This window comes from Planococcus ruber (genome assembly GCF_022819085.1).
In the GTDB taxonomy this organism is placed as follows: Bacteria; Bacillota; Bacilli; order Bacillales_A; family Planococcaceae; genus Planococcus; species Planococcus ruber.
Map to the genome: position 1 here is coordinate 115344 of NZ_JALHAG010000012.1, position 57671 is coordinate 173014.

The window sequence follows — 57671 nt, forward strand, 5'->3', positions numbered from 1 at the left end:
CCAATTTGGGATCGAGCTATTCCCCCGACTACGGCGTCATCATGTCTGCCATCGTCATCGCGACTTTGCCGACAGCCCTTGTTTTCTTCCTCATGCAGAAGCATTTTGTAGCAGGCATGATGGGATCGGTGAAAGGCTGACAAATTTGCCTTCTGATGCCGAAATGCGCTCCATCCTAATTTTTTGACCAACGAGCAGGAGGTATAATGTGCCGATTTTATATAACGATGCAACGAAAGAGTTTCACCTGCAAACCGAAAAGACCAGCTATATTCTGTCCATTTTGCAAAACGGGCAGTTAGGGCAGCTTTACTACGGCAAAAAGCTGCGCCACCGGGAGTCGTTTGAGCGTTTGTTCCATATCGAAGAAATGCCGAATACCGCCTGCACCACAGAAGGCGATCCCGTATTTTCCTTGGATTTGATCAAACAGGAATACCCGGCTTTTGGAACGACCGATTTCCGGGAACCCGCTTATCAGGTGCTGCAGGAAAACGGCAGCCGCATCACGGATTTTATCTATAAAGGGCACGCCATCTTTAAAGGCAAAAAGAAACTCGACGGATTGCCTGCAACGTACGCAGAAGAAGAGGCGGAAGCAACAACGTTGGAAATTACGTTATTCGATGAGGAGATCGATGTAGAAATCTGCCTTTCGTACACCGTTTTTGAACAGCTGAATGCGATTGCGCGTTCTGTGAAATTCACGAACCACGGGTCAGCCGAAGTGAATTTAACAAGAGCATTAAGCGCGAGCCTGGATTTGCCAGATTCCGATTTTGAACTGGTGCAGCTATCCGGTGCATGGGTGAGAGAGCGGCATATGAAGACACGCAAGCTCGTGCCCGGCCTTCAAAGCATCGCAAGCACAAGAGGCACAAGCAGTGCCCAGCAAAATCCCTTTTTAGCGTTAAAGCGTCCGGAAACGACCGAGCATCACGGAGATGTCTACGGCGTAAGCCTCGTCTACAGCGGAAACTTCCTTGCCCAGGTGGAAGTGGACCACTACGATGTGAGCCGCCTGATGATCGGCATCAACCCGTTCGATTTCAACTGGCTGCTGGAAAGCGGCGAAACCTTCCAGACTCCGGAAGCGGTTTTCGTTTATTCGGCGGAAGGGTTGAACGGCATGAGCCAGACCTACCACCGGCTTTACCGGACCCGGTTGGCGCGCGGGAAATGGCGTGACCGGGAACGTCCGGTGCTGATCAACAATTGGGAAGCGACTTATTGGGATTTTGAAGAGAAGAAAATTTTTGAACTTGCCCAGTCATCCAAGGAATTGGGTGTGGAATTGTTTGTGTTGGACGACGGCTGGTTCGGCAAGCGCGATGACGACACCACGTCGCTCGGCGATTGGATGGAAGACAAGCGGAAATTGCCGAGCGGCATCACACAGCTCGCCCAAAACATTACGGATTTAGGAATGGAATTCGGCTTGTGGTTCGAACCGGAAATGGTTTCAAAAGCAAGCGACTTGTACCAAGCCCATCCCGATTGGGTGCTGCATGTTCCGAATCGCCGGATGTCGCATGGGCGCAATCAGCTTGTCCTTGATTTTTCGCGGCCTGAAGTGGTGGACCATCTCTACGGCCTGATGGCAAAGGTGCTGAACGATGCGCCGATTTCCTATGTGAAATGGGACATGAACCGCTACATGACCGAAGTCGGCTCGTTGGAATGGCCGGCAGACCGCCAGCGTGAAGTGGCGCACCGCTACATTCTCGGCGTTTATTCGCTGTACGAACGGTTAACGGCGGAATTTCCGCATGTGCTGTTCGAATCGTGCGCAGGCGGCGGGAGCCGGTTCGACCCCGGCATGCTTTACTATGCGCCGCAAGGCTGGACGAGCGATGACACCGACGCGGTGGAACGCTTGAAAATCCAGTACGGAACGTCCATGGTCTATCCGCTTTCGTCAATGGGCGCGCACGTTTCCGCAGTGCCGAACCATCAAGTGGGCCGGGTGACGAGCCTGGAGACGCGGGCCAATACCGCGTATTTCGGCGCGTTCGGCTACGAACTCGATGTCACGAAAATGACGGATGAAGAAAAAGAACAAGTGAAACAGCAAATCCTTTTCTATAAAGAAAACCGGAAGCTGATCCAGCAAGGGCAGTTTTACCGGATCAAAAGCCCATTTGCAAAAGACGGCAATGAAACAAGCTGGATGGTCGTGTCAGACGACCTAGAGGAAGCGCTGCTCGGCTATTACCAAGTATTGGCGCGTCCGAATCCGGGCTATAACCGGATTTTCTTTAAAGGCTTGAACGCTGAATTTGAATATGCGATTGAAGGCGTAGACGATACATTTTACGGCGATGAATTGATGGAAGCCGGTGTGCAGCTGAACCGCTGCCGGAAACAAGCCCATCCGGCTGATTTTTCTTCCGCCCTTTTCAAGCTGAAGCGAGTTTAACGAAAACGTACATAGGAGGCGTCGAATTGCTGACTGTCAAAAACGATTCTTTTTATTTGAATGAACAGCCGTTCCAGGTTTTATCCGGCGGCGTCCATTATTTCCGGACCGTGCCGGAGCAGTGGGAAGACCGGCTCCTGAAACTGAAGGCGCTTGGATTGAATACGGTCGAGACGTATATTCCGTGGAATTTCCATGAACCGAAAAAAGGGGAGTTCCATTTCGAAGGCATGGCGGATATCGAACGCTTTATCGGGCTTGCCCACAAACTTGGCCTGTATGTCATCCTGCGGCCGGCTCCGTATATTTGCGCCGAATGGGAAATGGGCGGTTTGCCGTCCTGGCTCCTAAAAGAAAAAGGGCTGGTCATGAGAAGCAGCCATTTCGCATTTCTCAAGCATGTGGAAGAGTACTTCAACGAGCTGTTGCCGAAATTTAAAAAGCACCTGCTCCAAAACGGCGGGCCGGTCATCGCGCTGCAAATCGAAAATGAATACGGCGCCTACGGCAACGATCTGGACTATTTGGCATTTTACCGGGACCAATACGAGAAACATGAACTCGATACATTTTTATTCACTTCGGACGGGCCGGATTTCATCACGCAAGGTTCGCTGCCGGACGTAGCAACGACGCTGAACTTCGGTTCGCGCGTGGACGAATCGTTCAACGCGTTGGAAGCATTCAAACCGGGCTCACCAAAAATGGTGGCGGAGTTCTGGATCGGCTGGTTCGACTATTGGAGCGGCGAACATACGGTGCGAAGCGGCGATGATGTGGCGGCCGTGTTCAAAGAAATCATGGACAAGAAAATTTCCGTGAACTTTTACATGTTCCACGGCGGCACGAATTTCGGCTTCATGAACGGCGCCAACCACTACGACATCTATTACCCGACGATTACGAGCTACGACTACGACAGCTTGCTGACGGAAGGCGGAGCGATTACCGAAAAATACAAAGCCGTCAAAAAGGTATTGAGCGAATACACGGACGTACCTGCGGATATCGAAGAGACCGTTTCTGCCAAAGAATACGGGACTGTTCTGGTGAATGAAAGCGTAAGCCTGTTTGATGTGCTGGAATCCATCAGCGAAAAAGTGGAGCACATTGTGCCGCTTCCGATGGAGGACATCGGGCAAGCGTATGGCTATACCCTTTACCGCACGACGGTCAATCGCCAAGGGGAGCTGAAATTCAATTCGGGCAATATCCGCGACCGCAGCTCGATTTACGTAAATGGGCGCTGGGCTGCAACGACTTACATTAACGATGAGAATAAAACCGTTGTCTTGGATTTCCCCGGAAAAGTGAACACGCTCGAAATCTTCGTGGAGAATATGGGGCGTGCCAACTACGGCGAACACCTGACCGATCCGAAAGGCTTGATTCAAAACATCTGGCTCGGCGAACAGTATTTCTTCCACTGGGAAATGTTCAAAGTGGAAATGGACCGCTTGCCGTTGGATTATGGGCTGAGTGGAGACGAACGCTATCCGAAATTCTTCCGAGGGTCGTTCGATGCGGCAGAAGGGCTGGATACGTACGTCGATACAAAAGGCTTCACAAAAGGCAACGTCTTTATCAACGGCTTCAACCTCGGCCGCTACTGGAACGAAGCAGGCCCGCAGCAGCGCTTGTATTTGCCGGGGCCGCTATTGAAAAAAGAAGGGAACGAAATCGTCGTATTGGAACTGGAAAACACGGCGACCGGCAAAATCCAATTGCTCGCTCAGCCGAAGCTTAGCTGATGGGGCCGATCATAGAAGGGACGGAATCGAATGATTAACAGGAAATTACCGAAAATCTGGCACGGCGGGGACTACAACCCTGAACAATGGGACGGGAAAGAAATCTGGGATGAAGATGTACGCATGTTCAAACTGGCGGGAATCGACGTTGCAACCTTGAACGTCTTTTCATGGGCGCTCAATCAACCCGATGAAGAGACCTACAATTTCGACTGGCTCGATGACAAAATCAACCGTTTGTACGAAAATGGCATCTATACATGTTTAGCGACGAGCACAGCGGCGCATCCTGCCTGGATGGCGAAGAAATATCCGGACGTGCTGCGCGTGGATTTCTACGGGCGCAAGCGGAAATTCGGCAGCCGCCACAATTCATGCCCGAACAGCCCGACGTACCGCGAATACTCAGAGAAGATTGCCGAGAAATTAGCCGAACGCTATAAGGACCATCCAGCGGTATTGATCTGGCACGTTTCAAACGAATACGGCGGCTATTGCTATTGCGACAATTGCCAGGATGCTTTCCGCGGCTGGCTGAGCGATAAATACGGTACGCTTGAGAAGTTGAACAAAGCCTGGAACACCGGCTTCTGGGGACATACATTCTACGATTGGGACGAAATCGTTCCGCCAAATATCCTAAGCGAAGAACGCGAAAACAACGAATCCGATTTCCAGGGCATCTCGCTCGATTACCGCCGTTTCCAGTCGGACAGCTTATTGGATTGCTATAAACTGGAATACAACGCCATCCGTAAACACGTGGCGGATACGCCGATCACGACGAATTTGATGGGCACGTATCCGATGCTCGATTATTTCAAATGGGCAAAAGAAATGGATGTTGTGTCGTGGGACAACTACCCGGCGATCGATACGCCGTTCAGCTATACCGCGATGACGCATGATTTGATGCGCGGATTGAAAAGCGGGCAGCCGTTCATGCTGATGGAGCAGACGCCGAGCCAGCAAAACTGGCAGCCGTACAACTCCTTGAAGCGTCCGGGCGTCATGCGCTTATGGAGCTATCAGGCAATCGGCCGCGGCGCGGATACGATCCTGTATTTCCAATTGCGCCGTTCGGTCGGGGCTTGCGAGAAATACCACGGAGCGGTCATCGAGCACGTCGGCCATGAAAACACCCGTGTGTTCAATGAAGTCGCGCAGCTTGGCCAGGAATTGAACCAATTGGGCGATACGCTGCTTGATGCACGCGTCAACGCCAAAGTGGCAATCGTCTTTGACTGGGAAAACCGCTGGGCGACAGAACTGTCAAGCGGACCGTCCGTGTCGCTCGACTACGTCAACGAAGTCCATAAATACTACGATGCGCTCTATAAACTCAATGTCCAAGTCGACATGATCGGCGTCGAGGAAGATTTGAGCAAATACGATGTCGTCATTGCGCCGGTGCTTTATATGGTAAAAGAAGGCTACGCTCAGAAAGTGGAGCAATTCGTCCAAAACGGCGGCACGTTCCTGACGACGTTCTTCAGCGGCATCGTCAACGAAACCGATATCGTGACGCTTGGCGGCTACCCGGGGGAACTTCGCAACGTGCTCGGCATTTGGGCAGAGGAAATCGATGCGCTGCATCCGGACATGACGAACCAGATCGTGCTGAAAGGGACCCGCGGCAACATGAGCGGCAGCTATTCGTGCAACTTGCTGTTTGATTTGATCCATACAGAAGGCGCAGAAGTGGTCGCAGAATACGGCTCCGATTTCTATAAAGGCATGCCGGTCCTTACCGTCAACGAGTTTGGAAAAGGGAAAGCGTGGTACGTGGCGTCAAGCCCGGACGCCGACTTCCTGGTCGACTTCCTGCAGACGGTCTGCGAAGAAGCAGGTGTCGAGCCGCTGCTTGCTGTACCGGCCGGCGTGGAAACGACAGAACGCGTGAAAGATGGCCAGACCTATCTGTTCGTGTTGAACCACAACAACGAAGAAGCTACGATCGAATTGAAAGATGCCCGGTACAAAGAAGTGCTGACCAATGAAGAAGTGAGCGGCAACCTTGTCCTGAAAGAAAAAGGTGTGCTCATTTTAGCGAAAGTGTAAAAAGATTCGTCCCAAAAATAATTTAGGACGACACAGACTGCAGACAAATTCAAATCGAGTTTGTCTGCAGTTTTTTTAATGGCTTGAAGCCGTTAAACCGCTCCGGTCGCTTAGGGGACGGCTCCCGCAAGAAGCCAGGAAGAGCGCCTGTCTTCTTGCTTCGCCCACCCCATGGACGCGCCTTCGCTTAGTTTCTTGTTACACGAAGAAAGTAAGGAACATATTCGATTCATTTATCTACTGTCTCCTATCAAAATCTCTCCATACAAAAAACCGGACGAGGGGGGTCGGCCGGTTTTTGCGTACACCATCTATGAAATTGAATCGCTGCCTGTTCTGGTTGCGGTTATTTGATGCGCAGCTCGGATTCGCTGTCGAAGAAATGCGCTTTGTTCATATCGAAGGCCATGTCGATCGTTTGGCCAGCTTGTACGTTAAAGCGGGCATCCACACGCGCCACAAAATCCTGGTCGTTCACTTTTGAATAAAGGACGATTTCCGACCCCATCAATTCGGCCACTTCGACGTACGCTTTGATTTTCGTATGCGGTGAGTGTTCAAGGAAAAGCGGCTCATCATGAATGTCTTCCGGACGGATGCCGAGGACGATTTCTTTGCCGACGTAGCCTTGGTCGCGCAGGACTGACAGTTTGCCTTCGGGCACCAGCACTTTGATGCCTTCCATTTCAAACGAATCCCCGACAATCTTGCCGCGCAGGAAGTTCATGGAAGGCGATCCGATAAAGCCGCCGACGAACATATTGTCCGGCAAATCGTATACTTCCTTCGGCGTGCCGACTTGCTGGATATAGCCGTCTTTCATGACGACCAGGCGCGTGGCCATCGTCATCGCTTCCGTCTGGTCATGCGTTACGTAGATCGTTGTCGTCTGCAGGCGGCGGTGAAGCTTCTGGATTTCCGTCCGCATCTGCACACGCAGTTTCGCATCCAAGTTGGACAATGGCTCATCCATCAGGAACACTTCCGCGTCGCGCACAATGGCACGGCCAAGAGCGACACGCTGGCGCTGACCACCGGACAGGGCTTTCGGTTTGCGGTTCAAGTATTCGTCAAGGCCGAGAATTTTCGAAGCGTTCGCTACGCGTGATTTAATTTCGTCTTTTTTCATTTTGCGGAGCTTCAGGCTGAATGCCATGTTGTCGTAGACGCTCATATGCGGGTAAAGCGCGTAGTTCTGGAACACCATCGCGATGTCGCGGTCTTTCGGCGATACGTCGTTGACGCGCCGGTCGCCGATATACAAGTCGCCGTCTGTAATGTCTTCAAGGCCAGCGATCATGCGAAGCGTTGTCGATTTCCCGCAGCCGGAAGGGCCGACAAGGACAAGAAACTCTTTATCGCGGATTTCCAGGTTGAAATCTTTTACAGAAACGACGCCTTTTTCATATTCTTTTCGGACATTCACTAAATTTAAACCTGCCATGTAAATTCCTCCAATTTGTGTAAGTGCTTTCATTTGTTAAATAAAGCATACCGCAGGAGGGGAGAAATGGTGAATGGCAAGTGTGCACAAAATTCAGCGCAGCCTTCGTGCACATTTGCCAACCGGCCAAAAACCTGCGGCAGCGATTCAGTTATTCACAGCATCGATAAAGCGGTCGAACGCTTCCTTGTCTTTTAACACGCCTGCATCTTCAAGGACCCGGACGAACTTTTTGCCGAGCTCTTCCTGTAAAATCGCATCGGCATCTTCCGAAGTCTGAAGCGTGCCGTACTGCGCTTTTAGCTGTTCTGCCCATTCCAGGTGCGGAAAGGCGATCGTGTGCGGCTTGCCAAGCAGGAACGCCTGGATTTCTGCGAGCTCTTCTTTCAGACGCGGCGGCAGAACCGCAAGCCCCATCACTTCAATCAATCCGATATTCTCTTTCTTGATGTGGTGGACATCCTCGTGCGGATGGAAAATGCCGGATGGATGAGCTTCTGACGTCCGGTTATTGCGCAGCACCAGATCGATTTCAAACAGCTCGCCGCGTTTTCTCGCAATCGGGGTGATCGTATTATGCGGCACGTCTCCTGTGAACGCTAACACGTCTGCTTGTTCATCGGAATAAGTTCGCCATTTCTGCAAAATCGCATCCGCCGCGTCCACAAGCGGCTCGATCGCGGCCGCTTTCAAGCGGATCACGGACAACGGCCATTTCACAACGGAAGCAGTGATTTCCGGATGGGCTTTCAACTGGAAGCCGAAAGCATCTTCCGCCCGGGTCATGGCAAATTCATAGCGCCCTGCCTGATAGTGGTCGTGGCTTAGGATCGAGCCGCCGACAATCGGCAGATCCGCGTTCGATCCGACAAAATAGTGGGGGAAGCATTCGGTAAAAGCAAGCAGCCGTTCAAAGCCTGAGCGGTCGATTTTCATGTCGCGGTGTTCTTCCGACAGCAGGATGCTGTGCTCGTTATAGTAGACATAAGGCGAATATTGCAAATACCAATTCTCACCCCGAAGCGGAATTTTCACAATTCGGTGGTTGGCGCGGGCTGGGTAGCCGATCCGGCCGGTATAGCCTTCGTTTTCTTTGCACAACAGGCATTTCGGATAGCTTAAATTCTGTTTCATTTCCCGTTCCCGTTTGATCTGCATCGGATCTTTTTCGGGCTTGGATAAATTGATCGTAATATCCATCTTGCCATATGGCGTATTTGTCTGATACGAAATATTTTTCCGGATCCGGTTCATCTGGATGTAATTGCTGTTCTGGCTTAATCGGTAAAAATAATCGGTCGCAGCGACCGGCGATTCTGCGTATTTTTCATTGAATACGGCATTGATCACGGAAGGCCGTGCCACAAAGCAATTGATGATATTGGCCGACAGCATTTCCTTGTCGTCCAGCATATGGGAGATTACGCCTTTTTCGACCGCATAATCGACCAACTCTTCCAGAAGGTTCGGGATCGTATCTTCTGCCGGCTGAACCAGCTCTTCCGGAAACGATTCAAGGCCGAGCAGGTGCATGGCCTGGTTGCGCGCATAGTCCTGGTCCGCGGGTTCGATCAACCCGGCTTCCAGCGTTTTTTGGAGGAGTCCTGCAAGCGTTTTGTAGACCATGTTTACACGTCCTTTTCGTAGCCGGCGGGATGCGCCGAATGCCAGCGCCACGCATCGCCAATGATTTTTTCAACGGACGTGTGGACCGGGTTCCAGCCAAGCACTTCACGCGCTTTGTCTGAGCTGGCGATCAAGGTTCCCGGGTCGCCGGCTCTGCGAGGGCCGATTTTCACCGGGATGTCTTTGCCGGTCACCTTACGCGCAGCGTCGATCATTTCGTTCACGGAAAAGCCTTGGCTGCTTCCGAGATTGAAGACGTCGCTTTCGGCGCCGTTTCGAAGATAGTTAAGCGCCAACACATGCGCTTGGGTCAAATCCTCCACATGGACGTAATCGCGGATGCATGTTCCGTCGGGCGTATCGTAATCGTCGCCGAATACCGTAATGTCGCTCCGCTGGCCAAGCGCCGTCTGCAAAATGAGCGGCACAAGATGCGATTCGGGACGGTGGTCTTCGCCGATTTCCGCTGTTTCACGCGCACCTGCCACATTGAAGTAGCGCAGCGAGACAAATTTCAAGCCGTGGGCGAGTGCGGTCCATTTCATCATTTTTTCCATCGTGAGCTTCGTTTCGCCGTACGTATTGCCGGGGTTGGTCGGCATCGTTTCGGTAATCGGCACCATTTCCGGCTCGCCGTAAGTGGCTGCGGTAGAAGAAAAGACGATTTTCTTCACGCCGTGGTTGACCATCGCCTTCAATAAAACCTGCGTGCCGTACACATTGTTATCGAAATACTTGAGCGGATTCTCCATCGATTCTCCGACAAGCGAATTCGCCGCAAAATGCAGCACTTCGTCAATCGCTTCTTTTTCAAATACCGAATCCAAAAACACGGCATCCCGGATGTCGCCTTTATAGAAGACCGCTTTCGGATGCACCGCTTCCCGGTGTCCGGTTTCCAAATTGTCGACAACGACAACTTCCATTCCTTGATCAATCAATTGGTAGACTGCATGGGAACCGATATAGCCGGCTCCGCCTAGTACTAATATCCGCATCATCAAAACTCCTCTGTCAGTTCTTTTGCACCGTCGGAAATTTTCGCTTCATAAAACGAAGGGGCATAGCCGAAGGCTTCGGTGTACTTCTGCGCAATCTGTTCCTTGAAGTTCGCGACTTCCGCGCTGTGGACAATCGCAATGGCGCATCCGCCAAAACCGGCGCCGGTCATGCGCGCACCGATCACGCCGGGCAGCTGCCAAGCCGTTTCGGCAATGGTGTCGAGTTCCGCACCCGTCACTTCGTAGTCATCACGAAGCGAAATATGGGATTCATTCATCAGCTTGCCAAACTCTTGGAGCCGGCCTTGCTCGAGTTCCTGCAATGCCAGCAGCGTCCGCTCATTTTCATAGACGGCGTGCTTTGCGCGTTTCAAGTTCGTGCCGTCTTGGATCAAGTGCTTCACTTCTTCAAATTGCTCCGAAGTCAATTCGCCGAGGCTGGTCACCGAAACTTCCGTCCGGAGATCCGTCAGCGCTTGTTCGCACTCTGCCCGCCGTTCGTTGTATTTGGATTCGGCCAATGTCCGCTGCTTGTTGGAATTGATGATGACGATTTCGTGTTCACCTAAATCCACCGGGGCGTAGCGATAGTCGAGCGTTTGGCAGTCGAGCAGCATTGCCGCATCTTTTTTCCCTTTGCCGATCGCAAACTGGTCCATGATGCCGCTGTTGACGCCGATGTAATCATTTTCAACCTTTTGCCCCAACTGGATCATTTTCAGCCGGTCGATCGCTAAATCGAATAAGCCTTCGAGCACGACGCCGGTTGCCATTTCAATGGAAGCGGAAGAAGAAAGGCCGGCGCCGTTTGGAATGTTTCCGAAAAACAAGATATCCATTCCGTGGGGAATAGGGAAGCCGTTTTCATTGAACAATTGAATCATGCCTTTCGGAAAGTTTGCCCAGCTGTGGTCCGGGTTGTGGGACAAATCGGCAAGATCGCATTCAATGACGCCTTCGTCCGAAAAGTTCAGCGAGTAGAAGCGCAGCTTCTGGTCGCTGCGCTTTTGGGCAGCTGCATAGGTGCCGAAAGAAATCGCTGCCGGAAACACATGGCCGCCGTTGTAGTCCGTATGTTCGCCGATCAAATTGATGCGCCCGGGGGCAAAAAAGAAACGAGGCGAATCCGTCGTTTTAAAGACTTTCTGGAACGCCTGGGACAATTGCTGCTGATTCATCTTCTTCCACTCCAATACTTTATAAATTAATTTAATTAACTAGAGTATAAAGGAATTTGGTAAACTATTCAATAAGAAGATTGAAAATTTCAAACTACAGGAAATGAACGATACGGAGGGACCTTTATGCGCCATGGCAGCTTTCAATGGATGAAGTCGATGAACAAATCGATCATCCTCAATAAAATACGAAAAGACGGACCGATCTCGAGAGCACAGATTGCGCGGGAAACGAATTTGACGCCGCCGACTGTCAGCAGCAACGTCAAAGAGCTGATCGAGCAGCAAATCGTCGAAGAGCGCGACATCGGCGAATCGCAAGGCGGCCGGAAACCGACGATGCTTGTCATCAATGACCAGGCGTTCTGCATCATCGGTGTGGACGCAGGGCCGGAAAATATCGAATGCATCGTCTCGGACTTAGCGGGCCGGATTTTGAAGCGAACCAATATCAAGCTGGAGCTGCCGGTCGACAGCACCGAATTTCTTGATGCCTTGAAACAAGGAATCGCCGCGTGCCTAAATGAACTGCCGGAGACCGCGAACGAAGTGATCGGCATCGGGATCGCGATGCACGGCGTAGTGGATGTGGAAAGGGGCGTTTCGTTAGTGGCTCCGAACCTCGGCCTGTCGAATATTCCGATCAAAGAAGAATTGGAGAAAGCGTTCGGGCTGGAAGTGAAAGTGGAAAACGATGCGCGGGCGATGGCGCTCGGCGAGTACTGGTTCGGCCAGCACGGCGACGTGAGGAGCATGCTCGCGGTGAATATCGGCAGAGGCGTCGGCGCAGGGCTGATCATCGACGGCAAACTGTATCACGGCGCCTCCGATATTGCGGGAGAAATCGGCCATATGACGATCGATTTGCACGGGGAAATCTGCGAATGCGGAAACCGGGGCTGCCTGCAGACTTTTGTCACCGGACCGGCTATTGCACGAAAAGCACAAGGCGCGGCAAATCCGCTGACAGCGGAAACGATCTATGAACTGGCTGTTGGAGGAAACGAAGACTATGCGAGCCTCTTGACCGAATCTGGGCGAGCAATGGGAATCGGCCTGACAAATCTCATCCATATCATTAATCCGGAAAAAATTGTTTTAGGCGGCGGCGTATCAAAAGCGGAGAAGTTTCTGCTTCCGGCGATCCGCGAAACGATTGCGCAATCGGCACTGACAGAATCGGCGAGCCAGACCCGGGTGGAAATCACGAAGCTCGGCGACGATGCGACGCTGTTCGGCGCCATTACCTTATTGCTTGTGGATGTTTTTGAACTGGCATGAATCAGGCTGCAACGAAATTTCTTTAGAGAAAGAAGTGTTTCCATGACTGACCAATTGAAAAAAATCTATCCTTCTTTGATTCAGTATGAAGAAAGAGGCAGTGGAGCGGACGACGGCTATCACTGGTTCATGACCGCGGACAATGACATCATTGGCATTCACGAAAGCGAAGTGGACGACAAAAACCTGGCCGTGCTCACCGCTTTCCTGAAGCCTTATCACAATGAATTTCCGGAGATGACGGCGGAAGAACTGAAATGGCGTCAGGCGATTGAATCTGGGTTAGCTGCAGAGGATGCAGAAACCGCCAATCCTTACCGCTTTGTTTATTTTTCCATTAAGGAAAACCAGATCAGCCCGGAAATTTTCAAAGAAGCGGTCCATGAATTATTTCCGGGAAGCGTACCGATTTTATGGGACAACGGCCACGAAGGCATTTTGATCGAACATACAGAAATCGGCAGCGACAGCATCGTCTACGAGGAGATCATCGATATTTTGATGAGCGATTTGTACATCAAGATCAACTTCCTGGTCGGCCCGTTTAAAGAAGGGATGGAAAAAGCGGCCAGCTACCACGCCTTCATGAAAAAGGCGGCCGCTGCCATTTTTGCTTCTTCCGATAAAGCGGTAGCGAACCTCAGCGACGCAGTGCCGTATATGCTGATCGGCCAAGCGGACGGCGCCGGACATCAGCACATCCGCGAGATGATTTTGCAGGATTATGCAAAAGACGAAGAGACCTTGAAAATGATCGACGTGTTCACGCGCTACAATTTGAATGTCTCAGAAACCGCGAAAGCCTTGCATCTACACCGCAACAGCCTCCAATACCGGCTCGACCGTTTTGCGGAAAACACCGGCATCGACATCCGGAAATTCCATCACGCGATGGCCGTTTATTTGGCGATGCTGGTGGAACCTTCGAATTGAATAAAAGAGGCAGGAAATCGCGCGTTGGCTGTGGAATAACTAGCTAATTGCGCAAGGAACTAAACAACGGGGAGGGAGATGGAGTGAAGAAAATCCTTTATTTGAGTGCAGCTATTCTGTTGCTGTCAGGGTGCGGCGATGAAGAAGACGGGCCGTTTATGAACGCAAATAATCAAGAGACGGCCGTAGAAGAAACACAGCCAAATGAAGAAGAGACTTCAGCAAACGAGGAGGAAACGGAAATGGACAAAGAGCCGGAAACGACGCCGGAAGCTGCCGATGAAACCGCCTTATCCGAATATTCCGCAGAACAAATCGAATATGCCCGCGTCTGGCTGCAGCTCGGCGCCAACCAGGAAATCGACGGCTTGTATGTGAATAAAATTCCGGAAGGCACTCCCTTGAATCCAGACGATGAAACAAGCGCCGCTTATCCGGAAGATGTCATCCAACTGGCAGGATCCCGCCTTGTGGACGGCTCGGTCACTTATAGCGGAAACGGCGACGGCACGATCAACCTGTACAACGTGCCGCTCCGCTGGGACGGCGAGTACCCGGCAGGCGAGGAGTTTTACACGGAGATCCTTGAAAACACGGAACTTGTCGCCATCGATCCGGGCGATGACGGAGAAGTGGTCCGGTTGATTGAATTGCTGCAGGACCAGCCGTAAATGGAAGTTAAACGGCATAACCTCCTTGCAGCCGGATCCCGCCATAGCGCTGCGCTGAAACCGGACGGCACAGTGCTTGCCGTTGGGGACAATCAATACGGCCAATGCGAAGTCGAGGATTGGCAAGAGATCATCGCTATTGCAGCTGGCAGCGCACATATTGGAAATTCCCATACCGTCGGTTTGAGGGGGAAAGGCACGGTGCGGGCGGTCGGATGGAATCAGTACGGCCAATGCGAGACAGAAGAGTGGCGGGACATTGTTTCTATTGCAGCGGGTTGGCGGCGGACGCTTGGCGTGAAGTCGGACGGCACGGTGCTTGCAATAGGCAGAAACAATGAAAAGCAATGCGAAGTCGGCGATTGGCGAGAGATTACTGCCGTTTCGGCAGGCGACTGGCATACCATCGGCCTTAGGAGAGACGGAACCGCCATCGCTGTCGGAAATAACCGCTACGGGCAAAGCAAGGTGTCCGACTGGCACGACTTGGTTGCGGTCTCTGCCGGCTACCTTCATACTGCCGGGTTAAAGTCAGACGGAACGGTGCTTGCAACCGGATTGAACGGAGACGGCCAATGCGATGTGAGTGATTGGCGCGATATCGTCGCGATTTCTTCAGGGAGCCACCATACGCTTGGCTTGAAATCGGATGGCACAGTTGTAGCCACTGGCCGAAATAGAGATGGCCAATGCGACATTCGTCAGTGGCAGAATATCTGTGAAATTGCAGCCGGCAATGCCCATACGCTCGGATTGAAATCGGACGGGACCGTAATCGCTGCAGGCCGGAATGATGAAGGACAATGCAATGTCAGCGGATGGGGCATTCTGGCAGATGAAAGAGACAACTGAAAATGGGCTCCATAAAAAAGGAGGACACTCAATGAAGATGTTTTTCCACTATAACTGGATGGTCAGAGAAGATTGGTACCGCTGGTGCGAAGGGCTGACGGACGAAGAGCTCCTGCAAAGACGGACGGGCGGCCAAGGCAGCATCCTGAAAACATTGTTTCACATAGCAGACGTCGAATGGAGCTGGATCCGTTTGCTTGAAGGGAAAGACGATTTTCAGGAAGACTTCGAGGCATACAACAGCTTACGGAAAGTTCGAGAACTCGATGCGAAATTCCGGCCGGAAGTCGAGAGTTTTGTCGAGAACTGGGATGACAGCATGGAACACCGTATATTAAAGTCGGAAGCGAGGGACGGATCCCTCGATATCGATCAATGGGGAGAAGTGATGCGGCATGTCATCGCGCACGAAATCCACCACATCGGGCAGTTGTCCATCTGGGCACGGGAGATGGGGAAAGAACCGGTGAGCGCGAATCTGGTGGGGCGTGGGCTTGCGGAAACTAAATAAGAAGAGAAAAAGCCCGTTCGGATGAGTTGATCCGGACGGGCTTTCCTTATTAACTGAATAGATTAATCGAAGTAAGAATGATCGGCATCGCAAAGACGTCAATCAGGAACGCACCAACGATCGGCACGACGAGATAGGCTTTTTGCGAATGGCCGTATTTCGAGACGATGGCGTCCATATTGGCCATGGCGTTAGGTGTCGCACCGAGTCCATGTCCCGTGAATCCGCCGACCATAACCGCTGCGTCGTAGTTTTTGCCGAGCAGACGGAACAGCACGAAAATGCCGAATAGGGCAATGAACACCACTTGCGCCATAATGATGATGAAGAGTGGCAACGCTAAGTTTGCGACTTCCCAAAGCTTGATGCTCATCAATGCCATCGATAGGAAAATGCTCAAGGTAATATCGCCGATGATGCCGATGGTCCGCATCTCGATCAAGTCGCCACTCACCTGGTCCAGGATATTCCGGACGATGACTGCAACGAACATCGCACTGACGTAGTTCGGCAAGGCGAAGTCGGTCAAGTTCGTGAATGCCGTCCCGACGTAAGATCCGGCAGCCATACAGAAACCGATGATGAACAACTGGATCATGAACGTTCTTGACGTGATCGGAGCCAACACAGAAGAGACCGCCGATTTTTTCGGAGCCGCTGCTTCCAGTTCCGCATCTTCCGTCGACTTCAAATTGTATTTATTGATCAAGTATTTGACGACCGGTCCGCCGACCAAACCGCCGGCAACGAGGCCGACTGTCGCTGCGGCAAGACCGATTGACAAGGCACCGTCAACGCCGAGCTCTTCAATCGTCGTACCAAAGGCAGTCGCAGCCCCGTGGCCGCCTTCCATCGAAACCGCACCGACCATGACGCCGATCAACGGATCCAAGTTTAGGAGGGAAGCGAGCGAGATGCCGATAACGCTTTGCACCAACGCAAGGAATCCACAAGCGAGCCAGTAGATGACGAGCAGTTTGCCGCCAAGTTTAATGAGGGCGAAGCTTGCACCGAGGCCGACTGTCGTGAAGAACGTCAGCATGAACAAACCTTGAAGCGATGTATCGAGTACGATTTCGATAAGTCCCGTACCGCGCAGCACCGTCAAAATGATAGCCAGCAGCAAACCGCCGACTACAGGCGCCGGGATGCAGTATTTATCAAGAATCTTGATTTTTGAGTTTAAATACGAGCCGACCATGAAGACGGCCAAAGCAAGAAAGATCGTGGTGACTTGGTCAAGTTCGAGAATCATCGTTCCACTCCTTTATGTCCGATTCGTGATGGAAGCTGTCCATGACTTCTGCAACGAAATAAGCGGCCAGTTTCACCGTCTTTTCCTGGATATCGAGATCCGGATTCACTTCCGAAATATCAAAGCTCAAAAGCTTTTGTTTGGAGGCCACATGCCGCAGCAATTGGCGCACGACGAGCGGATCCAAACCGAACGGCGAAGGGGCGCTGACGCCAGGGGCAGCAGATGCCGCAAGCGAATCGGTGCACAAAGTCAGAAGTAAATAATCATACTGGCTGCTGAAAGCATCGATGACCGCAGTCATTTCCGGCAAGTTATGGAGTGTTAGGATCTCCGCAAGTATGTAGGCACAATTCAGTTCATCCGCTTTCTTGAACAAAGCTTTCGTATTGCCGAACGGCTGGATGCCGAGTACGAGGTAGCCGGCATTGGCGTCGCTTTCAAGAATCTGCCGGAACATCGTGCCGGACGACGGCTGTTCCGATTCCCGCATATCAAAATGCGCATCGATATTGATGAGACCGAGTTTTGCATCCGGTCCGATAAATTCCCGCACGCCGAGGTAATGGCCGTAAAGCGTTTCGTGGCCGCCTCCTAAAATGATCGGGGTCAAGGATTTAGTCAATAAAACATTCACGTGGCTGCCGAGTTCCGCTTGCGCTTGTTCCAAGTTTTCCCCTTCACAGACTACGTTTCCGACATCGACGGTTGGAACCGAGCATTGGATGTTGTAGGGAATCGGCGCCAGGGCTTTGCGAATGGCATCCGGCGCTTTTTTTGCACCGAGCCGGCCTTTGTTTCTGCGCACGCCTTCTTCCGATTCAAAGCCGATCAGCGAAAACCCGTTTTCTTTATCGGCCAATTCATCGACGCTTGAATGCTTGACGACTTGGTGGAAACGGAAAAAATCGGAATCCGTTTCGCTGTCCACGCGGCCCGTCCATAAAGCTTTATTTGGTAGTGTATACATGCGAGCACCTCAAATTCCTTTATTAGTTTTTTCAGAACTATATGTATTTTTATTGTAAAAGAGTTATTCTATTATTACTAATACCAATAATTGATGATTCCATAGTTTAAAACTATAAAGGAGAGCGCTTACATGAATATGACTCATTTGAAATACTATATTACGCTTGTTGAACAAGCATCATTCACAAAAGCGGCGAACGAACTGCTTATCGCACAGCCGTCCCTCAGCATGGCGATCAAAAAGCTCGAAACCGAATTGGAATTAAAGCTGCTCGACCGCAGCAAACGCGATCTCTCATTAACGAAAGAAGGGGAGATTCTCTACGAAGAAGCAAAGAAATTGATGAATCACGTGAATTACGTCGAAGGTGAAATGAAGCGGCTGAAAGATCAAGGACCGATGGAACTCGCCATCGGCATCATCGAATCCGCCAAGTTCTGGATCCCGAAAATCCTAAAAGCCATCAAAGACGAATACCCGGGTGTCCGCATCGAAATCGTCGAAGTGCTCGGGCTCGACGATGTTCATAAAGCCTTGAACAATTACGACATCCATTTCGCCATTACGAACCAGCTCGTGTCGAAGCAAGAAGTCAATGTCCTTCCTATATATAAGGAAAACTTTGTCGCCCTTCTGCCGACGGGCCATCCGCTTACAAAAAAAGCGAAGCTCAACGTCACCGATTTGATCAGCGAATCGTTCATCATCTTCAAAGAAGGCTTTCAAACCCGCCAAGACATTTTGAACGCATTCCGCCAAGCCGGCAGCAAGCCGAACATCCAGTTCGAAGTCGAACGCTTCGAGACCGCCATCAGCTTTGTCGAGGAAGGGTTAGGTGTCACACTCGTGCCGGTGAATTACATCAAGTCATTTCAGAACAACCGCTATGAAGTGCGTGAGCTGAACGATCACAATGTCACGCGCACCGTTTTCCTCGCGCACGATACAAGAAGGTATTTGCCGCCGCTCGTGAACCGGTCGATTGAGTTGATTCGGGGGTTTTTTGAGGAGAGGGAAGATGGGCAGCCATAAAAAATTTTGGTACGATTCGTTTTCAGCACTGCAGCAAGGAGCTCTCAATTTTTATAATGAGGGTTCTTTTTTTATGAAAAAATAAAATATTTTTTTAAAAATTAATTTCGTTTTCTAATACGTAATTCCTATATTTTAAATAGCTATTTTGAGAGCTTTTGTTTCAACTCCAATTGTAAAGGCCGAGGAAGGCGTTAAATCGTTGTTCAAAAAAGGCGTGCATTGTAGCGGAACAGCCTTTTTCACCGAATCGTTTATTGCAGCTAAAAAGGGAGTGGATGGACCTGGAAATATGTTTTTCTGCTATAAAAATTCTACTGAAATGGCTAAATGAATAGTTGTCAGAAAATTATTGCAATTATTCAAAAGCTGACTTATAGTATGAAAAAAGACAGAGGAGGGGACTAGTTGAACCAAAGTGTTAACAGTTTACATTTAACTTTTGACAATAAAGTAGCGATTGTAACCGGCACTGCAAATGGAATTGGCAATGCGATTTGCAGGGAACTGGCTATGCGAGGCGCCTCTGTTGCCGCCATCGATGTTTTAGAGCAGCCATCCATTGCTTGGGAACAGGACGGCGGCAATTTTACAAATAAAGTGAATACATATAAATGCGATCTCACCGACTCTGCGCAAGTGAAAGAAGTCGTCGAAACCATTCAAAAAGATTTTGGCCAGATTGATATTTTAATCAACGTAGCCGGTGGAGTGGCTGGGCAGACGCATCAACCGATCGAAAACGTGACAGACCAGGAATGGGATAAAGTCATCGACATCAATTTAAAATCCGCTTTTTATATGGTCCGAGCCGTCGTTCCTTTCATGAAAGAAAAGAAGTACGGAAGAATTGTCAACATTTCAAGCGGGGCAGGGCGAAGCAGCAGCTTAACCGGAATTCAAGCCTATACAAGCGCAAAAGCGGGCCAAATCGGCTTTACCCGGCAAATGGCGCGGGAGCTGGGAAAATTCGGAATCACCGTCAATAACGTGGCTCCCGGATTCGTCTTGTCAAATCCTTCTACGGAGAAGCAATGGCATGCCATGTCAAAAGAACAGCAGCAAAATTTAGTGGAGTCCATTTCAGTAAAGAGATTAGGGACTCCAGAAGACATTGCCTATCCCGTCTTGTTTTTCGCATCTGACTTTGCCCGCTATGTGAGCGGCCAAGTCATCTCAGCTGATGGAGGCCTACAACTTTTCTAAGGGGGAGACAGGATGACCATTACGATTATTGGATCTGGCGCTATAGGAGGGGTCTTGGGAGCTTACTTGGCAAGAAACGGCGAGCAAGTCATTTTCTGCGATATTGTCAAAGACCATGTAAACAAAATCAATCAGGAGGGCTTGACCATCGAAGGGCCGGAAGAAACATTTACGGTTAAAGGGCAAGCTTTTACGCCCGGCGAATTGCTGGACAGAAACGAAACGCTCGAAACAGTTTTTCTTTGCGTGAAAGCCCATCACACAGAAGAAGCGTTGGCGCCATTTTTATCTTTGCTAGCACCGGATTCACAAATCATTTCCCTGCAAAACGGCCTCTGCGAACATCAAATTGCTGAACTAGTCGGCAAGGATCGGACCATCGGATGTTTTGTTAATTTTTCAGCGGATTATTTGGAACCCGGCAGAATCTTGTACGGCGGAGTGGCCTCTTTATACCTTGGCGAATTGGATGGAAGCATCTCCAGCCGCATCATCGAGTTGAAAGAAAAGCTGCAATGCTGGGGCCCAGCAGAAGTGACGGACAACATCTGGGGTTACCTGTGGGGGAAAATGTCCTACGCCGGCCTGTTATATGCAACAGCTTTAGTGGATGAAACGATGGCTACTGTGGTGCGGAAAATTGATTTGCGGGAAATGCTGATGGAATTATGTTCGGAAATTTTGGAGACGGCGGATCAGCAAGGGATCACGCCGCTCGGGTTTGATGACTGGGAGCCGAGGTTGGTTTACCCCAGAGAAAGCCGAAATGATGAGAAGTTAAATCGCCAATTAGAAAAGCTGGCAGGAAGAATGGCTTCGAACAAGAAAACAAAAAGCGGCATTTGGCGGGATTTAGCGGTCCGGAAGCGGAAAACCGAAGTGGATGCCCAATTGGTGCCGATCCTGGAAATCGCTAAAAAGTACGAAGTCGAAACGCCTTTGCTCTCAGCGCTTGTAGCCATGATCAAAGAAATTGAAAACGGTGCAAGGAAAATGAGCTGGGACAATTTGCATGAGTTAAATGAAATCTATCAATTTACGCGTGAAAAGGTGAATTGAACAGAGAAGTGGAGTGTAGACAATGATTCTCGACCAACGATCTTTATCGGATGATGTGGCACAAATTATCAGGAAAATGATCCTGAACGGAGAACTGCAAGCAGGCGAACGGATCAACCAGGCCCATTTGGCAGAAAATCTGAGCATTTCAAGAGGCCCGATTCGGGAAGCGTTAAAACTTCTCCAAAATGAAGGATTGATCAAGCATGAAACAAACAAAGGCACTTTTGTAGCAACCTTGTCAAAAGAAGATGCTTTTGAGATCTATACGCTGCGTGCGCTGTTGGAAGGGGAAGCGGCTCAATTGGCGCTGCCGAATTTAACAGACCAGGATTTTGCGAAACTGGAGAATTTGCTGGATGAATTTTACGAAGCAATGGTCGAAAAGAATCTGGAAAAACAAGCACAATGCGATATTTTATTTCACAGCACCATTGTTCACGCCTCCCGGCATAACCGGCTGATCAATATCCACAAACATTTGGATACCCAGGTAGGTGCCATGTTTCTGACGGTCGCAAACCAAGTGCCGCTGCGAGTGGAACAAGTTGTCGAGAACCACCGGGTTTTGCTGAACGCGCTTCGCACAAAAAACTGCAAGGAAATTCAAGAGAAATTTTCTGCACATTACACGGATGCGTTAAAAGACTTGTCCGGCATGGTGCTAAATCAAGAGTAAAGGACGGTGTGACGATGCTATTAAACGTTAATGAGTTGTCTCTGTCGTTAAAAAGAGCAGGAAAATACTCGAAAATTTTAGACCAAATATCTTTTCAAGTAGAAGAAGGAGAGACGGTCGGAATTGTGGGAGAGTCAGGCTGCGGAAAAAGCATGACCGCTTTATCCTTGATGCGCTTATTGCCGGAGAAGGCGCTGTTAGAAGGGGAAGTGAATTTCCAAGGCGAAAAGATTTCCGGTTATTCAAAAAGGAAGTTGGAAAAGATCAGGGGCAATCAAGTCTCGATGATTTTCCAGGATCCCCTCACTTCACTCAACCCGCTTCATACCGTAGGGACCCAGATCGAAGAGTCCTTGCTGCTGCATACGAAGATGACCAAAAAAGAGCGCAGAAAAAGAGTTTTGCAATTGCTGAATGATGTGGGGCTGCCGCGAGCGGAAGATTTGATTGACGAGTATCCGCATCAGCTCTCGGGCGGAATGCGGCAGCGGATCATGATTGCCATTGCAATGGCGTGCGAACCGCAATTATTGATTTGCGATGAACCGACAACCGCTTTGGATGTGACGGTCCAAGCCCAAATTTTAGAGCTGATGAACAAAATTAAAAAAGAAACCCAGATGGGCATTATCATGATTACGCACGATATGGGCGTGGTGGCAGAAGTTTGCGACCGGGTCATCGTCATGTATGCCGGAAAAATTGTCGAAGAAGGCCCGGTTCTCGAAATCTTCCAGAATCCTAAACACCCCTATACGCAAGGGCTGCTGGATTCCATTCCAAAACTCGGCCAGCGAAAAGAAAAGCTGGGTTCAATTCCGGGGACGGTGCCGGCGCCGGAAAACATGGTGGTGGGCTGCCGATTCGCCGATCGCTGCAGCCATGCAATGGACATTTGCAGAACGGTCCATCCGCCGATGATCGGCATTAAAGAAAATCATCAAACTGCCTGCTGGCTCTATGAAGAGGGAGATGAGAAAGATGGCTCTATTGGAAGTCACAAACTTGAAGCAGCACTTCACTAGCAAAAAAGGCGTTTTAGCTGAAAAAACCATCATCAAAGCTGTCGATGGCGTCTCCATCACGATTGAAGAAGGGCAGACCTTAGGAGTTGTCGGTGAATCCGGATGCGGGAAATCGAGCCTCGGCCGTTCAATTTTAGGCTTGGTTCAGCCAACAGAAGGCAGCATAAAATTCAAAGGTGAAGAAGTAACCGAAATGTCGTCGAAGCAAATGAAAGAATTGAGAAAAGACATGCAAGTGGTCTTTCAAGATCCTTACGCTTCGCTGAATCCAAGAAATACGATTCGCCAAATTTTAGAAGCACCGCTGATCATCCACAAAATCGGAAACAAAAAAGAACGGAAAGAACGGATCGAAAGTTTGGTCGCAAAAATCGGGATCCGAAAAGAGCAGCTCAATAATTATCCCCATGAATTCTCTGGCGGGCAACGGCAAAGAATTGGGATTGCCCGGGCTTTGACCTTAAACCCGAAACTCATCATTGCCGATGAACCCGTCTCAGCTCTGGATGTTTCGGTGCAGTCGCAAGTGCTGAATTTAATGGTGGATCTGCAGCAGGAAATGAACTTGAGCTATATGTTCATCTCCCACGATTTATCAGTCGTCCAACACATTTCCGATAAAGTGGCCGTGATGTACTTAGGAAGAGTCGTGGAAATTGCGAATGTAGACGAACTCTATAGCCGCCCGCTGCATCCGTACACTCAAGCGTTATTGTCTGCAGTTCCGATCGCCGATCCGCTGCAAAAAAGAAATCGGATCGTGTTGCAGGGCGATTTGCCAAGCCCGGCAAATCCGCCTTCTGGCTGCCCGTTTCATACCCGCTGTCCAATGGCGGTAAAGGAGTGCGCCAGCATCGTGCCAAATTTAGAAGAGAAATCACCGGAACATTTCGCAGCTTGTATCCGCGTATAAACCGGATAAAGAGTTGCTAACGAAAGGGGTTTATGAGAATGGATGCGTTAAAGTTTGTCGGGAAACGTTTATTGCTGATGATTCCAATCTTAATCGGAATCAGTATTTTGACATTTGCAATTTCAAATACAATTCCTGGAGATCCAGCCCGCCTGATTTTGGGGCCGAAAGCGACGCCGGAAGGGCTGGAAGCGCTGCGTGAAGATATGGGACTGAATGATCCGCTTTATGTTCAATACGGCCGCTACATGGGGGGGATTTTCCAAGGGGATTTGGGGCAAAGCACTTATTCCCAAAAACCGGTATCCGCCGACTTGATCCGATATTCTCCGGCAACGTTTGAGCTGACGCTCTTTGCGATGGTGATCACGGTTCTGATTGGCATTCCGCTCGGCATCATCAGCGCCAGCAAAAAAGATAAAATCGCCGATCAAATTACCAGGATATTCGCCTTGATTGGCGTCGCCATGCCGGCTTTTTGGCTGGGATTATTGCTGCTCCTTCTCTTCTATTTGAAACTTGGCGTGTTTCCAGGTTCCGGAAGGCTGGACAGCGGCATGTCGCCGCCGACTTATATCACCGGAATGTATACAGTGGACGCGCTGCTCACCGGAAACTGGCCGGTCTTTAAAGCAGCGGTCATGCACCTCGTGCTGCCGGGCATCACCTTAGCCGCGATTACGATCGGCATGATTACCCGAATGACCCGCTCCAGCATGCTCGAAGTGTTAAAAAGCGATTATATCCGGACGGCCCACGCCAAAGGGGCGCCTGAAAATCGCGTGCTGTATGGGCATGCGCTGCGAAACGGCGTCATGCCGGTCATCACGCTGCTCGGAATGGCATTTGGCCACGCTTTAGGCGGCAGTGTGCTGGTGGAATCTGTGTTCTCCTGGCCAGGGCTTGGCCGATATGCGGTAAACGCCATCACGTATTTGGATTTTCCGGCCGTCATGGGCGTCACGCTGTTAATCGCCATATTGTTCATTTTAGTCAATTTAATCGTAGATACGTTGTATTTCTTCATTGATCCGCGCTTAAAACACAATTAAGGAGGGAGTGGTTAGATTGGTCCGCAGAATCTTACGCAGTCCATTGTCAGTTGTAGGGATTGTACTCGTTTTAATCATTTTGCTAACTGCTTTGTTTGCTCCTTTGATCGCAACCCATAGCCCGACCGAAGTGGATTTGTTGAGCAAATTAGAAGCGCCGAGCGCCGAGCATTATTTCGGGACGGATGAAGTCGGAAGAGACATTTTCAGCCGAATTGTCTACGGCACTCGAATTTCCTTGCGCATCGGATTATTAGTAGTATTGATTTCGTTTCCGATCGGAACGATTCTCGGCGCCGTTGCCGGCTATATCGGCGGGCGTGTCGATCAAGTAATCATGCGCATCACAGACGTTTTCCTTTCGTTTCCGGGAATCATTTTGGCGATGTCCATTGCTGCAGCGCTGGGGCCGTCGATTGAAAACGTGATGCTAGCGCTAGCTGCGACCTGGTGGCCATGGTACACGCGAATCGTCCGGTCGTCCGTTTTATCCATTAAGAACTCGGAATTTATCGAGGCTTCCAGAGCGCTCGGCGCGAATCCATTCCGCATTCTTTTTAAGGAAGTCATCCCGAATGCGATCGCTCCGGCGACCATTCAAGCTTCGCTCGATTTGGGATTTGTCATTTTATCCGCCGCTGGACTTAGTTTTATCGGCCTTGGCGCACAGCCGCCTTCTCCGGAATGGGGAGCGATGTTATCCAATAGCCGTGAAATATTGCGTGACGCATGGTGGGCCGCAACTTTCCCGGGAGTAGCCATCCTTCTGACGGTTCTTGGCTTCAATTTACTGGGAGATGGGTTGAACGATTTACTGGATCCAAAACAGCGTTAACGAATCAAGATGTATTGAAAGGAGGGGCGGGGTTGCTGGTTCAAATCATCTGATGTGAAAAGCAATAAATAATAAGGGGGAAGTTTAATGGGATTAAAAAATCAGTGGTTTAAGTTGTTGATGCTTTTGGTCATTGCGGCGTTAATACTCGCCGGATGCCAAAATTATAGTGAAGAAGCTGAAGAATCCGACTCACCTGACTCGCCAGATGCAGCAGCAGCTGAAGACAATGAAAATTTCGATCCGGACGTGTTCAATTTTGCGACCAACCAGGATATTCCGCATTTGGATCCGCACGGCTCGGCGGCGAATACGTCATTCCGTGTCACGTACATGCTGTATGACCGCTTAGTTACGTATGAAGGAGCTTCAACAGAGCCTCAGCCAATGCTTGCAAAAAGCTGGGATATCTCAGATGACGGCTTGGAGTATACGTTCCATTTAGTCGACAATGCCACTTTCCATGACGGTACGCCGGTGACAGCAGAAGCCGTGCAATATTCGTTCACTCGCGCAATCGAGCTTGGAAAATCAGCGGCAGGTATTTTCAATAAAGTCATTGATAAAGACAGCTTTGAAATTATCGACGACCATACGATCAAAATTACATTGAAAACGCCGTTTGCTCCATTTATCAGTACCCTGGGCACCGTTTTTGCAAGCATCCTCAATCCGAGCTTGGAAGAAAACCACGGCGATGATTTAGGTGAAAGTTTCATTGCAGAAACAGAACTTGGTTCAGGCCCGTACACGCTTGAAAGCTGGGACCGCGGCGAATCGCTTGTGCTAAAAGCGAACCCGGATTACTGGGGAGAAGCGCCGACAATGGAAACGGTGAATATCCAATTTGTAACGGAAGCTTCTACAGCCCGTTTGATGCTTGAAAAAGGCGAAATCGATTTATTGGATAACACCATCATTTCTCCGGAAGTATTAGGCCAGATGGAAGGAACTGAAGGCATCACGATCGAAGAGGCAACCGGCTATCAGATCGATTACATGCCGATGAATATTGAAAGCGGAGCACTCGCTGACGTAAAAGTCCGCCAGGCAATTGCCCACAGCATCAACTACGATGCGTTGCTTGAAAGTGTCTACCTGGGATCTGCTGAAAGAATCGGCGGAGCCGTTCCGGCTGGAATGTTCGGCTACAACCCGGATGCGAAAATGTACGATTACGATTTGGATAAAGCGAAGGCTTTGTTGAAAGAAGCGGGGCACGAAGAAGGCTTGTCTCTTGAAATCGCCATTTCTGAAGACAATGAAGTCCGCAGCAATACGGCATTGCTTCTGCAATCGGATCTTGCCAAAGTCGGCGTAGATCTGCAGATCAAAACGTATGCGTGGCCAACCTTCCTGGATCTTGTCACAAGCGGGAAACACGATTTCGGCTTGGTTTCCTGGACGCCGGACTATCCGGATCCAGACTATAACCTTTGGTATTTCGGGCATTCGTCCAGCAAAGGGCCTGGATTCAACCTTGCTTTCTATGAAAACAAAGACGTAGACGCTTTGCTGGAAGAAGCGAGAAGCAATACGGATGAAGCGCTTCGTGAAGAAAATTACAAAGAAATTCAATCCATTATGGCAGAAGAAGTGCCTTACATTTTTGTGGCACAGCCAAATCTTCAGACGCCGCTAAGAAGCTGGGTCAAAGGCTATCAGCTGAATCCGATGAATACGTGGTACGTTCCATTCAACAAAATGACAAAAGAACAATAAAGACGAATGGGAGCGGTTGTTGACTAACAACCGCCTTCCATTTTTCTTCATTAAAAGAGAAGGAGGATGGAAATGGAGAATAGATGGGAAATCGGCAATTTAACGGCGATGAAAGGCGAGAAAACAAAAGCTTACCTGGAATTGCCGACGATTGAAGAAAAGCTGCCCGCTGTTTTGATTCATGGCACAGGAGAAGGGCCGAAAGTGCTGGTGATGGCCGGCATCCATGGGTGCGAATATACGTCGATTGATGCCGCACAGAAAATCGGTTCGGGATTGGATCCTTCGCAGGTGAACGGAAAAGTGATCGTTCTGCCGATTGCCAACCCTGCATCTTTTTATACGCGGAGCATTTATGTCCATCCAAGCGATCAAAAGAACTTGAACCGGGTGTTTCCAGGGAGTATAAACGGCACAGAAGCAGAGCGGTTAGCGTATTGGCTGAACGAATCCGTTTTTAAAGAAGTCGATTACGTGATTGACCTTCACGGCGGAGACATGATCGAAGCGCTCGTCCCATTTACGATTTACCATGTGACAGAAGAAAAAAGCATATGCGAAACGTCGAAAGAACTGGCTTCGCTGTTTGATATCGACTACGTCATCGGAAGCAGCGGGCAAGTGCCGGGTTCCACTTATGGCTGTGCGGCGGAACAAGGAATTCCCGCAATTATTGCGGAAGCGGGACAGCAAGGGATTTTGAGCCCGGAGCATTCGATTCTGCTGCAAGAAGGCGTAAAGAACATTCTGGTTTCGCTCGGCATAATGGAAGGCCAATTGAAAAAAAGCGATTCCACTTACATTTCGGTTTTCGACTGGTACCGTTCGGATCTTCAAGGGCTTTGGTATCCGGCGGTTCAAACAGGCGCTGCCGTCGTAAAAGGCCAGAACTTGGGCAGAATCACAGACGAGTTTGGCGAAACGATGAAGGAAATTGTCTCTTCTACCGAAGGCGTCGTTTTATTTTTAGTCACTTCTCTGGCAATCAACCCCAACGATCCGTTGCTGGCTGTAGGAGCGTGAGTAAATGACGAATCTTTTGGATCTTTCCTTAGTGGAATTGGCAGCGTTATACCGGAAGAAGGAGGCCTCACCAGCCGAAGCGGTGAAAGGGACGTTTGAACGGCTGCACCAACTTGAACCCGATTTGAATGCATTCATCACCGTGGCGAAAAAAGAGGCGATGGCGCAAGCGGAAACCGTTGAGAAACAGTTTTTAGCGGGGAGCGCGTTGCCGCTTCTTGCCGGCGTGCCGTATTCGGCTAAAGATCTCTTCTATAAAAAAGGGATGCCGATGACTTGTGGGTCGAATGTCTTCAGAGATTTTCAGCCTGATTACACAGCGACCGTTTTGAAGAAGCTCGATGCGGCCGGTGCGATATTGATCGGGAAAAACAACATGCTGGAATTTGCTTACGGCATTGTCCACCCGCATTTTGGGCAGACGAACAATCCGTGGGACGTGACGAAAACTTCCGGCGGCTCGTCAAGCGGTTCGGCAGCGGCTGTCGCAAGCGGCATCGGATATTTTTCGCTCGGCACCGATACGGGCGGATCGATTCGGATTCCCGCTTCTTATTGCGGCGTTGTCGGGTTGAAGCCGACGCGGGGGCTGGTCAGTACATATGGCGTTTTTCCGTTGTCCTGGACGCTGGACCACGCGGGGCCGATTGCGAGATCCGCAAAAGATGCAGCGGCGGTGCTCGCGGAAATCGCGGGGCACGATGCGAAAGACCCGCACTCGCTAAACGGAAAAATCGGTGCTTTTGACCTCGCACGTTTCAAAGAAGGAGAAAGCGCAAAGAAAGTGGGCGTGCTGCCTAGCCGGAAACTGAAGGGCCTCCACCCGGAAGTTGACGGAGCGTATCAAAGTATATTGAAGCAAATTCACTCCCTGGGCTGGGAAGTGGTGGAAATCGACATCGCGTTATGGGAGCGCACCGAAGAGATTATTTTAAATATCCTTTGGCCGCAAGCGGCCCAAATCCATCAACCGTGGATGGACCGGAAAGAAGACTATGCGGAAATGACGTACCGCCAGCTGCAAATGGGCATCGAGCAGAAAACGCTTGCGTACTTGGAAGGGCTGAAAGCGCTTGAACGCTATACTGCCCAAGTGTCCCAATTGTTTGATCAAGTCGACATCGTTCTGACCCCGACCGTCGCTTTTCCGGCTCCCGCAGAAGACCCGGTCATCGGCAGCGAAGAACTCGATGAAATGCTCTTTACCGGGCCATTCAATATTTCGGGGCATCCGGCTGTGACGCTGAACGCAGGGTTCACGGCGGACGGACTTCCGGTTGGGATCCAATTAGTGGCGCCGCATTTTCAGGATCTGGAATTGCTGCAGGCAGCTGCGCAATTGGAAGAGGCGGCAAACAAGCGCGTACCGCCGTTGATCAATCGTGACTAGGAAAGGAGTTAGTATGCCAGACATCATCACGTATTTAAAGAACCACCAAAAAGATATGGAAGAAACGCTGCTAAAACTGGTAGAGGCCGAGTCCCCATCGAAAAATAAAGCGTTGACGGATCGCTGCGGCGAAGTGCTTCACGGCATCTTCGATGAACTGGTCGGCGGCTCAGGGGAAATGATTGAAAAAGAAAGCGTCGGCAATCAATACCGCTTTACTTACGGAAATGGCGACGAAACCGAGCAATTATTGATCATCGGCCATTACGATACCGTATGGGACCAAGGCGCTTTATCGATTCGACGAGAAGGCGACGTGTTGTACGGCCCCGGCACGTTTGACATGAAAGGCGGATTGACGATTACGCTGTGGGCGCTGCACACGCTAAAAGCGTTGAATGTTTTCGGCAACAGGAAAGTGGTGTTTTTGGTGACGTCCGACGAAGAAATCGGAAGCAGCCATTCCCGGGCACTGATCGAAGAAGAAGCGAAAAGAAGTTCGTTGGTGTTCGTCCCGGAATCCAGCATTTCGCCGAACGGTGCCGTGAAAACGTCGCGGAAAGGCATCGGGATTTTCAAGCTGAAAGTGTACGGCAAATCCGTCCATGCCGGGATCAACCCGTGGGATGGCGCGAGTGCGATCGACGAATTGGCGCTCCAAATCGCCGACATTAAAAAGCTCGATGATCGGGAAAAAGGCATCTCCATCAATATCGGAACGATTTCCGGCGGCAGCCGCACCAATGTCGTCGCGGCTTACGCAGAAGCGGATATCGACTTGCGCTTCCTGAAAAGAGAGCATGCGGAGGCAACGACCGAAGCGGTGTTGAACCGCCCGGCGTTCATCGAAGGAACGACCGTGGAAATCGAAGGCGGCATTAACCGCTATCCAATGGAAGAAACGGAAGCGGTGCTGAACCTTTACAGCCAGTTAACCGAAATTGCGGCTGGACTGGACTACCCGCTCGCCAAGGGCAGTTCCGGCGGTGCGAGCGACGGCAACTTGACCGCAGGCGTCGGCATTCCGACCATCGACGGGCTCGGCCCGATCGGGGACGGGGCGCATGCGGATAATGAACACGTCGTGCTGACCGATTTGCCGTACCGCGCGGCGCTGCTTGCGGAATTGATCAAGCGGAATCTGGAGTGAGGAGGCAAACCTATGGATATGATGACCATGAATTTAACGGAATTCAAAAAAGCGCAGCAAGCCATCAACACGGTATTGATTCCCATCGGCATGATCGAAGCCCACGGCCCGCATTGTGCACTGGGCACCGATGTCCTCATCCCGCGGGAATTTGTCCGGAGATTGGAAGGAAAAGTCGGCGACAAAGTGTTAATGGCGCCCGAAATCACTTACGGCCATTCGTGGGGGCTCGCTTCTTTCGAAGGGACGATCGACGTTTCGGCGGATGCTTTTTTGAATTATGTGCTGGAGATTTGCAAAGGCTTCGCAGTGAACGGATTTGCCAACATTATTTTATTGAACGGCCACGGCGGCAATAACGCGAGCCTCGACATCGTCACGGAGAAATTGGCGGACTTGTCGGTGCGTACGCTCACGGTCAATTGGTTCATCGACTACCGGGATGATATCCAAACGATTGCGCCGGATCCCGGCCATGCCGGAGAAGACGAAACCTCATTGGTGCTGGCGATCAATGAAAATTACGCCTATACAGAAGGCGTCGGCAGCCACGAAATTCCGCTGCCGAAACGTTTCCGCTTCAAAGACGGCGGCCGCACGCTTTACCCGGAAGCCTTTTCCGGCAACGCGGGCGCTGCGACAAGCAAAAAAGGCGAGCAATTGTATGAGATGCTGACGGAGTTGATCGTAGGAGACATTGAACGACTGTGGGAAATCGAGCAATCACAAGGAGGAAGAGAAAATGGTATTGCGATGGACAGCTGAATCAACCGGGGAATCGATTGTTGACATTGTACTCAGTTTAAACGAACAAGCCCAGAAGTTGCACGGGCAGGAAGTGGCGACCGCGAGCTATAGCCATGTGAAGCCTTCTTTAACGAGCTTTGACCAGATCGGACGGAAAATCGAGGAAGTCGAAAAGGAAATCAGGGAGTTAGAAGGGCATCCGGGAAGGTATTTGCGTTCGATGGTCAATGCCTATCGCTATTTCGGGCGGAGCTTGCAAGGCGACGATTTGCCGTATGCGGAGCTGATTGCGAACATCCAGGAACTGCCGTCGACACTGATTTCAGAAGAAACGATTTCACAACAAAAGCAATTGGTGGAAGAAGGCTTAACGAACCTCGGCTATAAAGGGACATTGAAGGAAAAAGCGGCGAAATGGCACGAAGACACGCTGATTCCGCCGGAAGAAGTGACAACTGTCGCCGAATCGATGAAAGAAAAAAGCAAGGTGGGAACGCTCAGCCGGGTGATTGCGCTGCCGGAAGAAGACGGCATCGATTACATCAAATCGATCCGCGGCGTTTTTTGGAGCGGCTATTCAAAATACACAGGCGACTACCGCGGCAACCTGACGTTCAATATCGACCGCCCTTGGACAGAACCTGTCCTCGCGCAAATCATGACGCATGAAGCTTACCCAGGACATCAGGCGTTTTACTGCCGCTGGGATTATTTGTACCAGCAAGGCAAGCTGCCGATCGAAGCGTCTTATTATTTGATCAACAGCCCAACCAACGCGTTGTTTGAAGGCGGGCCGGAAAGTGCCCTGCATTTCCTCGGCTGGGACCGCGACGAACAGGAAACGGAAGGCATCACCAGCGAGCAAAAGCAGCAATACAAACTCGCACGCGATTACATCGACATGCAGCGGATGTTCATGACAAATGCCTGCTATTTGTTTAATACCGGCGAGATGACAAAAGAGGAAGCGATCCACTATATGGTTAATGACGGCTACATGACTGAAATCGAAGCGGCGAATTGCTTCCGATTCTTCTCGGATCCGATCCAAAAAACGTATTATCCTTCCTATTATTATGGCCGCTGGATGGTCGGCAAAGCATACGACGCCGTGGCAAAAGATAAACGCACTGAATTTTTTGCGGATCTGTACGACGTACCGCACACAACGAACACTTTTATCGATGCAGTCAGCCGGATAACGGGAGAACAGTTCCAGCCGTTCGAGCAAGTGAAAACCGGTAAAGAAAATATCATCCTGTAAAAGACGTAGCGCCCTTACTCCGAAGGGCGCCATTTTTGAAGGAAGGGGTTTGAACATGAAGGCAGCATGGACCGAAACGCATCAGCACGTCATTGATGCGGTTTCCGAAAATCAACTGATGGCGTATACGCGCGAATTGACCAAAGAAGTCCGGTCATCGGGCTCCCCGGAAGAGCTCCGGGCTTTCCTGTATGCGAAAGAAGTACTGGAAGGCTTTGGCCTGCAGACCAGTTTGAGCTTTCACGACGCCTACATCAGCTTGCCGGTGAACGCGCGGCTGAAAATCGACAACGAAGCATTTTCCTGCATCACGCATTCCATGTCGGCTGCGACTGGCCGGGCGGGCGTCTCGGGCGAACTGGTTTACATAGCCGAACTTACAGAAGAACTGCACCTCCCAGGCAAGCTCGTCTTGACGGACGGCATCGCGACGCCGGGAGCGGTCGAGCTGTTAGAAAATGCAGGAGCGGCTGGTGCCATTTTCATCAACGGGCCAATCATCCACGAAATGATCGTGTCGCGCGTCTGGGGAAACCCGACGCCCGAAACAAAAAAGCAGCTGCCGAAAATTCCTGTGGTGTCAGTGGCAGATCCGGAGGGCACACGTTTAAAAGAAAAGCTCGCACAAAATAAAACCGGGGTGGCCGTCTGGATGGAAACGGTGGTGGACACCGGCTGGCGCAAGATCCCGACTCTAACCGCGGAAATCAAAGGCGAAGTGGAGCCGGACAAATTCGTGCTCTTTAGCGGCCATATCGATTCGTGGCATTACGGCGCGATGGACAACGGCGGCGCCAATGCGACAATGCTCGAAGTAGCCCGTGTGATTTCGGAACAAAACTTAATTTTGCGCAGAAGCTTGCGTTTTGCGTTTTGGTCCGGCCATTCGCACGGCCGCTACACGGGTTCCGCCCATTACTGCGATCAGCACTGGGAAGACCTGTACGACAATTGCCTGCTCCACGTCTACATCGATTCCGTTGGCGGAAAAGGCGCGAACATTCTCGGTGAAAGCAATTGCATGGTGGAAACAAAAGAATACGGCGGCGCCTTCGTCACGGAATTGACCGGGGAAGAATTCATCGGCAAACGATTCGGCCGGGGCGGCGATCAATCGTTTTGGGGAACCGGCACGCCTGCATTGTTTATGGGGCTCTCCGAACAGCCCCTCAGCGACGACCTGGCGTCCCAAACCTTGGTGAAACTATTCGGCGGCATCAAGTCCGGCGGCTTCGGCTGGTGGTGGCACACGACTGAAGACACGCTCGATAAAATCGATCCGCAAAATTTGCGGCGGGATTGCCAAGTATACGCAGCGGTTCTTTACGACGCCTGCACCCGAAACGTGCTGCCGTTCAACCATGCAGCAGGTGCAAAGGAACTGAAAGAAGCGCTCCAAAGCTACGCGAAACTGGCCGGCAACAAACTCGATTTCACGAAAGCGCTGAAACGGGTTGAAACAATTGAAGCACTTTCAGCGGAATTTTATGACCGCCTGTTAACGGAAACGTGGACAGACGAAGAAGCGAGAAAGATCAACGACCAGTCACTCGCGATTTCCCATCACTTAATTTCCTTGAACTACGTGAGCGGAGATATCCACGACCAGGACTTGGCGATGAACCAGCCGCCGCTACCGCTGCTAAAAGACGTCGCGATTTTAGCAGAATTGGAAGAAGGCAGCGACGAACTGTATGAATGGCTGACCTACCTAAAGCGGCGGCTAAATAAAGTCGAATACGTGCTGAAGCAAGCGGAACAGGCAGTGAATAGATGGAGAAGCATGAAGGAGGAAAAGGAATGTCTACATTAGAAGGAAAAGTCATCATCATTACAGGCGCGTCAAGCGGCATCGGGGAAGCAACCGCCCTGAAACTGGCTAGCGAAGGCGGAAAAGTGGTCTTGGCAGCACGCCGGGAAGACCGGCTGCTTGAATTGAAGAAGAAAATTGAAGCGCAAGGCGGGCAGGCCGCAATTAAAGCGACAGATGTCACATCGCGGCAGGAAGTGCAGGATCTCGCCGATTTCGCGATTGATACGTACGGCCAAATCGATGTCATGTTCAATAACGCGGGCCTTATGCCGCTGTCGTTCATGGACAAACTGAAAGTCGATGAATGGGACCGCATGATCGATGTGAACGTAAAAGGCGTCCTTTACGGCATTGCGGCAGTCTTGCCGCATATGCAGGAGCGGAACAGCGGCCACATCATCACGACGTCATCCGTTGCAGGGCACGGCGTCTTCCCATCCGGCACGGTCTATTGCGGCACGAAATTCGCCGCCCGCATTTTCATGGAAGGCTTAAGCAAAGAACTTGCCGAAACCAACCTGAAAACGACCAGCATTTCACCCGGAGTGGTTGAAACCGAACTGACCGATTTCATCACCGACGATGACATCAAACCAAGGTTCGAAAGCCCGGATCTGCCTTCGCTTCAAAGCGAAGACATCGCGAACGCCGTCTACTACGCAATCTCGCAGCCGGGAGGCGTCGCCATCAACGAAATCATTGTGCGCCCGACGAACCAAGGATAGTAAATGAAAAAAGCAGTAAGCGGCTAGATGGTGCACCGCTTACTGCTTTTTATTTTGGCCATAAATTCAGGGTCAAAGAATCGCTTCCGCAATCACTTTATCAAGCTTCCGGATATCCACTTTCTTCGCCAAATTCAATTTGAACTTGCCAAGCGTCGTCCAAATCTCAAGTTCCGTGTTGAAGTCGAACGTTCCGGCATTCTCCGACGAATACATGATGATCGACTTGAACGGAATCGTGTACACTTCCACTTTCTTGCCCGTCAATCCTTGCTTATCGGAAATGATGAACCGCTTGTTCGTCACAACCGCTGTATCGCGTACGGTCTTATAAGCGATTTGCGCCACTTCGCCTGGAACCAGCAAATCCTTCACCGACTCCGGCACATCAATTTCTTGCGTGAACGTCCACGCTAACATTGCGTTTAGAGCTGACATAAATAAGATCCTCCTTTTTTCTTTCTCCATTTAAGTATGGCATAAGGGGATATTGGAGGGAAGGCGGCAACTTAAGAATCACCAAAGTATCAACGCTGATGTGAATAAAAGCCTTTATTAAACAAATTTACGTTAAATTTTCCAAAAGCAGTAAATCTATAGCTAAATGATGCTAATATTAAGTTAATATGAACCGAAATGCATTTCAATTTTATGTTCTTTTAATAAGTATCAATTTACCATTCACTAACTGGAAAGGCACGATGAAGATGGGATCAGTAGAACTAAAAACATGGAAGTTCAATAGAGACGCCTTGGACCAGATCAGCAACGAGCGGTATTTCGATTATCCGGTGGTCTATTTTCTAAATAACCATACAACGGTTTATATCGGAGAAACGATCGCGTTTAAAAATCGGATGAAATCCCATTTGAACAATAAAGAACGAAAGAACTTAGAGAAAATGACGCTTATCATTCACGAAGAGTTCCATCGTTCAGCTACGTATAACCTGGAAACCAAATTAATCAATTATTTCTTAGGCGACGATCGCTACAAGCTGCAAAACAAAAGCCAAACGGCACAAAGTGTAACGCACAATTACCACAACAAAGAGTTCTATGACAAAGAAATATTCAATGAGATCTGGAAAGAATTATTGAGACGGAGAATGGTGGACAACCCTGCGCATGTAATCGAGAACAGGGACATCTTCAAACTTTCTCCTTTTAAAGAGCTGACAATAACACAGCTCGAGTTGAAGAATAAAATCCTTGAGGTTTGCGAAAATCACATCGATGACGATGAAACCTTTGTCTTTATGATTAAAGGCGAAGCCGGGGTCGGAAAAAGTGTCGTCCTGAGTTCTGTCTTCAACAGCATTCAAGAACGCGCTGCGAATAAAAACTCCAATCTGTATAAAACGAAAAACCATCTACTCGTCAATCATTCGGAAATGCTGAAAACGTATAAGAACATCGCGGCCAATGTGAAGTTCCTAAAAAAGAACAATTTCGACAAGCCGACAAGCTTTATCAATAAACAAAAGAATGCAGCAGAAAAAGCCGATATTGTGCTGGTCGACGAAGCGCATTTATTGCTGAGCCGGGCAGATGCCTTTAATGGATTCAACGAAAACAATCAATTGGAAGAAATCATCAAGCACAGTAAAGTCGTCATCGTTGTTTACGATGACAAACAAGTCTTAAAACTGAAAAGCTATTGGGATGAAGAGCGGCTTAAGAAAATCGTCTCCGGCTATCAAAGAGAAGAGCCTTATGTTTTAAGAGACCAGTTCCGCATGAACGCCGGAGACGATGTGATCGACTGGATTGACAATTTCGTGGAGAAGCGAATTCTGGAGCTGCCAAAAGATGAAAAATATGATTTTCGCATATTCGACTCGGCAAAGGAAATGCATGAAGCGATAATAGAGAAAAACGAAGAACATGGACTTTCCAGAGTGGTTTCTACCTTCGACTATGAACATAAGAAAGACGGCGAGCAGTACTATATCAAAGAAGACAGTCTAGAAATCCCCTGGAACTCAACCGATTCCAAAAACACCTGGGCAGAAAAGCCAGAGACAATCAAAGAAGCCGGATCTATCTATACGATTCAAGGTTTTGATCTGAATTATGTAGGTGTGATATTGGGACCGTCAGTAACTTATGATGAACAAAACGACTGCTTGAAGATTGTGACGGAAAAGTATAGCGATACCGAGGCTTTCAGAGGAAAAGATGGGATTGAGGATGTTGAGAGAGCGAAAGAACAAATTATCTTGAATTCGATTAATGTGTTGATGAAGAGGGGCATAAAGGGGCTTTATGTTTTTGCTAGTGATGAGGGATTGAGGGGGCGGCTTTTAATTATAAAAAAAAATCAAAGTTTTAATGAAATTTTTGGCACTCAACTTTTAAATGTTTCAAAATGATATACTAATTTTAAAAAAGGAGAAATGGTATGAATAGTAAAATGGAATGGAATAAATTATTGAATAATAAAAGAGTTAGAGATCTCAAGCAAAATAGTATGTCTAGGGTCGCCATAAAAAAATTTGGACCGTCAGATGATCATAGAAATGAATTTGAGAAAGATTATGATAGAATTGTCTCTTCTTCATCGGTGAGAAGATTACAAGATAAAGCGCAAGTATTTCCTCTTCAAGAAAACGATTTTACTAGAACTAGATTAACTCATTCTTTAGAAGTTTCAGCTATTGCTAGATCGTTAGGACTTTGGTTAGAAAATGTTTTAATTGAAAAAAAAGAAATTAATGCATCAAGGATTGGTGAAATACCTGCATTGTTAGCAACTTCAGGATTAGTTCATGACTTAGGAAACCCTCCATTTGGTCATTATGGAGAAGATGTAATAAAAAATTGGTTTAAAGAGTGGTTTGAAAATAATATAGATAAAGAAAATATGATATATAAAATGGCAGGAGAGGAAGGGTTTATTGGAAAAGATAAAGGGAAAATAAAAATAGAAGAGTTAAGTGATTTCATGACCTTTGATGGGAATGCACAGTCTCTGCGAATAGTATCGAAATTACAATTTTTAAATGATCAATATGGTATTAACTTCACATTAGGGACATTATCTTCTATTATAAAATATCCATGGTCATCAGGAGAATCTGAAGGAAAAGAAAAATTCGGATACTTTTATAAAGATAAAGAATTAGCTTTAGATATAATAAATAATACCACTGAGAAAGAAAAAAGAAAAAACCCGTTAGCTTATTTTTTAGAAGCAGCTGATGATATTGCGTATTTAGGTGCTGATATTGAAGATGGAGTAAAGAAAAAGGCAATTGATTGGGAAACTGCATATAAATTATTAAAAGAAGAGTTGCCAAAAATAGATGTAGAGTTTACAGAGTTTTTTATCGAATTAGATAGAAAAATTGAAAATGCTGAAAAAAGAAAACATCCCGATAAAAACTTGACTAGTGTACAAAACTTTAGAGTAGCTATTCAAGGAAAATTAATTAAATATATTAAATTAAACTTTTTAAATAACTACGAGAATATTATAAAAGGTCATCTTCCTGGTGAAGATCTTCTAAAGTGTTCTAGTAAATCAAAAAAAGTAAGAAAAGTATTATCAAGTATTCAGGCAAGTTGCTTTAGCGATAAAGAAGTTTTAACTTTGGAATTAGTGGGAGACAAAGTAATAAACGATTTATTGGATATTTTTGTAAATGCAATCCTAAAAGATGTTGAGGTTGTTGAAAATGATCAAAGAAAAATGTTAGCAAAAAAGAAGCATGAGAAGTTAATTCATATGATTTCTGATAACTTTTTGTATATAATGGTACTAGATTATCATGAAAATAACTCTACTAAAAATTTTAATGATTTAAATTTGTATGAAAGATTACTACTAGTAACAGACTTTATAAGTGGAATGACAGACTCATATGCTGTAGATTTACATCAAAAATTAAGTGGAGTAAAACTTCCTTAAAGGGGATGAATTTATGGTAGTCATATCAAAAGAACCGCAAATAAGAGAGAAATTTGAAGGGTTTTTATCTAATTATAAAAAAATTTATTATTTTATAGACGATTTAGAAAAGAAGGGAATAGATATTATACTTTTTGGGGGTATTGTTAGAAATTATTATGAAAATAACTTTTCAGAAAAGCCGAGAGATATAGATATCGTTCTTCATTCATGTATAGACTTTGATTTTGAAAAATATTTAGAACTCAATAATTATTCTTATTATATAAATAAATTCGGAGGATATAAACTTGAATTAGATGAGTTAAATATAGATATTTGGTCAATTGAGAAGACCTGGGCGTTCAAAGAAAATATAATAACCTTTAGAAATCTTAAGGATCTGAATAAAACTGTTTTTTTAAGTACAGATGCTATATTTTATAATTTCACTTCTAAACAATTGTTTGATAATGGATTCCTGGAATCTATACAAAAAAAAGAGATTGATATTGTGCTAGAAAAGACTCCTTTTCCTGAAATTAACTTAGTAAAGGCGTTTTATTTAAAAAATAAGTTCAATTTAAATTTTTCTTCCGATTTATCTAATTATTATTCTCAGTGGTTATCAAAAAAAGAAAATAAAAGACTAGCTATAGAAGAGCTAAACCTCTTATCAAATAAAAGATATGGATGTAAGATTCTGTAATTAGTTTTAATGAAGTTTTATAATTCTCTATTTAACAGAGTGACTGATTGAAAAAGAGTATATTTAGTGATGTGTCAACGCCGGTTTAATTTTCCCCATTATAGCCGGAATAAAATTCCCCCCTTGAGCTACTTTGCAGGTGGGGCAGCCGGATAAATTCCGGCTTTTTTCTTTTCCTTCAGGCGATAGGAATCGCCTTTGATGTTAAAGGTCACCGAATGGTGAAGCAGGCGGTCGAGAATGGCTGTAGCCAAGACATCATCCCCGAAGACCTTTCCCCATTCGATAAACGATTTGTTCGAGGTCAGGATCATCGCGCCGTGTTCATATCTCTTCGAGATCACTTGGAAAAAGATATTTGCTGAGAACTCGTCAAACGGAAAGTAGCCGACCTCGTCCAAGACGATTAAATCCGGCCGTGTCCATTTCTTGATCAGACGGGAGACTGTACCTTTGGCCTCTGCCTTGTGACATTCCGCGACCAGATCGGCTGCGGTGAGGAACAGGACACTATAGCCTTGGGTGAGCGCTTCTAATGCAAAAGCGATCGCCAGATGCGTCTTGCCGACACCTGGCGGTCCCAGGAGAAGCCGGTTTTCGCCATTGGCAATGTACCGACAGGTCAGTGTTTCATTGATGCGTTGCTCGTTAAGGCTCGGTTGGAATGCCATATCAAAATCATGGATGGTTTTGGTGTACGGGAGTTTCGCCCGGTGAATTCTTCGGTTCAACTCAGTAGATTCCCGGTGTTCCCATTCACCAGAAACGATTGTGTGTAAAAAGTCGAAATATGATACATTATGGGTAGAAGCGTTCTCGACCAAATCATCGAGCTGGCTGGCCGTATGTGACCAGTTCAGCTGATGCAGCCGTTCTTCCAGAAGGGAGTTCATTCGAAATCACCTCCTTCAAAGGCGGCGTAAGCTGCGAGGGGACGTGCTTCAACGTAAGGAGTGGAAACGGTGAAATCCTGGGTCGCCAAACCGATGGGATTCTGTGGTTTTCGCTCTTTTTCTTTTGCCTCCTGCATTCCCTCGTAATGTTCAAAGCGGACGTGGACACGTGTTTCACCGGAAAGAATCGGGTGTTGCGCGATGCATTCTACTTCATCAAAAATCTCCAATTGCTTCTCCAGCGTCACCTTAATTTTCACTTGATGACCGGCATACCGAAACGGAACGGAATACTTATTCCCCAAGTACGAGATGAAACAATCGCGACTGACTTCGCGCATTTCCCAATGCGTGGTCGGGAACAACTCCTTCGTTCCCCAAGCCTGCAGAAAAGACTGTTCCTTTTGCCAGCGCTGAACCGGCGGTTCCTGAGTTGTTTCATTCTTTTTCTTATTGGCCGTCTGATCCAGCCAATTACGCATGTCCTGGTTCAAAGCTTCAAGTGTGGGTTCGTGTCGGCGCTGAAAGAAGTTTCTCTTCATGTAAGCGACTGTTCGTTCCACTTTCCCTTTTGTTTGAGGGCGGTAGGGCTTGCACGCTTTGGGTGTGACACCGTAGTAAGCAAGAAAGTCTTCAAACTTCTGATTGAACCGAATCTCTGCCGGAGTATGCCGAATAACAACCGTTTTCATATTATCGTAGAGAACTTGATTTGGAATGCCGTTGAAATAGGCAAAGGCATTCATGTGGCATTTCATTAAGGTCTCCAATTTCATGTCCGTTGTAAATTCGATGTACTTCATTCGTGAATACCCCAGCACCATTAAAAATGCATAGATTTTTTGAAGACGTCCATCGACTTCGTATAAACCGACTTCTGCCCAATCCATCTGCGCCTGTTGGCCAGGTGGCGTTTCAAAGCGCCGGGTCGCCTGTTTCTTTGGCTGATCCCGATGGGGCTGCACAAAATCTTTCAGGATCGTACTCTTTCCATCGAACCCTTGCGCCCGGATCTCCTCAAGCAACACGACACAATTCGTGGTGCCTTCCTGGATTCGTTGAAGCAAGTAGGGTTTATACGGATCTAATTTACTTGCCCGTTTTGTTCGCTTGGAGCTCCGAGGGAGCTTTTCGGCGTTTATGTATTTGCGGATGGTTTTCCGGTCAAAGCCGGTCTCTTGGGCAATGGCCGTTAACGACCATCCCTTTTGGTGCAGTTCCCGAATCATAAAAAATTCCTCCATTTTCAACATCGACACATACTCCTCTGCAACTTGGTATATGTCGATTATCCTTGATAAATGGGGAATTCTAAAACGGCGTTGTTGGGTATTTTATCACCGGCGGTGACATGATGCACTAAATTCCGAATAATAGACACTTTAAATTAAGTAATAACATTTAATTTTTTCATAACTCCATAGCATTAAGTTTATTTAACTTAGCCTAAAGAATGTACTGTGATTATAATCACTTTCTATTAATTTCACTATCATATTCCTGAAGAAAGTCCAGATTTTGCCTCTATGATTAGATCGAGCACCATAATTTAGGAGCCAAGTTATGGATTAGAATTTTACGAGACAAAACCGGGTCTTCAGGTAAAATGAATTTGAACTAGCCGTTGTTTATTTCAAAGTGATCTCTCACTTTAATTGCTCACGAACGATGTTCAGTGAGTTTAAGTAATCAACTAATTGAAATAATTAGAAAAGATTTTTATAGTGCATTATTGTACAATTTGCTAGCAAAAGAATTTAAAAGATGACTTCGGCGAAATAGCGAAGTCATCTTTTTTCAGTTGAATTACCATGATAATTTTATTAAGTTGTCCTTTAAATGAAGATTATTTCATTTATTTACGTAAGGGTTTTTCCATTGAGGGTTTAAGATCGGTAAACCTATATTGAGCGCCTTGTAAATAATCTTCTTGTATTTCTGAAGTTATCCACCTTCGATTCATTCTCTCAGCGACTTCAGCTGTTACACAACTGCCCCCAAATGGATCAAAGACAATATCATTCTCATTTGTTAAAAATTTTATAAAAAATTCGGGTAAATCTGATGGGAACCTTGCTGGATGAGTAGTTAAACCTAAAGCTTTACAAGCTTTTAGATATTTATCACTCGAAGAAGTATTAGCGATTTCTAAAACATTATCTGAAAAGTCATCTGATATTTTTTTTGCGAGATAGTCTTCAAAGCCAGCTAAATAGTCTTGGTACACTTCATCGATATATTTTGAAAGATCCAATTCTGTATTATAATTTATGAAATTCGGTGGTATAGCACCACCGTTATCTTTTTGCCATGAAGTTTGTGAAACTACATGTTGAGAAGGTCTAAGTCCACTGTTGTAACCATTTTTTAGAAGTTTTTTCATGCTAGCTTTATATGGAACTAAGACATTCTGATTATTTGCTTTAGGATTATCTGTCTTTGATAACCACCAAACCGGATTAATAGAATCTTTCACACGTACTTTGTCTATATTTACCCATTGTATAGGACTTGGCAACTTAGATGGGTTGTACCAATAAAATTCTTGGGCGAGTTTAAATTCAGGACCATTATTTTCTACTTCATTACATAATTTAGTAAGTAATTCAAAATGATAAAGTGATCTTACAGGACGTTTAGGCTTATAAGCACCCCCTATATCAATTACTAAACTTCCATCTGCTTTTAATATTCTTTTAAATTCATATGAAAAGTTATCAATAAACCACTTAATATAAGTTGCCTCATCTTCATTTCCATAACTTTTTTTTCTAACTAGAGCAAATGGGGGGGAAGTCATAATTAAATTTATACTTTCATCTGGTATTTCTTTTAACAATTTAATAGTATCAGTAAGATATGCTTGACCTTTATTTGTCTGAAAATAAGGTTCAATGCTTATTTCATTAAATATAACCATAGTTAGCCTACTTTCTTTTATTGCAGTCATACAATTATATATAAAAGTAAGCCATTCAGCAAAATGCCTTTTATCTCAATTTTTGAAGATAATCAAGTTTAATCCAGGAATCCACTAGCTTTGCTAGTGATTTTGATTCGGAAACACTTAACTTTATACCAACTTCGAATTGTTGACGTAATGCTCGTTCGCTAAAATTTGCAGAGCCCAAATAACCTTTCTTATTGTCTGCCAATAAGAATTTTGAATGTAACATTAGCCCTTCATCAATCTTATCGACTGGAATATAAATTTCATAAGAATTTTTTTCTAATCTTTTTTCTATTTCATTTAAAAAAATTTTATTTGATTCATTTGCTTCCGATTCTATAATAAAAATTATTGTTAAATCAGGGTTTTTATTTAAGGATACTTTTATAGAAGGTAATAGTATTTCTAAACCTGCTATTGAAAAATAAGGTGCGCAAAATATTATTTTTTTTTGAGCAGTAGAGATAATATTTTTTAAATGCGTTGTTAGATCAGAAAAGTCATTCCTTAGGTCCAGAGATAAATGATTTTTAAACTGAAAATTTAGATTCCATAGCAAATTATTTGAAGTTGTATTTTGATTAATTAGGTCTGCTTCAAAGTATACTTTCAAGAATTTATAAAGTGCGTCTAGTCTAACAGAATTTAGAGTGTATTTGTCATTGAAAGAGAGAACTTGGAGTTCTGTAAATAAATTTAGAATAGTATAGTTTAATTCTTTTTGTAAATTTACATTTAATCCAATTACATAGTCAAAGTTGGGAAGTGAAAAACTTTTATGCAAAGCAGATGTAAAGCGTAAAGATTCAAAAATGTATTGAAGATGGTCCTTTAATTTATATCTTTCAACAAATTCAATGAAATTTAGTAGAGACTCTTTATTAAACATTAATGCCTCTATTCAAAAAGCCAACAACTTTTTTATTTTTTATATGCCCACCGATTAATAACGATCTATTTAAGCCGCGATTAAATTGTTGACATGAAAATTTAAGGTATGAACATGCATGGCAAGCTGCTTTATGGTCTTTGCAAACAGGATCATATAAACATAATTGAGATTGTTCGTAGGCTGAATGAAGCCATTTTTCCATGTCATTTTCAAAAGCGGCTATTAAGTTCCCCATGCCACCTCCTTGTAATTTAGAAACGTAAATAGCAAAAGCATTAGACGAAGTGAATATATATTCAGATATACTATCAATATCCAATCCAATTACAGTTTTTCCGGAGTTAAGCATCATATGGCTAATTGTATGAATTAATTGAAATACGATAGCACATACATTTTTTTGATCTTTACTCTCAAAGTCTATTACAGTTTCCGCAAGCTCTGAATTTTTAAATTGACTAATTTTTAAAGTATTGTATAAATAAAATTCTGCTTCAATATCAGATAAATGAGTAGGCATTAAATCAAGCAATCCGTTTATTGAAAGCCATTCTAAAATTTTCTTTGGATTAACCTTAAAAATTATTGCTTCATTTTCATTTAACATAGTTGGAATTACAGTTTGAACAGAGTTCCGAATGTTTAATCGATAAGGGTTTAAAAGAGCTTCCTCTCTATTAAAATTCTTCCTAGTATATCCAGGAGAAATAGTAATTACAGGGAATTTATCCAGTAAAGTAGCATCAGAGAAGCCCATCAAATGCAGATTGCTTTTTGCATTTTCCAGGACTTGCTTTTGTAAAATATTGTTATTTTCAGATGCTTCGCTAATTTTTTCGTTAATAGAACTACAATCATTTTCATAAAGACTATAAGTATATTCATGTAATAAAAAATCTTCACTAACTATTTCTGAGTCTACTTCTAATTTTAGTTTTGAAGAAATACTGGAAATTTCTTTTGAAACATTATTTTCTTCAGCTAAATAAGATTGACCACTAGAACTTAACAATTTTAATAATAAAGCTCTTTCAGTTTCGTTTTGCGCTGCTTCTAACATTTTATGAAATGAACTGGTTGATTCTTGCTGGCTAAAGTTTAAATCATAATTATCTTTATTAATAGTTTTCATGTTAAATAAAGCAGCTAATTGAATGTACGCAAAATCTGGATTTTCTTTTCTTGAAATTAAATCTTCATTATTTAAATTTACAAGATTAATTACAGCAGGTTTAAATACATCACCATCCGATGCATGTTTACCACTCATAAATTTCCGCATATCCGAAGTAACAGGCAAATCCGTATAGTTAGATCCTAAAGGCCCTAAACTTGTATTAGTGTTCTTATTGTACCAGGTTGCAGTAACAAAACTTCGAGTATCATTCATTCTAATTCCTCTATATTTATCTTTAAAAGATGTCGAACTTTTATTACGTGCTACTTTTAATGATTTAATGTCCCCGTTTTCATGAACCATGACATAAGGATATTGTTTTAAGTTTGCTGATGTGCTTACACTACAAAATACACATTTAAGAGATTTGTTATCTCTAACCAGTGTTTCTATATCCCAATATTCATGAACATTCTTGCATTTCTCACAATAAAAAACCAATGGAAACAATTCATATTCAACAGATTGAATCTCAGAAAAGTAATAATTAGTAGGATCTTTAGGAAATAAGTGGACATTTAAATCTCTATTCCTAGTCCATTGAAAGACATACCGATATACCTCTTCGCGGAGTCTTGATATATCATAGGTAATTTTCTCAGGAACAATATTAGTTACTTTGAAGTATCGACCATCTTTATAAAATACGGCACCAGGAAGATATTTAAACATAACTTGGCTTCTTCCTCGGACAAAATCGTCAACCATTATATATCGCCTCCATACTTAGAAGAATAGTTATTTAGATGTAAAACAAGGCTTGTATTCCTTCCTGAACGAATGGGGAGTCCTTCTTCGATTTCTCTAAAGCTGTTCATAGGATTTAAAATTTCTTTACTTTTTAATTTGGCGTTTCTAGGTTGAGAGCGAAGGAAATCTAGCTTTTCTTCTAATAACTTTGAAACAATTTTTTTCGTTTTTTCTTTAGTAGCTATGGGGAAGAAATCTGAGTTGCATCCGTATATGTTAAGTATCTGTTCTAATAATTGTTCGTAAACATCTATACCTTCTGAAGCTCTTTTCAATACATAATCATCGACTTTTCCACACGTATCTAGTGGTTTTTTATTCATATATGAATGAATACCTAATAATAAACTAGATAAGATACTCGAAAGTGATTTTTCTATAGCCTTGATAGCCATACGGTTAATAGGTACTGGATCAACTAATTGATCCAAAAATTTATGGTTTTCTTTGAAAAATTGATATTGTGAACGTTCTTTGAGATTGGTCGATTTGAAGCATACAAACACTAAACCAATATTTGAACGCGCTGATCGGCTAGATGCTTGAATATATTCAGCTTGTTTAGAGGGCATTCCAGCCATGAAAAAGTTATTAATTCTATCTAAATCTACTCCATGACTAATTAAACTTGTAGCACTTAGAACATTAAGTTTGTTCACTGAGTCGCCTTTTTTTTCTGTTTCAATTCGATCAAGAACCTTAACAATTTTATCCATGTTATCTTCTCCAGTTAAGAATTCGAGTGATAATGGAATATCATAGTTTTCCCCTAATCGCCTATTTATATCCGACCCCATAGTTTTAGTATTTACATAAATTGTAGATAGATCGTATAGACCAATAAATTCATGGAAATCAGATATATTTATTAGGCCTATTTCTGAGATATATTTGTGAGGATCATTATACATATTTATAATTTCATTTTGATAAATATAAACAGCTCTTGAAATTACCTCATCTATATTTTTAGAATGCGGTAATATGCCAATGTAAAGTCTTCTAGGTTTTTCGGGTTTAGAGGTGGCATAGAATGACTCTCCCGGTTTGTACCCCATGGAAGGATACTTTCTGGGTTTTCTTAAATACAAGTGTTTAATGTGTTTTTCGTAGGATTCAATTGTAGCTGTAGCTGCTATTATCTTCGGAAGAAAATATTTTTGCTTACCATATGTAATAGCCAGCTCATTTAAATATCCTTCGTTATGAGAAGATAAGGAACCTAATTCATCTTTTAAAAGATGAAGTTCGTCTTGTATAAATAGGGAAGGTATTGGATCATAAAAATCAGCTTTTACTTTGGCGATTTCGCTTTCCCTATAAACGGCTTTATTAGTACACGATTGCCACTCGTCATATGCACCAACTATACAGGTATCAGAAAAGTAACCGTGATTTTGACAACGTCCTTGAACTTGACCAAATAATTGTGAAAACTCTCTATTTCTTCCTGAAATAGCAGTTTTATCAACAGTTCCACATATTACGCTTGGTATAAAACGATAGACTTCTGAATCAGTAATATATAACGGTATCTGGCCATCAAGTTCGGTGACTACAAAACACTTTTCGTTAATACATTTGTGAACATATCTCCAACTATTCTCATTAAATGAAAATTCGATATCGGAATTACAATTAGGACACTTGTGGATAAGCATTTTATTCATCTTTGATGTATTATTTTTCATTGCTTCATTTTTAGTTTTCTTACTTACTGCATTGTCAGTGTTTCCGCTGCCAGCGAAGAAGCCAAGAGAAAAAGGAACCCCAAGATTATTTAATTCGGAACTACTTCTACGGTACCTTTCAGCAATAATTAAAATCTTAGCTAAACGATCCAACTGATTCTTAGACAACATTCTTAGAGGGAAACGGAGCCATGAAGTCACACCACGTAGTTTTCCTCTTAATCTGTCATAGAATAACGCCGTCAAAATCGCTCCTAAATATGCCTCTGTTTTACCACCTCCGGTAGGAAACCATAATACATCTGCAAATTGGGTTGAGGCAATTATTTCATTTTTTCTAGTTTCAGAATCTGACATTTCACGACAATAAAATGAAGGGAACATTCGAACGATGAAGATAATTTGAAATAGCCGCCAACCTTCGTATTTGCCTTTACTCGAGTCAATAAACACCTTATTCATAAAATTAAATGCTTTCAATAATTTAGAATCTTTACTCAAAGAATAGATTCCCAGCTCAAAACTATGAATTTCCGCTTCAAATTCCTTAAGAAGTACACCGCATTGTTTAATATCTTCTTCTGTTTCAAGGGTGAAATCTAAATCTCCTTTATTTTGAATAAATAATTGCCATTCGAAGGCATATCTTTGCATTTTATTTAAAGTCTCATTCAATTTCTTTAGAGTTTCGATGGGAGTTAGTAAATCTTCAAACTTAACAGTCAAATCTTCTCTAGTCCTATAAAGTTTTTGAAAAAAGTCAGGGATGAACTCACTAGAAATAATAATTGAATTAGATTCTATATTTGTAGTTGCTGTACAGTTCTGTCCTTTAGCCATATAAGCATTATCTAATAGATAGTTTTTTCTTACACCGTCAAATTCAAATGGAACATGCAAAGACTGTGGAACTTGAACTTTTAATGAGCAATCATATAACTCCAAAGGATGAAAAGTTTTGTTTTCTATCGTACTAGAAGTAGTATTAGTTAACGTAATCAACAATTTGGTGCAATAAGGAAACTTTATATATTCAAGGCTATTAGTATTTAACTCAAAATTAAAATTTGGTACTATTAATTCTTCAGAAGTAATCTGATTAATAAAATCTTTATACTCCTGGGCATTCGAAAAAATTTTCGGTAAATCAATCCCTCCTACTTTATTAAAATACTCATTTTTAGGGTTAAGTAGTTCTTTATCTTGCTTCAGACCATTTAGAAATAAATTAAAGTCTTCTTGTATTTTTTGTAACGACGCATTATCAAATGTTAGTGAATTCTCGGTTTTTATAATTTTTAAATTCGTAAAATTAAAAGTAAATTTTTTATACTTTTCAACAAGTGTTAAACCTTTTGAATTAGTATTACTTTTTTCGTCGAGAGTATCTGAATTTAGATACTCCAAAGATTCTTGAACATCTTCAAATGAAGGGATTATTCTAACAAAAACTGAAAATGAACCGTCCAAACTAATTGCTTTAAACTCTTGATTAGTATTCACTAAAAACTCTAAACCGAAATTTATATTCTTAGAAATACTAGTGAATTTTATATCAGGATCCATGTCATTTTCATCGAGTTTATCATCAATATCTCTAAAAATACTATTAGGAAAAACTACACCACCATATATTTGGGTGAGTGGCTTTACCCCAGTTAAATATTCTATAGAGGAACCTAATAGATTGTCTTTTAATTTACTGTGCATATAATTAACAAATTTAAGCTGATTCTGTTCCTTTATATCCATATAAGTTAATCCTCCTCATGACTGTAAAGTTCATAAACTCTCTTAATAACTTCTAAATTTAAATTACGATATAAAAGTTCATTTGGAATTGAAATAACATTGTTATTAGCTATACTAGTAATTCTTGAAATCTTAATTATGGAAGCTATATCTTCAGTAGGGATGACTATGTCTGCTCTAATTGTTACCCACTCAGATATTTCTTTATAATTAAGCATGTCACTTGAATAGGTAGTTATCATTGAAGAAATTGCACGTCCTAATTGTATTCTAATGCTTTTAAGTTCAGAAAAAGAGCTCATAACTATGCGTAGACTTTCTAATAATTCAGGTTGATTGGATATTTTTATTAAAGCTATTAAATTTTTTTCGTCTCGGACAATATTAATTCCATTAAACCAGTTAGAAATAGTTTGATATCCTTTAATAGAGCCTCCATTTTCGTTTATTGCATTTTTAATTTTTTTATAAACATGAGTTTTATAACGCTGGCCAGAATAATATGATTTCCACACAGAATCAAGAATTTCATTCCATATTCTAATTCCTTGTTCTATCCATTTCATAATATTCGTTTTGGCAGCCAAACTTAGAATCGTATTAAATAAATCTTTCCGTCGATCTTGATTAACTTGTATCCATAAATCATTTTCACTAATTTTCTGTAAAGGCAATATATCTATTTTATTTGAAGCGACGCGATGAACTTTCAAATAATCTTCGCAAGGAACAAATATCTTTTCAAGATTACCGTCGATATCTTCTAACTCAATCAAGAGAGCATTTATCATAGTTTCTAATGTATTACTAGTTTTTATTTTTTCAACATCTCTGACGTCAAGTTCAAAATTCGTGTTAGATTTAAGTAATTCTAAGAGTTTTATATCATCAAACATATTAAAACTTAGTTCAGATATATTTTGGACGTTATTATTGTCAAAGTCATGAAAAATATAATCTTTTTCTATATGAATTTTGGGGGTTTTTAAATAGTCTTTAGAAATTGAATTGGAATTAGATATTATGTCTTTTATAGTGTTTGAAAAATGATTGAATTCTTTCTTATTACTGTATACATTTTCAATTTGCTTATAAAATCTTGTTGTATCACTAAATAAACTAATACAGATTACCATGGCATTAGAAAAGTTAAATCCAGATAGGTATCTATATGGAAATGGGGTAGTTACAACGTAAAAAGCGTAATCAAAAGTATCACCATTAATTTGCATTTGGTTAAATTCTTTAAAAGTTACAACATCGATATTTTTAGATAATTGTTGTTTAAGAAGACCCTTCTCAAACAAGTCAAAAACAATATAAAGTGTTCTGGCTTCACTGAATTTTGGCTTCTGGAGATTAATAAGCATTCCTCTAAGAGATTGATTTTGATCATATAGGTAACTGTATAGTTCTTCAAAGGAAGAATATAAATGGTGTCCTAAGTTAATTTCAATACTTGATTCTTCAGGACCATTTGAATATATTAACTTACTTTTATTAAAAAGATCTTTAATATTAAATTCACGACACTCTCTTTTGAAAGTTTCGTATTCTTTTAATGGAAGTATTGTATTAAGCATAAGCATTACTAAGGTGTCTATTCTTTGATATTTTAAAGGTAATTCACCATTTGATTTTTTACAAAGTTCTAAATCTTTTTTAAAACGATCTATTAGGTTAATTAGAGAAGTATCTATTTTTTTGTACTCGATTATATTGAATGAAAGATTTATAAAGTCGAAAGCTTTTAATGAGCTTGTTAATCCCCAAGATTTATTATTAATTTTTTCGTAGTTTAAGGGTATAATCTTTTTTAAAAATTGAAGTGAAGATTGGTTAATAGAGATTTTATTATTTTTATTTATAGTTAAATAGTTTAAATTTAAGTCATTAGCAGGCAATAAAATAATAACTACATCTGAAATTTCATTAGCCCATTTTATTAATTGACTTGCTCTTTTCCGATGGTAAAGGGGAATTAAATCTATAACTATAAATTTTGGCCGCTTCTCTTTAAAATCTTCTAAATCTTTTAATTCTTTTCTATGTGCACGATAAAAACATAGCCAAGGTAAAGTGCCATCATCTTGATTCTTATTTTTATTGTTGTTATTAAAATTAAAAAATTTAAATTCTTTTGCTTTTATAATATAAGTAGGGAAATAATCGCGTAGATAAACGTCGCGCAAAGTTGTATTCCACACATGTTGTAAGAGATCTATGTTATGTGAGACTAATAAAATCCCTTCGTTTTTTTTGAAATTAATAGGAGTGGAAGTTTCGCTAGACAAACGATTAGCTAAATCATTAAACAAAATCTGATAGGTAATTAATATTGAGAAAGCATTTGAGGATTGAGGAACTGTTATATATAATTCTTTATCATCCTCAGATTTAAGAATATTTTTAGTGGCTATAAGTACATAATTTAATATAAATGAATCCAAGTTATTAACTTGTAACTTATTTGAAAGCTGTATGCTATTTTCATATGATGAAAATTCTTTAAAGTTGAATTGGGGACTTTCTATAATTCCTCTTCCAAAGTCTGTAATAGTTTGGAGCTCATAAGGCGGAATTATATCAATTTTTGATGGTGAAATAAAATTTTTAATATTTGGTTTAATAATCTCCAATCCATTCCCTCCTTCCATTAGGAATATTATACTGCATTTTTTGGTAATTGTTATCAAAACCTTTTTTTGTGAAATTTAGCAATAAGTTCAAAGAATAAAAGGAACGATGAAAGCGTAAGCCGAAATGTCAGAAAGGGAAGGGCTGTTTTCGGCGATACTAATTATGGCCGGTTCAGGACCTATAGATTGCGGGGCAACTCGCTAAGGATTCCCGGCGAGAATAATAGTCTGAAGATGTTTGCAGAAGAGTTGGAGGAGAAACGGTCTTAACAGTATCTTCTCCGATAAGGGAAGAGTAGAGATGGAACAGGCGTTTGGCGATAGTAAAGCAGATTTGCGTTTGATGAGTATTTCAATAATCCAACTACTTAGTTGGAGCATTTGAAATCGGATAACAAATTCACAGAAGTCGGTATCATCGAGTATGGCGAAGGCTCGCTGATCAGTATAGGGGTAGCGAAACGGGCTTCTGTCGATTAGTTAATATTAGTTGCGGAAGCTGGACGCCTGCTTGATGAAGTGCTGATGGATCAGTTAGCAGATCTGCTGCCGTCAAGTTGAAATAAGGCAAGCAGGTGGCAATAGTCAGCCCACAATTGCGAAGTGATTTCTGTTCATCGGTCCAGTCGAATCTAGAAAGTCATGCCTCTGTGTCAAAAATATTGCAGTTTATTCCCATTAAATGAATGGCAAAAAGCAATGTATAAAATCTGCAATAGTTTTAGGAGTAGGAATTTGCATTTTTATTAAGAGTTGTAAAAGCTCATAATAGTTTATGACACAGGAACAACCTGGGAACTGCTGGTAATCTAACACCTTCTTTCACTCATCCTCTTTTCACTCGCTATAAAATCAATTGCCAAGCATGAAATAGCAGTTTCTTAATCCCTAATTCTTTTCTAACCACAAACATAAAATCCTCATACGCTTGAAAATTTGATAAAACTTGGTGATGAGCGAATCGAAGGACATGTTTAAAGAGGGCTGGCTCCGGTTCGAACGCCCACCAGCTCCAGGAATATCATTTTCACGGACAGCAACCGTAGGAAGGAAGCCAAATGAAAGACTTTGTCAAGAAGTGCAATCCGCATCTTTTCAAACTGCTGAAACAAGGCAAGAAGCCGGGTGCTTTTCCAAGGCATCTTAGTCTGCAGGATGGAAATAAGGATGCGACGAAGCTGATTTATTGGTTGATTTATGGGATTCCGGAAGTTGATGGGTTTTTAGGATGAAGGAGCGATAAGGCAAAATCGCCTTCCAGGGAAAGGAACAATTCTAAACGATTTTGACTATAAACTACAATTGCATATAAAAGATACTCTATCCTTTGAATATATGGTTCTGAGGGATAGAGTTTTATTAATTGTGCAGAAATTGGAGTTGTCAGGAGATGTGCCCCTCCTAGAGAGGTGTTTACACGAATTTAGTAAATTCATTAAAAGTAAGATTATTATTTACTTTCAAACAATTATGATAACATTATTTTCAAATGGATTTCGTACTTTTAATGATGATATAGAATGTCTTAACCAATTTTTGATACTGGGTTTTAAGGGCTGCACTTTAATAGATATTCAGTTATATATATTAGAGAAAGGGAGGAAAAACGATGACGAAGGTTTCGCGGTCAAGATTTTCATTCTTTTCAATGCTGATCTTTATATTGGCTTTGGCAGCGTGTAACAGTGAGGAGACTTCAAACGAAGAATCAACTGAAAACTCGGATGTTGCAAAAGAAGAAAATGCTGATGATTCAGTCGAAGAATCAACGGATGACTCGGATACTGCAACAGAAGAAAGCGCAGATGGAGAACCAGCAGAAACTGAACCGAAAGTTACTGAGTTTGAACCAGCATTTCCCGGGCAAACAAGAGCACCAGCAGTAGTGACTGAAACAGAAGTTGATGTGGAAGTTATTGTTGACGGTCTTGGCGTGTCTTGGGGGATGGAAGAGTTTGAACCGAACCGCTTGCTTGTGACGCAAAGAGATGAAGCAGAACTTCTTATTGTGAACCTTGAAGATGGATCTGTTTCAGAACCAATCGAAGGGACTCCAGAAGTAGCTAACGGAGGTCAGGGCGGTTTACTTGATGTAACGATCGCACCTGATTTTGACGATTCAAGATTGGTATTTCTGACGTTTTCTCAAGATGTCGAAGGTGGTACTGTAACGGCTCTCGGTAAAGGTGTTTTATCAGAAGATGAAGCCTCACTTGAAGATTTTGAAGTGATTTTCCAAGCGGAACCGGCATATGACGGGGACTTGCACTATGGTGGACGGATTATCTTTGATGAAGAAGGAAACCTGTTCTTAACAACGGGTGAACGTTCAGATGTTGAAAGCCGCGATCGTGCACAAGACTTGGATGCTTACTTAGGTAAAGTCATTCACATTACACAAGACGGTGAAGCAGTGGATACGAATCCATTTATCGAAGATGAAGACGCACTGGATGGCATTTACAGCTATGGTCACCGTAATATTCAAGGTGTGGACTTCCACCCTGAAACAGGAGACTTATGGATTGTCGAGTTCGGTCCACAAGCCGGGGATGAACTGAATATTGTTGAACCAGGCAATAACTATGGATGGCCGATTGTTTCTTATGGCATCGAGTATACCGGTGAATTGATCAATGATGGTATTTCAGAACACGAGGCGCAGGGCTTTATTGAACCAAGGTATTATTGGGATCCAACAAGTGCACCAAGCGGCAGTTCATTTTATGATAACGACGCAATTCCTGAATGGGAGAACAACTTGTTCATCGGTGGCTTAGTGTCGAGCTATATTGCACGTGTCGTTATTGAAGATGACACCATCGTTGGAGAAGAACGTCTACTGACTGACGAAGGCGAACGTTTCCGCGATATTCTTGTAACGGAGGATGGCGCGCTTATTGCAGCCACTGATGGCGGTAAGATTTATAAGATTTCTGCAGCAGGTGAATAAAAAACGCTTCTGTATCAAAAGTGTTAAGTTTACTAACTAGAAATATATATGAAGAAATTGCCGTATCCGATAACCGCAATGGTTAATGGATACGGCTTTCATATTTTTTCAGTAAAATTTATTGTTCATGAATGTTTCGACACAGTGACGATCTGAGAACAGCTGGAAAGGTAATCTTCCTGCTGCGTCTTTTTTCTTTGGGATTGTTTATATAAAACAGCTTGACATTAATTACCTTTGTCAGAAAAATGTTACAATGAATTAAGATGGTAAATAGGACCAATTAAAACTAAAGGAGAGAGGCATATGCTCGATATTTCTGCACAAAAATCAATTGATAATTTAAAGAAGATTCTCACCGATGAAGACATGACCTTTAATGAACAGACAACGAAGCACTTTCTTATTCTTCCTTTCCTCACTTCACTCGGATATGACATAACAGATCCGAATGTCTTGAAGCATGAGTTCAAGCCGGCCAACCTACGGGGGAACAACGACAAAGTGGATTATGCGTTGGATTTAGGTGACTTCAAAATCATCATTGAGGCCAAGCCTTTAAACACCAATATAAAAAGACATTACCATCAGCTGCAGAAATACTATAATTCCACACCGGAAGTACAACTAGGAATCATTACAGACGGACGAAATTATCACTTTTTTACGGACTTCTACTATGAAAACCTAATGGATATCGAACCCTTTTACTCCTTAGATGTTTTAAATCTCACAGATTATGATTTTTACTTCTTGAATTTACTCAGTTACACGAAAATATCAGCAACCAGCATTCGAGAAGCCACGGAGGAAATTATCTTCCGGGATAAACTGCTCACCTCATTTAAGAAAACACTTGAAGAACTTCCGCCTGAGTTCATCAAATTGGTTGTCAAAGACTTTTACCCACATGCTGTTACAAAGAAAGTGATTGAAAAAGCGACGGCAATTGCCAAGCAGGTAGGAGCGAACAGATTGGATTTGAGCATTATCGATGAGTCCATCATTATGTCGAATGAGCGAGTAGAACAATTGGATAGCCCAGCTCCTGTGCCGGCTGAAGAAGCAGCACCTGAAACACTAGCCGATTCGGAAGTGAAAGAAGATACGCCTGCTGAGAAAGAACCGGAAGTGTCAGCCCCTCAATCAGAAGAACCAGAGACCAAATTGGTGGAAATTGAAACGACACCTACCTTAACCAAGAAGCACTCATTACGAAAAGGTGAGCGCGTCTCCTTAGCTATGGAGGACACTCCGCTAACGAAACTCAAAGTCGGACTAGGCTGGGATGTCAGCGGCCAGCAAGGAACAGAGTTCGATCTTGACGTTCATGTATTCCTTTTGAATAAAAATCAAAAAGTGCCAAAGGAAGAATTTTTTATATTCTACAACAACCCTCAATCGCCAGATGGCAGCACGAATTTATTGAAGGATAGTCGTAATGAAGAAAACAATACTGAAACGGTCTTCGTGGAACTGGATAAAGTATCAAGCGAAGTAGAAAAAATTGTGTTTATTGTAACTATCTACGATGCTTTAAATCGAGAGCAGAATTTCAGCATGGTGAACAATGCCTTTATCCGGATGACGAATGCAGAAACCGGGGAGGAAATGTTCCAGTTTGATTTGGCCAATGGTGGTGGTCCGGAGACTTGTCTGATAGTTGGGGAAATCTACCGTTACAACGAAGATTGGAAGTTCACTGCAGTCGGAAACGGTTATCAGTCTAATATTCAGCAATTATGCACCAACTTTGGAGTTCAATTAGCATGAAATTCAGGA

The 57671-nt window shown here is 44.6% G+C and carries 45 protein-coding genes (1 of these 45 only partly in view); 31 read left to right on the forward strand and 14 right to left on the reverse strand.

Annotation, left to right across the window (positions count from 1 at the left end; all coding sequences use genetic code 11):
* From MTR82_RS15420 to MTR82_RS15435, 4 genes are all read left to right on the forward strand, one after another.
* Positions 1 to 140 carry the 3' portion of a carbohydrate ABC transporter permease gene (locus MTR82_RS15420; protein ID WP_052652884.1) on the forward strand. Its footprint begins 688 nt before the window's first position, so only the last 140 of its 828 coding nucleotides appear in the window; the start codon falls outside the window, past its left edge; its stop codon occupies positions 138 to 140.
* A 68-nt stretch (positions 141 to 208) separates the two neighbouring features.
* The gene (locus MTR82_RS15425) at positions 209 to 2419 is read left to right on the forward strand and encodes an alpha-galactosidase (protein WP_246809757.1); all 2211 of its coding nucleotides are present in this window, start codon (positions 209 to 211) and stop codon (positions 2417 to 2419) included.
* Positions 2420 to 2445: 26 nt separating this feature from the next.
* Positions 2446 to 4170, forward strand: a complete 1725-nt coding sequence (locus MTR82_RS15430; RefSeq protein ID WP_246809758.1) for a glycoside hydrolase family 35 protein — start codon at positions 2446 to 2448, stop codon at positions 4168 to 4170.
* 30 nt (positions 4171 to 4200) lie between these two features.
* On the forward strand, positions 4201 to 6231 hold the full coding sequence (locus tag MTR82_RS15435; protein WP_246809759.1) for a beta-galactosidase: 2031 nt from the start codon (positions 4201 to 4203) through the stop codon (positions 6229 to 6231).
* Between the two features lie 346 nt (positions 6232 to 6577).
* Here the strand turns inward: MTR82_RS15435 and MTR82_RS15440 are convergent, their stop codons facing one another.
* The 4 genes from MTR82_RS15440 to MTR82_RS15455 all read right to left on the reverse strand — a co-directional run bounded on the left by MTR82_RS15440 (position 6578) and on the right by MTR82_RS15455 (position 11480).
* The gene (locus MTR82_RS15440; protein WP_052652874.1) at positions 6578 to 7675 is read right to left on the reverse strand and encodes an ABC transporter ATP-binding protein; all 1098 of its coding nucleotides are present in this window, start codon (positions 7673 to 7675) and stop codon (positions 6578 to 6580) included.
* 147 nt (positions 7676 to 7822) lie between these two features.
* Complete coding sequence (locus tag MTR82_RS15445) at positions 7823 to 9301, reverse strand: UDP-glucose--hexose-1-phosphate uridylyltransferase (RefSeq protein ID WP_246809760.1); 1479 nt, start codon at positions 9299 to 9301, stop codon at positions 7823 to 7825.
* A gap of 2 nt (positions 9302 to 9303) precedes the next feature.
* Positions 9304 to 10299 carry a UDP-glucose 4-epimerase GalE gene (galE, locus tag MTR82_RS15450; protein WP_246809761.1) on the reverse strand — a complete coding sequence of 332 codons (996 nt, stop codon included), beginning with the start codon at positions 10297 to 10299 and terminating at the stop codon, positions 9304 to 9306.
* A 2-nt stretch (positions 10300 to 10301) separates the two neighbouring features.
* On the reverse strand, positions 10302 to 11480 hold the full coding sequence (locus tag MTR82_RS15455) for a galactokinase (RefSeq protein WP_246809762.1): 1179 nt from the start codon (positions 11478 to 11480) through the stop codon (positions 10302 to 10304).
* 126 nt (positions 11481 to 11606) lie between these two features.
* Between MTR82_RS15455 and MTR82_RS15460 the strand changes: the two genes are divergently transcribed.
* The 5 genes from MTR82_RS15460 (at position 11607) to MTR82_RS15480 (ending at position 15728) form a co-directional block, all read left to right on the forward strand.
* The gene (locus MTR82_RS15460; protein WP_246809763.1) at positions 11607 to 12761 is read left to right on the forward strand and encodes an ROK family transcriptional regulator; all 1155 of its coding nucleotides are present in this window, start codon (positions 11607 to 11609) and stop codon (positions 12759 to 12761) included.
* 42 nt (positions 12762 to 12803) lie between these two features.
* Positions 12804 to 13694, forward strand: a complete 891-nt coding sequence (locus tag MTR82_RS15465) for a PucR family transcriptional regulator (protein WP_246809764.1) — start codon at positions 12804 to 12806, stop codon at positions 13692 to 13694.
* Between the two features lie 83 nt (positions 13695 to 13777).
* Positions 13778 to 14365, forward strand: a complete 588-nt coding sequence (locus MTR82_RS15470) for a hypothetical protein (RefSeq protein WP_246809765.1) — start codon at positions 13778 to 13780, stop codon at positions 14363 to 14365.
* Complete coding sequence (locus MTR82_RS15475) at positions 14366 to 15217, forward strand: RCC1 domain-containing protein (RefSeq protein ID WP_246809766.1); 852 nt, start codon at positions 14366 to 14368, stop codon at positions 15215 to 15217.
* A gap of 31 nt (positions 15218 to 15248) precedes the next feature.
* Entirely contained in the window at positions 15249 to 15728 is a 480-nt protein-coding gene (locus MTR82_RS15480; protein WP_246809767.1) for a DinB family protein, read from the forward strand.
* A gap of 49 nt (positions 15729 to 15777) precedes the next feature.
* Here the strand turns inward: MTR82_RS15480 and gltS are convergent, their stop codons facing one another.
* Both gltS and hutG read right to left on the reverse strand, forming a co-directional pair.
* On the reverse strand, positions 15778 to 16983 hold the full coding sequence (gene gltS, locus MTR82_RS15485; RefSeq protein ID WP_246809768.1) for a sodium/glutamate symporter: 1206 nt from the start codon (positions 16981 to 16983) through the stop codon (positions 15778 to 15780).
* Entirely contained in the window at positions 16967 to 17953 is a 987-nt protein-coding gene (hutG, locus tag MTR82_RS15490; RefSeq protein WP_246809769.1) for a formimidoylglutamase, read from the reverse strand. The genes gltS and hutG overlap by 17 nt, the downstream gene beginning before the upstream one ends.
* Positions 17954 to 18085: 132 nt before the next feature.
* Between hutG and MTR82_RS15495 the strand changes: the two genes are divergently transcribed.
* The 16 genes from MTR82_RS15495 (at position 18086) to MTR82_RS15570 (ending at position 35591) form a co-directional block, all read left to right on the forward strand.
* A complete protein-coding gene (locus tag MTR82_RS15495; protein ID WP_246809770.1) occupies positions 18086 to 18988 on the forward strand; it encodes a LysR family transcriptional regulator in 903 nt (300 codons plus the stop codon).
* 408 nt (positions 18989 to 19396) lie between these two features.
* Positions 19397 to 20194, forward strand: coding sequence for an SDR family NAD(P)-dependent oxidoreductase (locus MTR82_RS15500; RefSeq protein ID WP_246809771.1), 798 nt, complete (start codon positions 19397 to 19399; stop codon positions 20192 to 20194).
* A 12-nt stretch (positions 20195 to 20206) separates the two neighbouring features.
* A complete protein-coding gene (locus tag MTR82_RS15505; RefSeq protein WP_246809772.1) occupies positions 20207 to 21253 on the forward strand; it encodes a ketopantoate reductase family protein in 1047 nt (348 codons plus the stop codon).
* A 22-nt stretch (positions 21254 to 21275) separates the two neighbouring features.
* A complete protein-coding gene (locus MTR82_RS15510) occupies positions 21276 to 21932 on the forward strand; it encodes a GntR family transcriptional regulator (RefSeq protein WP_246809773.1) in 657 nt (218 codons plus the stop codon).
* Between the two features lie 14 nt (positions 21933 to 21946).
* The gene (locus MTR82_RS15515; RefSeq protein WP_246809774.1) at positions 21947 to 22957 is read left to right on the forward strand and encodes an ABC transporter ATP-binding protein; all 1011 of its coding nucleotides are present in this window, start codon (positions 21947 to 21949) and stop codon (positions 22955 to 22957) included.
* Positions 22914 to 23870, forward strand: a complete 957-nt coding sequence (locus tag MTR82_RS15520) for an ABC transporter ATP-binding protein (protein ID WP_246809775.1) — start codon at positions 22914 to 22916, stop codon at positions 23868 to 23870. Before MTR82_RS15515 ends, MTR82_RS15520 begins: the two co-directional genes overlap by 44 nt.
* A 38-nt stretch (positions 23871 to 23908) precedes the next feature.
* Positions 23909 to 24922, forward strand: coding sequence for an ABC transporter permease (locus MTR82_RS15525; RefSeq protein WP_246809776.1), 1014 nt, complete (start codon positions 23909 to 23911; stop codon positions 24920 to 24922).
* Between the two features lie 7 nt (positions 24923 to 24929).
* Entirely contained in the window at positions 24930 to 25757 is an 828-nt protein-coding gene (nikC, locus tag MTR82_RS15530; protein WP_246809777.1) for a nickel transporter permease, read from the forward strand.
* Between the two features lie 87 nt (positions 25758 to 25844).
* Positions 25845 to 27479 carry an ABC transporter substrate-binding protein gene (locus MTR82_RS15535; RefSeq protein WP_246809778.1) on the forward strand — a complete coding sequence of 545 codons (1635 nt, stop codon included), beginning with the start codon at positions 25845 to 25847 and terminating at the stop codon, positions 27477 to 27479.
* 72 nt (positions 27480 to 27551) lie between these two features.
* Complete coding sequence (locus MTR82_RS15540) at positions 27552 to 28502, forward strand: M14 family metallopeptidase (protein ID WP_246809779.1); 951 nt, start codon at positions 27552 to 27554, stop codon at positions 28500 to 28502.
* Between the two features lie 4 nt (positions 28503 to 28506).
* Positions 28507 to 29892, forward strand: a complete 1386-nt coding sequence (locus MTR82_RS15545; RefSeq protein WP_246809780.1) for an amidase — start codon at positions 28507 to 28509, stop codon at positions 29890 to 29892.
* Positions 29893 to 29905: 13 nt separating this feature from the next.
* Complete coding sequence (locus tag MTR82_RS15550; RefSeq protein WP_246809781.1) at positions 29906 to 31042, forward strand: M20 family metallopeptidase; 1137 nt, start codon at positions 29906 to 29908, stop codon at positions 31040 to 31042.
* 12 nt (positions 31043 to 31054) lie between these two features.
* Complete coding sequence (locus MTR82_RS15555; RefSeq protein WP_246809782.1) at positions 31055 to 31807, forward strand: creatininase family protein; 753 nt, start codon at positions 31055 to 31057, stop codon at positions 31805 to 31807.
* The gene (locus MTR82_RS15560; RefSeq protein ID WP_246809783.1) at positions 31785 to 33053 is read left to right on the forward strand and encodes a DUF885 domain-containing protein; all 1269 of its coding nucleotides are present in this window, start codon (positions 31785 to 31787) and stop codon (positions 33051 to 33053) included. Before MTR82_RS15555 ends, MTR82_RS15560 begins: the two co-directional genes overlap by 23 nt.
* 55 nt (positions 33054 to 33108) lie before the next feature.
* On the forward strand, positions 33109 to 34866 hold the full coding sequence (locus MTR82_RS15565) for a M28 family peptidase (protein ID WP_246809784.1): 1758 nt from the start codon (positions 33109 to 33111) through the stop codon (positions 34864 to 34866).
* Positions 34854 to 35591 (forward strand): SDR family oxidoreductase, encoded by a 738-nt coding sequence (locus MTR82_RS15570; protein ID WP_246809785.1) that lies wholly within the window; start codon positions 34854 to 34856, stop codon positions 35589 to 35591. Before MTR82_RS15565 ends, MTR82_RS15570 begins: the two co-directional genes overlap by 13 nt.
* Positions 35592 to 35663: 72 nt before the next feature.
* Here the strand turns inward: MTR82_RS15570 and MTR82_RS15575 are convergent, their stop codons facing one another.
* A complete protein-coding gene (locus tag MTR82_RS15575) occupies positions 35664 to 36029 on the reverse strand; it encodes a PH domain-containing protein (RefSeq protein ID WP_246809786.1) in 366 nt (121 codons plus the stop codon).
* Positions 36030 to 36292: 263 nt separating this feature from the next.
* On the opposite strand from MTR82_RS15575, the gene MTR82_RS15580 reads away from it, so the two are divergent.
* The 3 genes from MTR82_RS15580 to MTR82_RS15590 are packed head-to-tail and all read left to right on the forward strand — an operon-like array spanning position 36293 to position 40192.
* Positions 36293 to 37966 carry a DUF2075 domain-containing protein gene (locus MTR82_RS15580; RefSeq protein ID WP_341801990.1) on the forward strand — a complete coding sequence of 558 codons (1674 nt, stop codon included), beginning with the start codon at positions 36293 to 36295 and terminating at the stop codon, positions 37964 to 37966.
* Between the two features lie 29 nt (positions 37967 to 37995).
* Complete coding sequence (gene dgt / locus MTR82_RS15585; protein ID WP_246809787.1) at positions 37996 to 39504, forward strand: dGTP triphosphohydrolase; 1509 nt, start codon at positions 37996 to 37998, stop codon at positions 39502 to 39504.
* Between the two features lie 13 nt (positions 39505 to 39517).
* Positions 39518 to 40192, forward strand: coding sequence for a hypothetical protein (locus MTR82_RS15590; RefSeq protein WP_246809788.1), 675 nt, complete (start codon positions 39518 to 39520; stop codon positions 40190 to 40192).
* Positions 40193 to 40320: 128 nt separating this feature from the next.
* On the opposite strand, the gene istB is transcribed toward MTR82_RS15590, so the two are convergent.
* From istB to MTR82_RS15625, 7 genes are all read right to left on the reverse strand, one after another.
* Complete coding sequence (istB, locus tag MTR82_RS15595; protein WP_246809789.1) at positions 40321 to 41085, reverse strand: IS21-like element helper ATPase IstB; 765 nt, start codon at positions 41083 to 41085, stop codon at positions 40321 to 40323.
* Positions 41082 to 42338: an IS21 family transposase gene (istA, locus tag MTR82_RS15600; RefSeq protein ID WP_246809790.1), complete on the reverse strand. Its 1257-nt coding sequence runs from the start codon at positions 42336 to 42338 to the stop codon at positions 41082 to 41084. The genes istB and istA overlap by 4 nt, the downstream gene beginning before the upstream one ends.
* Positions 42339 to 42940: 602 nt before the next feature.
* Positions 42941 to 44005 (reverse strand): DNA-methyltransferase, encoded by a 1065-nt coding sequence (locus MTR82_RS15605; RefSeq protein ID WP_246809791.1) that lies wholly within the window; start codon positions 44003 to 44005, stop codon positions 42941 to 42943.
* A 70-nt stretch (positions 44006 to 44075) separates the two neighbouring features.
* The gene (locus MTR82_RS15610; RefSeq protein WP_246809792.1) at positions 44076 to 44924 is read right to left on the reverse strand and encodes a phospholipase D-like domain-containing protein; all 849 of its coding nucleotides are present in this window, start codon (positions 44922 to 44924) and stop codon (positions 44076 to 44078) included.
* On the reverse strand, positions 44917 to 46812 hold the full coding sequence (locus MTR82_RS15615) for a DUF1998 domain-containing protein (RefSeq protein WP_246809793.1): 1896 nt from the start codon (positions 46810 to 46812) through the stop codon (positions 44917 to 44919). Before MTR82_RS15615 ends, MTR82_RS15610 begins: the two co-directional genes overlap by 8 nt.
* The gene (locus MTR82_RS15620; RefSeq protein ID WP_246809794.1) at positions 46812 to 50297 is read right to left on the reverse strand and encodes a DEAD/DEAH box helicase family protein; all 3486 of its coding nucleotides are present in this window, start codon (positions 50295 to 50297) and stop codon (positions 46812 to 46814) included. The genes MTR82_RS15615 and MTR82_RS15620 overlap by 1 nt, the downstream gene beginning before the upstream one ends.
* Positions 50298 to 50302: 5 nt before the next feature.
* Complete coding sequence (locus tag MTR82_RS15625) at positions 50303 to 52936, reverse strand: DrmE family protein (protein WP_246809795.1); 2634 nt, start codon at positions 52934 to 52936, stop codon at positions 50303 to 50305.
* Positions 52937 to 53994: 1058 nt separating this feature from the next.
* Here MTR82_RS15625 and MTR82_RS15630 point away from each other — a divergent pair.
* The 3 genes from MTR82_RS15630 (at position 53995) to MTR82_RS15640 (ending at position 57662) form a co-directional block, all read left to right on the forward strand.
* Positions 53995 to 54168 carry a hypothetical protein gene (locus tag MTR82_RS15630; RefSeq protein WP_246809796.1) on the forward strand — a complete coding sequence of 58 codons (174 nt, stop codon included), beginning with the start codon at positions 53995 to 53997 and terminating at the stop codon, positions 54166 to 54168.
* Between the two features lie 377 nt (positions 54169 to 54545).
* The gene (locus MTR82_RS15635) at positions 54546 to 55889 is read left to right on the forward strand and encodes a PQQ-dependent sugar dehydrogenase (protein ID WP_246809797.1); all 1344 of its coding nucleotides are present in this window, start codon (positions 54546 to 54548) and stop codon (positions 55887 to 55889) included.
* 306 nt (positions 55890 to 56195) lie between these two features.
* Positions 56196 to 57662, forward strand: a complete 1467-nt coding sequence (locus MTR82_RS15640) for a TerD family protein (protein ID WP_246809798.1) — start codon at positions 56196 to 56198, stop codon at positions 57660 to 57662.
* Positions 57663 to 57671 lie beyond the last annotated feature (9 nt).

Bases quoted from the DNA above. Each gene is read 5' to 3' on its own strand.
- MTR82_RS15435 (WP_246809759.1), top strand. From the start codon at position 4,201: ATGATTAACAGGAAATTACCGAAAATCTGGCACGGCGGGGACTACAAC.
- MTR82_RS15440 (WP_052652874.1), bottom strand. From the start codon at position 7,675: ATGGCAGGTTTAAATTTAGTGAATGTCCGAAAAGAATATGAAAAAGGC.
- MTR82_RS15445 (WP_246809760.1), bottom strand. From the start codon at position 9,301: ATGGTCTACAAAACGCTTGCAGGACTCCTCCAAAAAACGCTGGAAGCC.
- galE (WP_246809761.1), bottom strand. From the start codon at position 10,299: ATGCGGATATTAGTACTAGGCGGAGCCGGCTATATCGGTTCCCATGCA.
- MTR82_RS15455 (WP_246809762.1), bottom strand. From the start codon at position 11,480: ATGAATCAGCAGCAATTGTCCCAGGCGTTCCAGAAAGTCTTTAAAACG.
- MTR82_RS15460 (WP_246809763.1), top strand. From the start codon at position 11,607: ATGCGCCATGGCAGCTTTCAATGGATGAAGTCGATGAACAAATCGATC.
- MTR82_RS15465 (WP_246809764.1), top strand. From the start codon at position 12,804: ATGACTGACCAATTGAAAAAAATCTATCCTTCTTTGATTCAGTATGAA.
- MTR82_RS15475 (WP_246809766.1), top strand. From the start codon at position 14,366: ATGGAAGTTAAACGGCATAACCTCCTTGCAGCCGGATCCCGCCATAGC.
- MTR82_RS15480 (WP_246809767.1), top strand. From the start codon at position 15,249: ATGAAGATGTTTTTCCACTATAACTGGATGGTCAGAGAAGATTGGTAC.
- gltS (WP_246809768.1), bottom strand. From the start codon at position 16,983: ATGATTCTCGAACTTGACCAAGTCACCACGATCTTTCTTGCTTTGGCC.
- hutG (WP_246809769.1), bottom strand. From the start codon at position 17,953: ATGTATACACTACCAAATAAAGCTTTATGGACGGGCCGCGTGGACAGC.
- MTR82_RS15495 (WP_246809770.1), top strand. From the start codon at position 18,086: ATGAATATGACTCATTTGAAATACTATATTACGCTTGTTGAACAAGCA.
- MTR82_RS15505 (WP_246809772.1), top strand. From the start codon at position 20,207: ATGACCATTACGATTATTGGATCTGGCGCTATAGGAGGGGTCTTGGGA.
- MTR82_RS15510 (WP_246809773.1), top strand. From the start codon at position 21,276: ATGATTCTCGACCAACGATCTTTATCGGATGATGTGGCACAAATTATC.
- MTR82_RS15515 (WP_246809774.1), top strand. From the start codon at position 21,947: ATGCTATTAAACGTTAATGAGTTGTCTCTGTCGTTAAAAAGAGCAGGA.
- MTR82_RS15520 (WP_246809775.1), top strand. From the start codon at position 22,914: ATGGCTCTATTGGAAGTCACAAACTTGAAGCAGCACTTCACTAGCAAA.
- MTR82_RS15525 (WP_246809776.1), top strand. From the start codon at position 23,909: ATGGATGCGTTAAAGTTTGTCGGGAAACGTTTATTGCTGATGATTCCA.
- MTR82_RS15535 (WP_246809778.1), top strand. From the start codon at position 25,845: ATGGGATTAAAAAATCAGTGGTTTAAGTTGTTGATGCTTTTGGTCATT.
- MTR82_RS15540 (WP_246809779.1), top strand. From the start codon at position 27,552: ATGGAGAATAGATGGGAAATCGGCAATTTAACGGCGATGAAAGGCGAG.
- MTR82_RS15545 (WP_246809780.1), top strand. From the start codon at position 28,507: ATGACGAATCTTTTGGATCTTTCCTTAGTGGAATTGGCAGCGTTATAC.
- MTR82_RS15550 (WP_246809781.1), top strand. From the start codon at position 29,906: ATGCCAGACATCATCACGTATTTAAAGAACCACCAAAAAGATATGGAA.
- MTR82_RS15555 (WP_246809782.1), top strand. From the start codon at position 31,055: ATGGATATGATGACCATGAATTTAACGGAATTCAAAAAAGCGCAGCAA.
- MTR82_RS15560 (WP_246809783.1), top strand. From the start codon at position 31,785: ATGGTATTGCGATGGACAGCTGAATCAACCGGGGAATCGATTGTTGAC.
- MTR82_RS15565 (WP_246809784.1), top strand. From the start codon at position 33,109: ATGAAGGCAGCATGGACCGAAACGCATCAGCACGTCATTGATGCGGTT.
- MTR82_RS15570 (WP_246809785.1), top strand. From the start codon at position 34,854: ATGTCTACATTAGAAGGAAAAGTCATCATCATTACAGGCGCGTCAAGC.
- MTR82_RS15575 (WP_246809786.1), bottom strand. From the start codon at position 36,029: ATGTCAGCTCTAAACGCAATGTTAGCGTGGACGTTCACGCAAGAAATT.
- MTR82_RS15580 (WP_341801990.1), top strand. From the start codon at position 36,293: ATGAAGATGGGATCAGTAGAACTAAAAACATGGAAGTTCAATAGAGAC.
- dgt (WP_246809787.1), top strand. From the start codon at position 37,996: ATGAATAGTAAAATGGAATGGAATAAATTATTGAATAATAAAAGAGTT.
- MTR82_RS15590 (WP_246809788.1), top strand. From the start codon at position 39,518: ATGGTAGTCATATCAAAAGAACCGCAAATAAGAGAGAAATTTGAAGGG.
- istB (WP_246809789.1), bottom strand. From the start codon at position 41,085: ATGAACTCCCTTCTGGAAGAACGGCTGCATCAGCTGAACTGGTCACAT.
- istA (WP_246809790.1), bottom strand. From the start codon at position 42,338: ATGTTGAAAATGGAGGAATTTTTTATGATTCGGGAACTGCACCAAAAG.
- MTR82_RS15605 (WP_246809791.1), bottom strand. From the start codon at position 44,005: ATGGTTATATTTAATGAAATAAGCATTGAACCTTATTTTCAGACAAAT.
- MTR82_RS15610 (WP_246809792.1), bottom strand. From the start codon at position 44,924: ATGTTTAATAAAGAGTCTCTACTAAATTTCATTGAATTTGTTGAAAGA.
- MTR82_RS15615 (WP_246809793.1), bottom strand. From the start codon at position 46,812: ATGGTTGACGATTTTGTCCGAGGAAGAAGCCAAGTTATGTTTAAATAT.
- MTR82_RS15620 (WP_246809794.1), bottom strand. From the start codon at position 50,297: ATGGATATAAAGGAACAGAATCAGCTTAAATTTGTTAATTATATGCAC.
- MTR82_RS15630 (WP_246809796.1), top strand. From the start codon at position 53,995: ATGAAAGACTTTGTCAAGAAGTGCAATCCGCATCTTTTCAAACTGCTG.
- MTR82_RS15635 (WP_246809797.1), top strand. From the start codon at position 54,546: ATGACGAAGGTTTCGCGGTCAAGATTTTCATTCTTTTCAATGCTGATC.
- MTR82_RS15640 (WP_246809798.1), top strand. From the start codon at position 56,196: ATGCTCGATATTTCTGCACAAAAATCAATTGATAATTTAAAGAAGATT.